Origin of the sequence: Citrobacter sp. wls716, assembly GCF_005280975.1 — a bacterium.
GTDB lineage: Bacteria > Pseudomonadota > Gammaproteobacteria > Enterobacterales > Enterobacteriaceae > Citrobacter > Citrobacter youngae.
Genome location: NZ_SZWX01000035.1, coordinates 57,672 through 115,342, shown reverse-complemented (window position 1 = coordinate 115,342; position 57,671 = coordinate 57,672). Strand labels below are relative to the sequence as shown.

48 protein-coding genes and 1 pseudogene (2 of these 49 cut by a window edge) are annotated in these 57,671 nt (G+C 52.0%); 16 read left to right on the top strand and 33 right to left on the bottom strand.

Features of this window, described 5'->3' with window-relative positions:
- Positions 1-647 carry the 3' portion of a phosphonate metabolism protein PhnP gene (phnP, locus tag FDX24_RS12515; protein ID WP_115601131.1) on the top strand. The gene continues 112 nt to the left of window position 1, outside the view, so the window shows 647 of its 759 coding nt (coding positions 113-759); the start codon falls outside the window, past its left edge; its stop codon occupies positions 645-647.
- Between the two features lie 52 nt (positions 648-699).
- Here the strand turns inward: phnP and FDX24_RS12510 are convergent, their stop codons facing one another.
- The 4 genes from FDX24_RS12510 to FDX24_RS12495 form a co-directional block, all read right to left on the bottom strand.
- Entirely contained in the window at positions 700-1,041 is a 342-nt protein-coding gene (locus tag FDX24_RS12510) for a HigA family addiction module antitoxin (protein WP_048213890.1), read from the bottom strand.
- 26 nt (positions 1,042-1,067) lie between these two features.
- Positions 1,068-1,370, bottom strand: coding sequence for a type II toxin-antitoxin system RelE/ParE family toxin (locus tag FDX24_RS12505; protein ID WP_046671374.1), 303 nt, complete (start codon positions 1,368-1,370; stop codon positions 1,068-1,070).
- 155 nt (positions 1,371-1,525) lie between these two features.
- Positions 1,526-1,855, bottom strand: coding sequence for a DDRRRQL repeat protein YjdP (yjdP, locus tag FDX24_RS12500; RefSeq protein ID WP_048213892.1), 330 nt, complete (start codon positions 1,853-1,855; stop codon positions 1,526-1,528).
- 69 nt (positions 1,856-1,924) lie between these two features.
- Positions 1,925-4,189: a hybrid sensor histidine kinase/response regulator gene (locus tag FDX24_RS12495; protein ID WP_137364390.1), complete on the bottom strand. Its 2,265-nt coding sequence runs from the start codon at positions 4,187-4,189 to the stop codon at positions 1,925-1,927.
- 114 nt (positions 4,190-4,303) lie between these two features.
- On the opposite strand from FDX24_RS12495, the gene FDX24_RS12485 reads away from it, so the two are divergent.
- The 3 genes from FDX24_RS12485 (at position 4,304) to FDX24_RS12475 (ending at position 7,845) form a co-directional block, all read left to right on the top strand.
- Positions 4,304-5,827, top strand: coding sequence for a sugar ABC transporter ATP-binding protein (locus FDX24_RS12485; RefSeq protein ID WP_003844755.1), 1,524 nt, complete (start codon positions 4,304-4,306; stop codon positions 5,825-5,827).
- Positions 5,820-6,815, top strand: coding sequence for a ribose ABC transporter permease (locus FDX24_RS12480; RefSeq protein WP_005132548.1), 996 nt, complete (start codon positions 5,820-5,822; stop codon positions 6,813-6,815). The genes FDX24_RS12485 and FDX24_RS12480 overlap by 8 nt, the downstream gene beginning before the upstream one ends.
- Positions 6,816-6,903: 88 nt before the next feature.
- On the top strand, positions 6,904-7,845 hold the full coding sequence (locus FDX24_RS12475; RefSeq protein ID WP_101742853.1) for an ABC transporter substrate-binding protein: 942 nt from the start codon (positions 6,904-6,906) through the stop codon (positions 7,843-7,845).
- Between the two features lie 81 nt (positions 7,846-7,926).
- Here the strand turns inward: FDX24_RS12475 and FDX24_RS12470 are convergent, their stop codons facing one another.
- The 7 genes from FDX24_RS12470 to FDX24_RS12440 are packed head-to-tail and all read right to left on the bottom strand — an operon-like array spanning position 7,927 to position 16,662.
- A complete protein-coding gene (locus FDX24_RS12470; protein WP_048213897.1) occupies positions 7,927-9,333 on the bottom strand; it encodes a hypothetical protein in 1,407 nt (468 codons plus the stop codon).
- Positions 9,330-9,590 carry a PAAR domain-containing protein gene (locus FDX24_RS12465; protein ID WP_115644036.1) on the bottom strand — a complete coding sequence of 87 codons (261 nt, stop codon included), beginning with the start codon at positions 9,588-9,590 and terminating at the stop codon, positions 9,330-9,332. The genes FDX24_RS12470 and FDX24_RS12465 overlap by 4 nt, the downstream gene beginning before the upstream one ends.
- A gap of 1 nt (position 9,591) precedes the next feature.
- Positions 9,592-10,365, bottom strand: a complete 774-nt coding sequence (locus FDX24_RS12460; RefSeq protein WP_137364389.1) for a hypothetical protein — start codon at positions 10,363-10,365, stop codon at positions 9,592-9,594.
- Between the two features lie 46 nt (positions 10,366-10,411).
- Positions 10,412-11,197: a hypothetical protein gene (locus FDX24_RS12455; RefSeq protein ID WP_137364388.1), complete on the bottom strand. Its 786-nt coding sequence runs from the start codon at positions 11,195-11,197 to the stop codon at positions 10,412-10,414.
- Between the two features lie 46 nt (positions 11,198-11,243).
- Positions 11,244-12,023, bottom strand: coding sequence for a hypothetical protein (locus tag FDX24_RS12450; protein WP_137364387.1), 780 nt, complete (start codon positions 12,021-12,023; stop codon positions 11,244-11,246).
- A 9-nt stretch (positions 12,024-12,032) separates the two neighbouring features.
- Positions 12,033-14,129 (bottom strand): DUF3274 domain-containing protein, encoded by a 2,097-nt coding sequence (locus FDX24_RS12445; protein ID WP_137364386.1) that lies wholly within the window; start codon positions 14,127-14,129, stop codon positions 12,033-12,035.
- On the bottom strand, positions 14,122-16,662 hold the full coding sequence (locus FDX24_RS12440) for a type VI secretion system Vgr family protein (protein ID WP_137364385.1): 2,541 nt from the start codon (positions 16,660-16,662) through the stop codon (positions 14,122-14,124). The genes FDX24_RS12445 and FDX24_RS12440 overlap by 8 nt, the downstream gene beginning before the upstream one ends.
- A 552-nt stretch (positions 16,663-17,214) precedes the next feature.
- On the opposite strand from FDX24_RS12440, the gene FDX24_RS12435 reads away from it, so the two are divergent.
- The 3 genes from FDX24_RS12435 to FDX24_RS12425 are packed head-to-tail and all read left to right on the top strand — an operon-like array spanning position 17,215 to position 19,774.
- Positions 17,215-17,898: a D-lyxose/D-mannose family sugar isomerase gene (locus FDX24_RS12435; protein WP_137364384.1), complete on the top strand. Its 684-nt coding sequence runs from the start codon at positions 17,215-17,217 to the stop codon at positions 17,896-17,898.
- A 14-nt stretch (positions 17,899-17,912) separates the two neighbouring features.
- On the top strand, positions 17,913-18,773 hold the full coding sequence (locus FDX24_RS12430; protein WP_061067036.1) for a ketose 1,6-bisphosphate aldolase: 861 nt from the start codon (positions 17,913-17,915) through the stop codon (positions 18,771-18,773).
- Complete coding sequence (locus FDX24_RS12425; RefSeq protein WP_137345852.1) at positions 18,770-19,774, top strand: carbohydrate kinase family protein; 1,005 nt, start codon at positions 18,770-18,772, stop codon at positions 19,772-19,774. Before FDX24_RS12430 ends, FDX24_RS12425 begins: the two co-directional genes overlap by 4 nt.
- A gap of 59 nt (positions 19,775-19,833) precedes the next feature.
- On the opposite strand, the gene FDX24_RS12420 is transcribed toward FDX24_RS12425, so the two are convergent.
- Positions 19,834-20,565: a response regulator gene (locus tag FDX24_RS12420; RefSeq protein WP_137364383.1), complete on the bottom strand. Its 732-nt coding sequence runs from the start codon at positions 20,563-20,565 to the stop codon at positions 19,834-19,836.
- Between the two features lie 288 nt (positions 20,566-20,853).
- On the opposite strand from FDX24_RS12420, the gene fdhF reads away from it, so the two are divergent.
- The gene (gene fdhF, locus FDX24_RS12415) at positions 20,854-23,001 is read left to right on the top strand and encodes a formate dehydrogenase subunit alpha (protein ID WP_137364382.1); all 2,148 of its coding nucleotides are present in this window, start codon (positions 20,854-20,856) and stop codon (positions 22,999-23,001) included.
- 103 nt (positions 23,002-23,104) lie between these two features.
- Positions 23,105-23,794 carry a Sel1 family TPR-like repeat protein YjcO gene (gene yjcO, locus FDX24_RS12410; RefSeq protein WP_061067033.1) on the top strand — a complete coding sequence of 230 codons (690 nt, stop codon included), beginning with the start codon at positions 23,105-23,107 and terminating at the stop codon, positions 23,792-23,794.
- Positions 23,795-23,890: 96 nt separating this feature from the next.
- Here yjcO and gltP read toward each other — a convergent pair whose 3' ends face one another.
- The 8 genes and pseudogenes from gltP to nrfA all read right to left on the bottom strand — a co-directional run bounded on the left by gltP (position 23,891) and on the right by nrfA (position 31,968).
- On the bottom strand, positions 23,891-25,201 hold the full coding sequence (gltP, locus tag FDX24_RS12405; RefSeq protein WP_048213908.1) for a glutamate/aspartate:proton symporter GltP: 1,311 nt from the start codon (positions 25,199-25,201) through the stop codon (positions 23,891-23,893).
- A 345-nt stretch (positions 25,202-25,546) separates the two neighbouring features.
- On the bottom strand, positions 25,547-26,167 hold the full coding sequence (gene nrfG, locus FDX24_RS12400; RefSeq protein ID WP_048213909.1) for a heme lyase NrfEFG subunit NrfG: 621 nt from the start codon (positions 26,165-26,167) through the stop codon (positions 25,547-25,549).
- A pseudogene (gene nrfF / locus FDX24_RS23850) lies at positions 26,164-26,538 on the bottom strand (heme lyase NrfEFG subunit NrfF); the annotation flags it as partial. The pseudogene nrfF and the gene nrfG, both read right to left, overlap by 4 nt.
- Before the next feature lie 25 nt (positions 26,539-26,563).
- Positions 26,564-28,291, bottom strand: a complete 1,728-nt coding sequence (locus FDX24_RS12395) for a heme lyase CcmF/NrfE family subunit (protein WP_170973068.1) — start codon at positions 28,289-28,291, stop codon at positions 26,564-26,566.
- Between the two features lie 8 nt (positions 28,292-28,299).
- The gene (gene nrfD / locus FDX24_RS12390) at positions 28,300-29,256 is read right to left on the bottom strand and encodes a cytochrome c nitrite reductase subunit NrfD (protein WP_061067029.1); all 957 of its coding nucleotides are present in this window, start codon (positions 29,254-29,256) and stop codon (positions 28,300-28,302) included.
- Entirely contained in the window at positions 29,253-29,924 is a 672-nt protein-coding gene (gene nrfC, locus FDX24_RS12385) for a cytochrome c nitrite reductase Fe-S protein (protein WP_005132585.1), read from the bottom strand. Before nrfC ends, nrfD begins: the two co-directional genes overlap by 4 nt.
- Positions 29,921-30,487 carry a cytochrome c nitrite reductase pentaheme subunit gene (nrfB, locus tag FDX24_RS12380; RefSeq protein ID WP_043018095.1) on the bottom strand — a complete coding sequence of 189 codons (567 nt, stop codon included), beginning with the start codon at positions 30,485-30,487 and terminating at the stop codon, positions 29,921-29,923. Before nrfB ends, nrfC begins: the two co-directional genes overlap by 4 nt.
- A gap of 44 nt (positions 30,488-30,531) precedes the next feature.
- Positions 30,532-31,968, bottom strand: coding sequence for an ammonia-forming nitrite reductase cytochrome c552 subunit (gene nrfA, locus FDX24_RS12375; protein WP_048213914.1), 1,437 nt, complete (start codon positions 31,966-31,968; stop codon positions 30,532-30,534).
- Between the two features lie 433 nt (positions 31,969-32,401).
- Here nrfA and acs point away from each other — a divergent pair, with 433 nt between their 5' ends.
- The 3 genes from acs (at position 32,402) to actP (ending at position 36,555) form a co-directional block, all read left to right on the top strand.
- Complete coding sequence (gene acs / locus FDX24_RS12370) at positions 32,402-34,360, top strand: acetate--CoA ligase (protein WP_048213915.1); 1,959 nt, start codon at positions 32,402-32,404, stop codon at positions 34,358-34,360.
- Between the two features lie 234 nt (positions 34,361-34,594).
- Positions 34,595-34,909, top strand: coding sequence for a DUF485 domain-containing protein (locus tag FDX24_RS12365; RefSeq protein ID WP_006688274.1), 315 nt, complete (start codon positions 34,595-34,597; stop codon positions 34,907-34,909).
- On the top strand, positions 34,906-36,555 hold the full coding sequence (actP, locus tag FDX24_RS12360) for a cation/acetate symporter ActP (RefSeq protein WP_137364381.1): 1,650 nt from the start codon (positions 34,906-34,908) through the stop codon (positions 36,553-36,555). Before FDX24_RS12365 ends, actP begins: the two co-directional genes overlap by 4 nt.
- A 45-nt stretch (positions 36,556-36,600) precedes the next feature.
- Here the strand turns inward: actP and FDX24_RS12355 are convergent, their stop codons facing one another.
- Both FDX24_RS12355 and FDX24_RS12350 read right to left on the bottom strand, forming a co-directional pair.
- Positions 36,601-37,290: an LrgB family protein gene (locus FDX24_RS12355; RefSeq protein ID WP_003031745.1), complete on the bottom strand. Its 690-nt coding sequence runs from the start codon at positions 37,288-37,290 to the stop codon at positions 36,601-36,603.
- Positions 37,283-37,693 (bottom strand): CidA/LrgA family protein, encoded by a 411-nt coding sequence (locus FDX24_RS12350; RefSeq protein WP_048213917.1) that lies wholly within the window; start codon positions 37,691-37,693, stop codon positions 37,283-37,285. Before FDX24_RS12350 ends, FDX24_RS12355 begins: the two co-directional genes overlap by 8 nt.
- Positions 37,694-37,794: 101 nt before the next feature.
- On the opposite strand from FDX24_RS12350, the gene FDX24_RS12345 reads away from it, so the two are divergent.
- Positions 37,795-38,685 carry a LysR family transcriptional regulator gene (locus tag FDX24_RS12345; protein ID WP_040229800.1) on the top strand — a complete coding sequence of 297 codons (891 nt, stop codon included), beginning with the start codon at positions 37,795-37,797 and terminating at the stop codon, positions 38,683-38,685.
- A gap of 84 nt (positions 38,686-38,769) precedes the next feature.
- Here FDX24_RS12345 and FDX24_RS12340 read toward each other — a convergent pair whose 3' ends face one another.
- From FDX24_RS12340 to soxR, 3 genes are all read right to left on the bottom strand, one after another.
- Positions 38,770-40,416, bottom strand: a complete 1,647-nt coding sequence (locus FDX24_RS12340; protein WP_040229801.1) for a Na+/H+ antiporter — start codon at positions 40,414-40,416, stop codon at positions 38,770-38,772.
- 157 nt (positions 40,417-40,573) lie between these two features.
- Positions 40,574-41,923: a guanine/hypoxanthine transporter GhxP gene (ghxP, locus tag FDX24_RS12335; RefSeq protein WP_005132609.1), complete on the bottom strand. Its 1,350-nt coding sequence runs from the start codon at positions 41,921-41,923 to the stop codon at positions 40,574-40,576.
- A gap of 722 nt (positions 41,924-42,645) precedes the next feature.
- Positions 42,646-43,104 (bottom strand): redox-sensitive transcriptional activator SoxR, encoded by a 459-nt coding sequence (gene soxR, locus FDX24_RS12330; RefSeq protein WP_003826630.1) that lies wholly within the window; start codon positions 43,102-43,104, stop codon positions 42,646-42,648.
- An 86-nt stretch (positions 43,105-43,190) separates the two neighbouring features.
- Here soxR and soxS point away from each other — a divergent pair, with 86 nt between their 5' ends.
- Entirely contained in the window at positions 43,191-43,514 is a 324-nt protein-coding gene (gene soxS / locus FDX24_RS12325; protein WP_005132611.1) for a superoxide response transcriptional regulator SoxS, read from the top strand.
- A 2-nt stretch (positions 43,515-43,516) separates the two neighbouring features.
- Here the strand turns inward: soxS and FDX24_RS12320 are convergent, their stop codons facing one another.
- The gene (locus FDX24_RS12320) at positions 43,517-45,103 is read right to left on the bottom strand and encodes an EAL domain-containing protein (protein ID WP_137364380.1); all 1,587 of its coding nucleotides are present in this window, start codon (positions 45,101-45,103) and stop codon (positions 43,517-43,519) included.
- Positions 45,104-45,654: 551 nt separating this feature from the next.
- On the opposite strand from FDX24_RS12320, the gene FDX24_RS12315 reads away from it, so the two are divergent.
- Positions 45,655-45,936 (top strand): YjcB family protein, encoded by a 282-nt coding sequence (locus tag FDX24_RS12315; RefSeq protein ID WP_048213921.1) that lies wholly within the window; start codon positions 45,655-45,657, stop codon positions 45,934-45,936.
- A gap of 83 nt (positions 45,937-46,019) precedes the next feature.
- Here FDX24_RS12315 and FDX24_RS12310 read toward each other — a convergent pair whose 3' ends face one another.
- Together FDX24_RS12310 and ssb1 are read right to left on the bottom strand one after the other, a co-directional pair.
- On the bottom strand, positions 46,020-48,329 hold the full coding sequence (locus FDX24_RS12310) for an autotransporter outer membrane beta-barrel domain-containing protein (RefSeq protein ID WP_137364379.1): 2,310 nt from the start codon (positions 48,327-48,329) through the stop codon (positions 46,020-46,022).
- Positions 48,330-48,811: 482 nt separating this feature from the next.
- The gene (gene ssb1 / locus FDX24_RS12305; RefSeq protein ID WP_003826621.1) at positions 48,812-49,336 is read right to left on the bottom strand and encodes a single-stranded DNA-binding protein SSB1; all 525 of its coding nucleotides are present in this window, start codon (positions 49,334-49,336) and stop codon (positions 48,812-48,814) included.
- Between the two features lie 251 nt (positions 49,337-49,587).
- Here ssb1 and uvrA point away from each other — a divergent pair, with 251 nt between their 5' ends.
- Positions 49,588-52,410: an excinuclease ABC subunit UvrA gene (gene uvrA, locus FDX24_RS12295; RefSeq protein WP_061067023.1), complete on the top strand. Its 2,823-nt coding sequence runs from the start codon at positions 49,588-49,590 to the stop codon at positions 52,408-52,410.
- 77 nt (positions 52,411-52,487) lie between these two features.
- Here the strand turns inward: uvrA and FDX24_RS12290 are convergent, their stop codons facing one another.
- From FDX24_RS12290 to dnaB, 5 genes are all read right to left on the bottom strand, one after another.
- Complete coding sequence (locus tag FDX24_RS12290) at positions 52,488-52,844, bottom strand: MmcQ/YjbR family DNA-binding protein (protein ID WP_048213923.1); 357 nt, start codon at positions 52,842-52,844, stop codon at positions 52,488-52,490.
- Between the two features lie 119 nt (positions 52,845-52,963).
- Positions 52,964-53,677 carry an acid phosphatase AphA gene (gene aphA / locus FDX24_RS12285; RefSeq protein ID WP_048213924.1) on the bottom strand — a complete coding sequence of 238 codons (714 nt, stop codon included), beginning with the start codon at positions 53,675-53,677 and terminating at the stop codon, positions 52,964-52,966.
- 247 nt (positions 53,678-53,924) lie between these two features.
- Positions 53,925-55,118: an aromatic amino acid transaminase gene (gene tyrB / locus FDX24_RS12280; protein WP_137364378.1), complete on the bottom strand. Its 1,194-nt coding sequence runs from the start codon at positions 55,116-55,118 to the stop codon at positions 53,925-53,927.
- Between the two features lie 129 nt (positions 55,119-55,247).
- Entirely contained in the window at positions 55,248-56,327 is a 1,080-nt protein-coding gene (gene alr / locus FDX24_RS12275) for an alanine racemase (RefSeq protein ID WP_061067021.1), read from the bottom strand.
- Positions 56,328-56,343: 16 nt separating this feature from the next.
- Positions 56,344-57,671, bottom strand: the 3' portion of a protein-coding gene (gene dnaB, locus FDX24_RS12270; protein ID WP_005132645.1) for a replicative DNA helicase. It continues 88 nt past the right edge of the window; 1,328 of the gene's 1,416 nt are visible here — the last part of the coding sequence; its start codon lies off the right edge, out of view; the stop codon is at positions 56,344-56,346.

The following is a 57,671-nucleotide window of genomic DNA, read 5'->3' as shown; positions in this document are numbered from 1 at the left end:
GCCCCTGCAGTGGCGTGGTCAAATTCAACGACGCGGTGACGCTGCTGGACGCGGGGATCCCCCATCTGATGGACGACTGGCCGGCAGGCAGTTTCCAGCAGTTCCTGCTCACTCATTACCATATGGATCATGTACAGGGACTGTTTCCGCTGCGCTGGGGGGTGGGAAAAACGATCCCGGTGTACGGCCCACCGGATGAACAGGGCTGCGACGATCTGTTTAAGCATCCCGGCATTCTTGATTTTAGCCAGACCGTCGCGCCGTTTGTGGTGTTCGATTTACAGGGATTGCAGGTGACCCCTTTACCGCTCAACCACTCTAAGCTGACGTTTGGCTATCTGCTGGAGACCGCGCACAGCCGCGTGGCGTGGCTTTCCGATACCGCCGGACTGCCCGACAAAACGCTGAAGTTTCTGCACAATAACCAACCGCAGGTGATTATCATCGACTGCAGCCACGCCCCGCGTAGCGAGCCACCGCGCAATCACAGTGATTTAAATACCGTTATCGCGTTGAACGACGTTATCCGCTGTCCACGGGTGATCCTGACGCATATCAGCCATCAGTTCGACCTGTGGATGATGGATAACCCGCTGCCCGCAGGGTTTGAGGCAGGATATGACGGAATGGAGATTATGCTGGAGTAAGGAAATTTGCCGGATGCGATGAAAACATCTTATCCGGCCGACAAGACGATAGTCAGGCGACTTTTTTAGACTCGCTATTTCGCTGAGCGATAAAATCTTTAACCGAAACAATGCGGTTCAGTTCTTCTTGCGCCCGCATGTCATTTTCAACTTCCCACAGGTCAACCGCCGCCTGTAAGTTACGCCAGAAATCAACGGAGGTATCGAACGCTTTGGCCAAACGAAACGCCATATCCGTTGTTAATTTGCGATTATTGTTGACCAGTGCGCTCACCGTATTGCGATGAACATGCAGTATTTCAGCCAGATCGTTAATTTTCAGTTCGAGCGGCTCCAGGTATTCATATTGCAGGATATCACCCACAGTCGTTGGTTTTCTGGTTGCCTGTTTCATATCGTTACCTTAGATTTTCTCTAGTTCTAGTAGATGTGTGGATCTAAGTACACATCTTCGGCCTTACCGTTAACCCATTTAAATATTAATCGGTACTGCTTGTTTACTCTGATTGAAGAATATTCCTGTAATTTTCCGGTTAACTCTTCATATCTGTTACCGGGTGGCGAGCGCAAATCCCGATGCGAAACAGCCGCATTAATGATATCCAGCTTTCTGGCTAATGCAGTATGAATATCCGCTGGTATTTTTCTGTGCGATGTCGCCCGCTCAAAAAAATCTTCAAGCCATGTATCCCGAAAGCTCCTGATATTTAATGATTTAGACATTCCATTGCCGGCTCCTTTTCCATAAGCATAGAGAGATTATAATGCATACATGCACTGTGCTCAAGTGCATGTATTGACATAAAATGGCGAGATGTTGAGCTGACAGCTAAATCCCTTACAGGGGATAAAATATTCTTACATTTAGATAGTTACAGTTAACGATCGTAATCTTCTTCCATTCTGCGTTCTTCGTCTTCTAACTGACGCCGTTCTTGATCAAGTTGGCGCTGACGGTCATCCAGTTGGCGACGTCGATCTTCAAACTGGCGTCGCCTGTCATCATACTGCCTGCGCCGATCGTCACTCATCTGGCGTTCCCAGCCATTGTCGCGGGCGTCGTCGTAATCCCGCCCGTTATCGGGTTTGTATGCGTCGTTAATCGCCTGCTGAATATTGCCGATGGCTTCATCGATAATATCGGCCTGCGCCGAAACGGTGGTCACCATTAGCAGACTGAAAAGAAAGAATGTCAGGGAGCGTTGCATCAAACCCGCCTCATCAAGAAACACACCCCACGGTAATCAAAGCGTATTTGCGCGGGTAGCGGAGGAATCTCAATTACGTGCGAGTCGCAGCGCCTGCGCCAGTTCTCCTCGGGTAAACGGTTTACGCAATAGCGCCACATCCGGCAGCGCCGGGTTATGCGCCGGACGTAAATCCTGACCGCTAATCAGCAGAATGGTGAGCTGGGGGTAGTGCTTCAGCGCATGGTTGACGACATCCACCCCACTTAACCCTCCAGGCAGCATTAAGTCGCTGATAAAAATATCAATCCCGGAGGAAGCCGCCAGCATATGCAGCGCCTGTTCGCCGTTGGCGGCCTCCAGCGTCAGATAGCCCAGCAGATGCAACTGCTCACACAACGTCTGGCGCACGTCGGCCTCATCTTCGAGCACCAGTACCAGCTTTTCACAGCTGTTCGCCGCATGTTCCGCTATCGGTTCTGCCTGAATCTGTACCGGCACAACGGCGCGGGGAAGCTGTAACCGGACCGTGGTTCCCTGCCCCGGCGCGCTCTCAATTTCCACCCGACCACCGGATTGACGCACAAAGCCGTACACCATCGACAATCCCAGACCGCTGCCGCTGCCGGTCTGTTTGGTGGTGAAAAATGGCTCGAAGACCTGCGCTTTCACTTCCTGCGACATCCCACTTCCCTGGTCGGCTACCTCCAGCATCACCATGTCCTGCTTACGCCCATCGCTGCGCATAACCCGTTGATTCCAGGTGCGGATTTTAATCGTGCCCGTCTGCCCGTCCATGGCGTCACGGGCGTTCATCACCAGATTGATAATGGCGTTTTCCAGTTGGCTGACGTCAATCCACGCGGGCCAGGCCGGAGACTGGGCTTCAATTTCCAGCGTCAGCGTGGCGGGTAGCGAATGACGCATCAACTCTCCCAGATTCTCCAGCAGCGTTTTCAGCTCTACCGCGTGCGGATGCAAAGACTGTTTGCGCGAAAAAGCCAGCAGCCGCTGGGTCAGCAGCGCCCCGCGCTCGGCGGCTTTCAGCGCCCGATTGACCCGTGGCGCGTCGGGCGAATCCGGATCCACCAGATCCAGACTGCCAATAATCACCGCCAGTAGGTTATTAAAATCATGGGCTAATCCACCCGTCAGTTGCCCCACCGCCTTCAGCTTTTGGCTGTGCAACAGCGCTTCTTCCAGTCCCTGACGCTCGGTGCGATCGATTTCCATCTGGCTGGTTTTTTCTTTCAGCAGCCGGGTGGTGTGTTCGAGCGACGCCGTATTGCGGGCAAAGACGCTAAAGGCACGCGCCAGCTCGCCCAGCTCATCGCGCCGCTGCAGGGCCGGGACACTGACGTCTGATTCACCGTGCGCCAGCCGGGTCATCGCCCGCGAAATGGCCGTTAGGTTGGAGCCGAGATTACGGTAGATATACCACCCGGCAAAACCGGTGATCACCACCGCCAGCAGCGCAAACACTAAAATAAACAACGCGCCGGATTGCAGTTCCTGATGGCTTTGCGCCACCCGCTGCTCTGAGATCAGCGCCACCTGCGAGGCATACTGGTTGATATCGCTGTTGAGGATCGCCACCAACGCTTTGATGTGGAACATATACCAATTGATGGCCAAATCGCTTTGCTCCAGCGCGGAAGAGAGCGGCTCCAGCTTATGCAGTTCCTGGTTGAAGTCGTTGAGGATACCGCTAATCAGCGGATTGGCATGAAGCAAGGGAAGAGCGGGCATCACCGCATCCAGTTGTTTCACCACTGAACGCGGCGTGGGCGTGTCGATGGCGGCAACAATTAAGCGGTCCATCTGCCCCAGCAGCACATCGTCCTGCGCGCCGGTGAGCTTTTGCAGATGACGTAAATAGCTTTGATTCTGATACAGTGAACTGAGCAGCGCGTTACGTTCCAGGTGCCGCCGCTGACCGCGCTGCAACATCCCTTCCACGCTGCTTTGTAGTTCATTACTGCGCTGGATAATTCGCTCGACCAGCCCCGGCTCCTGCTGCGCCAGCGGTGCGGTAGCCAGTTGTTCCAGCGACTGCTTCAGCGCCCTTTGCGTCTCCTGCAGCCGCTCCGCTTCGCCTTTGTATTCCAGCGCCCCGACTACCTGCGACAGCCGCACCGCCGCTGTCGCCACGTTCGCCGTATCCCGTGCCAGGTTCATGCTGCCGGTCATGTCGTCAACGGTTTGCTGCTGCACCTGCTCCTGGATCTGGCTTGCGTGCTGAAACCCCAGCACCGCCACGCCGCTCACCATCAGCGTGACCGCCACCACCAGCAGATTGAAGAACAGCAATCGTCCACGCGCACTGGCGAAAAAGTGACGTCCCAGTTGCGGCATATCACGCTCCGTGAAGAAAAATCGCAATATGACAAATATGAACGGCTTCTGACATTTTGCATTTACATTCCTGTGATGGACTGCTGATATCGGCAACCCCACAGGAGATCCGCCATGAGCAGGACACCGGTTCTGGAGATGCGCAACATTGCCAAAGCGTTTGGCAAATTTTATGCGCTGAAAGGGGTCGATTTAACGGTCTGGCCGGGCGAGATTCATGCCCTGATGGGCGAGAACGGTGCGGGGAAAAGCACCCTGATGAAGATCCTCGCGGGCGCCTATACCGCCACCAGCGGTGAAATCCTGATTGACGGTCAGCCGTTTCACATTCGCGGTCCCAAAGATGCACTCAGCGCGGGCATCACGCTGATTTATCAGGAGATGCAGCTCGCGCCGAACCTGACGGTGGCAGAAAATATCTTTCTTGGCAGCGAGCTGTCGCGCGGCGGTCTGGTCCAGCGTAAAGAGATGGTCATGCAGTCACAGAAGGTTATCGACCGACTCGGTGCCCAGTTTAAGGCCAGCGACCGGGTAATGACGCTGACCATCGCCGAACAGCAGCAGGTAGAAATCGCCCGCGCCCTGCACCGTAACAGCCGCATTCTGGTGATGGATGAACCCACCGCCGCCCTCTCCTCACGTGAAACCCACCGCCTGTTTGAACTGATCATGCGCCTGCGCGATGAGGGGATGGCGATTATCTACATCAGCCACCGCATGGCGGAAGTTTACGAACTCTCCGATCGCGTCAGCGTCCTGCGCGACGGGCAATATGTTGGCAGCCTGACCCGCGACAAGCTCAACGCCTCGGAGCTGGTGCGCATGATGGTGGGCCGTCCGTTGAGCGATCTGTTCAACAAAGAGCGCGATATTCCCTTAGGTAAAGCACGCCTCAACGTCCATCACCTTACCGACGGCCATAAGGTCCAGCCGTGCAGCTTGCTGGTGCGCTCCGGGGAGATCGTCGGCCTGGCCGGGTTAGTCGGCGCAGGGCGTTCTGAACTGGCGCAGCTGATTTTTGGCGTGCGCAAAGCCATCGGCGGCATGATTGAAGTGGACGGTGAACCGGTGGTGATCCACTCCCCGCGCGAAGCAATTGACCACGGCATTGGCTTTCTGACGGAAAACCGCAAAGAGCAGGGATTATTTTTAGAGCTGGCAGCGGCAGAAAACATCACCATGGCAACGCTGGAACGTGACGCGAACTGGGGCATGCTCGATCGCAAAAAGGCGCAGGCGATTTCCGATGACGCCATCAAATTGCTCAATATTCGCGTCCCGCATGCCCAGGTCCGCGCAGGCGGCTTGTCCGGCGGCAACCAGCAAAAGCTGCTGATTTCGCGCTGGGTGGCGATCGGGCCACGCATTTTGATCCTCGATGAACCGACGCGCGGCGTGGACGTCGGCGCCAAAAGCGAGATCTACCGGATCATGAACGATATGGCGCGCAAAGGCGTGGCGATCCTGATGATCTCCAGCGAACTACCGGAAGTGGTCGGGATGAGCGACCGCGTGTACGTCATGCGCGAAGGCAGTATTGCCGGCGAGCTGAACGGACAAAGTATTACCCAGGAAAATATTATGACGCTGGCAACCGGCGTGAACGACTCCCATCATCAGGCGGTGCCCCATGAATAATCCAACCACTCCCCAGCAGGTGGCGAAATCCGCCTCCGCAAAAAAAATGCTGATGAGCGATCTGATGCAAACGGTCGGTATCTTACCGATTCTCATCCTGATAGTGGCGGTGTTTGGCTTTATCGCGCCAAACTTTTTTACTGAGAGCAACCTGCTGAATATTACCCGCCAGGCGTCGATCAACATCGTGCTGGCCGCTGGCATGACCTTCATTATTTTAACCGGCGGTATCGATCTTTCGGTTGGCTCCATTCTCGGCACCACTGCCGTTGCGGCCATGGTCGTTTCTCTTATTCCTGAGTTTGCCATGCTATCTATTCCGGCGGCGCTAATGCTCGGCATGGTACTGGGGTTGTTTAACGGGGCGCTGGTCGCTTTTGCCGGGCTGCCGCCGTTTATCGTCACGCTTGGAACCTATACCGCGCTGCGCGGCGCGGCCTATCTGCTGGCGGATGGCACGACGGTGATTAATTCCAACATCAGCTTTGAGTGGATCGGCAACAACTATCTCGGCCCGGTTCCATGGCTGGTAGTGATTGCGCTGGCGGTGGTGGTGGTGTGCTGGTTCATTCTTAGGCGCACCACACTCGGCGTTCATATCTATGCGGTTGGCGGCAATATGCAGGCCGCGCGCCTAACCGGGATCAAAGTGTGGCTGGTGCTGCTGTTCGTCTACGGCATGAGTGGTTTGCTCTCGGGTCTTGGCGGGGTGATGAGCGCCTCGCGGTTATACAGCGCCAACGGCAACTTAGGCATGGGTTACGAACTGGACGCCATCGCAGCGGTGATCCTCGGCGGCACCAGCTTTGTTGGCGGGATCGGCACCATCACCGGCACGCTGGTGGGGGCGTTGATCATCGCCACGCTCAATAACGGCATGACGCTGATGGGCGTCTCCTATTTCTGGCAATTGGTGATCAAAGGGGCGGTGATCATCATAGCGGTGCTGATCGACAAATACCGTACCCGACACCATCAAAGTGCATAGACAAGCTTACAGGCCTACTCATGCGTAGGCCTGATAAGCGCAGCGCCATCAGGCGTATAACAACAATACCCTACGTGAGGAAACGAGTATGCGTTTGAAGCCATTAGTTACCGCGCTCTGTGCTGGCGCACTGCTTGCTGCAGCTCCATTTGTGCAGGCGAAAGAACTGAAATCCATCGGCGTCACGGTGGGCGATCTGGCCAACCCGTTCTTCGTACAAATCACCAAAGGCGCGGAGCTGGAAGCGCGCAAACTGGCCGGTGATAACGTCAAAGTGACGTTGGTTTCCAGCGGCTACGATCTGGGCCAGCAGGTGTCGCAAATCGACAACTTTATTGCCGCCAAAGTCGACATGATCATCCTTAACGCCGCCGACTCCAAAGGCATCGGCCCGGCGGTAAAACGCGCGAAAGACGCCGGGATTGTGGTGGTCGCCGTTGACGTAGCGGCGGAAGGCGCAGACGCGACCATTACTTCCGATAACACTCAGGCAGGTGAAATGGCCTGTAAATACATTACCGACCGTCTGAAAGGCAAAGGCAACGTCGTCATCATCAACGGGCCGCCGGTTTCCGCCGTCCAGAACCGCGTGGAAGGCTGCCAGACCGAATTTAAACGCCACCCGGACATCAAGGTACTGTCGCATAACCAAAACGCCAAAGGCAGTCGCGAAGGCGGGCTGGAGATCATGACCGCCCTATTGGCGGCCAATCCGAAGATCGATGGCGTGTTTGCGATTAACGATCCCACGGCGATCGGTGCCGATCTGGCGGCAAAACAGGCGCAGCGTAGCGAATTCTTTATTGTCGGCGTAGATGGCAGTCCAGATGGTGAAGAAGCACTGAAGCGTGAAAACTCACTATTTGTGGCGACTCCGGCACAAGATCCGCAGGTGATGGCTGCCAAAGCGGTCGAAATCGGTTATGACATATTGCAGGGGAAACCCGCCCCGAAAGAACCCGTGCTGATCCCAGTGACGATGATCGATAAAAACAACGTCGGCAGTTATAAGGGTTGGACGGTGAAATAAGTGCTGGGCCGCCTGATACCTCTCCCCACGGTAAAGACAGTATAAGAAATTGAAGAATAAGCGCCCGTCAGGGCGCTTTCCTCATAAAAATGGAACATAGTAAATACCCATTTCCTGCTCAATTTTATCACTCACGAATATAGAAAAAAACAATACCGCTATAAAAATAACCAATATACCAACCACAAAAGGAACAATAGAATACCAGGGATGAATGTTGAAGGTTTCCTCTGACACTAAACAGAGATACCCAGTACACCATAAAATAATTGAGCATGCGGATATAATTTTCCAATAATTCGAGAAGTCTGCTATGTCAGGAGCAGGTTTACGCCCTGGATATTTAGCCGCGATTATCCCGGATTGAATAGTATCTGCAGATTTACTGGCGAATAATTGGTGTCCTTGCCCGTATTTTGCAGCATCCGCAGCCAACGCTAATACGACCCAGCGCTGAACCTCAGAGCCTTTCCCGGTGACGGTTTCCAGATCATATATGCTATCAGGGAGAATGCCCGTTTTTGCATTTTCTATTGCACCAGATATTACGAATTTTGACTGTTTATCCAGCGAGTTGAACCATAACCTTTTAATTTTATCAATTACCACTTGCTGAGCGGAGAGATATGTATTCACTATTTCATCGAGATAATACGGTGTACTGTCCATCATGCGTAATAAATATAATGGTGTATCTTTACTTTCAAGGAACCTGTCATCGGTGAAAACAAATGCGTTTGCACTTTCAAAAAAATCAGAGTCATTTTCGCTGTGCAATTCAACTGTAACGATTAGATTATTTTCAAACATATTAAAACCAATCCAGTCGTTGATTAAATAATAATCAGGGCATTCATGGAGGATTTTTATTTCCCCAATTTTATCTTTGGGGACGCTCAAGCTTTCAAGCACCGTTTTGAAGCTATTACCTATAGAGTCATCTGCTCCCTTAACATATAGCCAGGTCTTAAAGGGAGAATATTGTCTAACAAGAGAGTTTTTGAGTGGCTCGATCAACTGCCTTAGTACTTTATCAACTCTGATGTCATCCATAGAATCAACTTCAATAGCAATTCTTAACGGCGTTGCGGCGCCTGTAGGTGCCTCACCCTCTAGTTTTTGCATCTTTAGCGCCAGCTCTGATACTGGAAGAATTGATGAGTAATCTAAAAGAGGTAACGCCTGTCTGGCCCAATTTTGCCATCGATTCATACCATATTTTTCAAGGAAATCCGCATAACAAAATGGATAAGCTATAAAACAGTAAGCCATCCCTACAGCGCACCAGATCACTAATACTAGTATCAACGGGGTTGATAATGTAATCGATATCAATTCACCAGTAACTTTTTCTCCCTGCTGCCAATTTAATATACTGTATGTTGTAAAAACTAAAAATATACCAAAGCTAATGACCAGCATAGTAATCAGCGGAAATTTTCCTACATCCTGATACGGATTCTTGTTTGGTCTCTTCCATTTATTCATTTGCTTATCCCCGCCGTTGGCAGTGTGGTTTTTATTGCACAACCGCATGCAGCCCTACACCCATCCACAACAACGCCTCTACCGTCCATTGTCCAGGTTGGTTCAAAATCAAGTATGGGAAAGGTCCCTTTATGCGCAATACAAAAAACAGTATCCCCCATTAAAGCAACAGGGATTCCCATAAACTTGCTACCAGAAGCTTTGTTCACATATCCACCGTTTTCCAGCGGGTCATTTAGTCTGATTACACCTTTCATATTATTTCCCTGCATCCATGTCACAGCGCATCCGGGTCCAGCCCTTATAGCCCACCACTTCTGGTTCTTTGTCCGGCAGGTTTTGATAGTTAGCCTTATAACCCTCCGTTAAATGGGCTAAGGATGCTTTCATAAATACCACCGTTCCCCAGGCGGCACCTGGAAACTCAGGGCTGGTATGACCGTCCACATACTCGCCACTGGATTTATGTTTGCCTGGCCTGTAGAGATAATACGTGTCATCAAAGAATTTATAATCGATACCCGGACCACCCGGCTTTAAACGCGGGTCGTCAAATGGGTATGAACTCATATATAAATGATTCTGCGCCGTGGTAATAAACGCCTGGTTATTGACCACCACCACTCTTTTTATTTCTTTTCCTTCTGGATAGTCACGCATAACCCCATCGGAGTTTCTCTCCAGCGCCCGAGAAGAGGCCATATAGTTTGCTACCTGCCACGTTTGTCCGTAGTCTTTAGATATTTTATATGCCCCAGGTTCCCACTCAGGCACCAAAACATACTGTTCTGAGGGATGAATAAACTCACCCGAGAAAACTCTATAGATTGGATTGCCATAAATTGATTTGTGGATTTTTCTTTTTATGTCATGGTAAACAACATATCCTTCACAATCATATCCTATCAACTCCAGGTAGCGATTATCATCAAACCGATAAATTACCTGCGAGGGTATTTTTTTTATACAGGCAGAGATAGCACATAGCGAAATCACTCCAACAATTATTCTTACCGTATTTCCTGGTTTCATAATTCATCCTTAAACGTTAAGCGGTTTGGGCATATCCCATTGCAGATTATTTCCCCGCATTAAGGTCGCAGTGCATCCGGGTCCAGCCCTTATAGCCCACCACTTCCGGTTCTTTGTCCGGCAGGTTTTGATAGTTGGCCTTATAACCTTCCGTTAAATGGGCTAAGGATGCTTTCATAAACACCACCGTACCCCAGGCAGCACCTGGAGATTCAGGACGGGTATGACCATAATAATATTTTCCTTTAGATTTTTTCTTTCCGTCTGTATATATAGAGAGATAGTCGGTATCATCGAAGTATTGATAATCTATACCCGGACCACCCGGCTTTAAACGCGGGTCGTCAAATGGGTATGAACTCATATATAAATGATTCTGCGCCGTGGTAATAAACGCCTGGTTATTGACCACCACCACTCTTTTTATTTCTTTTCCTTCAGGATAGTCACGCATAACCCCATCGGAGTTTCTCTCCAGCGCCCGGGAAGAGGCCATATAGGTTACCACCTGCCATGTTTGCCCGTAGTCTTTAGAGATCAGATAAGCCGTTGGCTCCCAGTTTGGAATGAATATATATCTATCGGAAGGGTGAATATAGGTTCCGGAGAAAATCCTGAAGGAAGCAAATCTGCCATCAATCAACTCTTTATGGATATTTTTTGTAATATCATGATACCAGAGCGCCCCCTCACAATTATAACCTTTTAATTCCAGATAACGATTATTATCATAACGATAAATAACTTTTGACGGCGTTTTTTTTGTACAGGCAGCGATAGCGCATAGCGAGAATGCTCCGATTATTATTTTTAACGCACTTCCCTTTTTCATAATTCATCCTTAAACGTTAAGCGGTTTGGGCATATCCCATTGCAGATTATTTCCCTGCATTGATATCGCAGTGCATCCGGGTCCAGCCCTTATAGCCCACCACTTCTGGTTCTTTGTCCGGCAGATTTTGATAATTTGCTTTTTCTGACTCAACAAGATTGTCCAGTCCTTTTTTCATAAAAATAACCATACCCCACGCATATCCTGGAGATTCAGGTCTGATGTGGGCATTCACATACTCGCCACTGGACTTATGCTTGCCTGGTCTGTAGAGATAATACGTATCATCAAAGTATTGATAATCGATACCCGGACCACCCGGCTTTAAACGCGGGTCGTCAAATGGGTATGAACTCATATACAAATGATTTTTCGAGGTGGTAATAAACGCCTGGTTATTGACCACCACCACTCTTTTTATTTCTTTTCCTTCCGGTCTGTCGACCATATTCCCATCTGAATTTATCTCCTGCCCCTGGAAGGGAGACAAATAAGATGCTACCTGCCATGTTTGTCCATAATTTTTAGATATTGTGTATGCGCCGGGTTCCCATTCAGGAATAAAGATGTATTTATCAGATGGATGTATATATATTCCCGAGAATATCCTGAAGGAAGCGAATATTCCATCATATATCTCTTTATGGATACTTTTTCTAACATCATGATACCAAAGCGCTCCCTCACAATTATAGCCTTTTAATTCCAGATAACGATTATTATCATAACGATAAATAACCTGTGAGGGTGTTTTTTTTGTACAGGCAGAGATAACACATAGTGAAATTACTCCGACGATAACTCTTACCGTATTTCCCAGCTTCATAATTCATCCTTAAACGTTAAGTGGTTTGGGCATACCCCATTGCAGATTGGGAGTCTCAGTATTGTATATTTCATTATGTCTGGCAGGTTGAACCAATGTTGAATGACAATATTCGTTAACCACGCCAAACTCACCTGTCGGTAAAATATCATTTGGTTTATTCATATATATCTTTGTTTTCCTGTTATTTAGCACTCCTGTTTTATAATAATCAACTGCTTCCTGAAAACCATTAAGCTTCATGCGCCAGTCCCCACGGCGAAGTAGTTTTACCCAGAACTCACCATTTTCTTGATCAAATGCCCTGCAGATCCCCACCGCCAGATCGAAGGCCATCGTTTTCGCGGGGGCATCTTTCGACATAACAATAGAGGAATGCTGGCTGTAACCAACCTGTTCTGATTGCAGCCATTCTTTTTGCAGCTCATCCGGCGTTTTCTCATAAATAAGCTGCACGGTCTTATTGTATCCCCCGCCCAGGACAACGCCTTTGGTATAAGGCTTAGCATATTTTTTGGCGAACATCGTGAGTTCTGCGGGCGTTAATTCCTGGCCCGGCTGTAAATAATCGAAACCTGCGCCGCTGAGATTTCTGAAATCTGTCTCAGTACGCGCAGTAACCGTGGCTTTTGCCGAAAATGAGATGTCCTGATCGGGTGAACCCGGTGTTATCGAATATTTATACTGACTTCCTGCGCCCTGTAACTGATGTCTGAAGGTGACGGGGAGCTGCTCACCATTCACAACCACATCCGCAAACGTATATTGTCTGGTTGCCAGCGTATCCTGATCAAAACAATCCTTTTTTAACGCCGGCATTTCAAAAGGCACGCTCAGTGGACTGCCGCCTATTTCCGGGCCATTTTCGCAGAAAACCCGCTGGCGCAGATTGTCTATGTCGCTGGCAATGTCATGGGGAACTCCCCGCCAGCCCAAACCCTGGACGTTAAGTAATGAAACCACACTGTCATTAGGGCAAAAATAGTTATATACCTTGCCAAAGTTATTACGGGTATAAAGTTTATTCTTGCGCCATTGAGAATTGGTTTTACTCAGACAAATTGCGCCTTCTAATTCATCAATCTCGGCCTGCGTATGATATTCCCCCTTGCCATATCTGGCGTTTGTCGCCATCAACTGACAGAAATTTTTAAACGTCTGCTGTCGGGCGCGATCCGTCTGGTGATGTCCGGGCGTCATCCCTTCAGCAGCCGTTTTTTCCAGTGCGTAGGGGGAGTGATTCAGAATCACACAATCGGCAGGATCGGCACCTGCTGCTTTGACCAGCATATTCGCGAGCATGGTAATAATCGTTCCCTGGGAGTGCGCAATGATATTAATGGGGTCGTTTTCAGTAGGTTTATTATTTCGAATCATCAGGATTAAATCGGCCAGCCGCTGCGCGGCAAAAAACTGATAAATACGGTGCGGGTTATCATAAATAGGGTGCGTAAAATCCCCGCCATTCATATACAGTGAAGCAAATCCTGCCGCACCATTCGCCAGGCCGCCGGAGCCAGGGCCTAACATATCCGGAATAGTGGTTGTCGCATTGGCAAAGGTCCCCCCGCCTTTGGCGTACACATCGTCCAGCACGTTGCCGAAATTATCATTCTGAAATTTCATGGTGGTTTGGGGAATATGCCCCAGCTTTTCCAGCTTTGTGTTGTCATCTTCCTGATAGGCGTTGTAAGGCAGTTTTGCGGCGTCTCCTGATTTAGCCAGCTCATCACGATAACGCCGCTGATCGTCAATATACGTTGTATGGTCAACAGGTTTATATCCCCAGTAAAATGGGATCACCGGGCTGCGCCCGGGCATTTTCACCTGCTGCTGCTCGCCATCCCCCATATCCATTTTGTACTGATGCCATTCATGCGGATACATATCCGTGCGGCCCATACGTTCATTCAGGCCGGCAATGATCCCCTGCTCCTGATTTTGATATGCCTCGCCAACATCGTTGACGCCATGAACAAGGATCACAATGCAGGGCATAGGGTTTTTAACCGCCACTTCGCAGACGGCCATTTTTCCGCCGGTGGATTTAGGCACGCCTTGTACACCTGTCGCCACGACTCGCGGATTAAAGGGACTGTTACTCATTTGGCAAAATCTCCATTTTCATTTCATCCATTTCCGTCATATCCAGTAACGGCGTCATGCCTTCATCGTCGGTAACACCTTCAATGATTTCACCGGAGGACTTAGTCAGTCTGAATTTTGTCTTTTTCAGAACATCGTCCGTATTTCCATAACCATGTAATTTAATGCGGCGATGAAACTGGTCTTCCTGAAAAACGGGGGATTTATCTTTAACGGATTCCGGCCCGCTCCAGTCAAGGGTGGTGCCTTTGAGCTGCACTTTGGCGGGAGAGAATATTTTTACTGAGCCATCTTCATTTATTCGAATACCGCCCCCTCCACACATCAACTGAATATTCTTTTTGGCGCTGATGGTTACGTTGCCGTTCATACTTTGAATATGAAAATGCTTATCAGAAAGCAGGCCCATTTCGCCACGCTGCGCCTGGACGGAAATATCATCTTTTGCGGCGATAATTTTGATCCCAATAGCTCTGCTGAAAAGCGATAAACCCTGCCCGACGGCCATGGAGAGTTTCTTAAAAACGTTAAAACTGCCGTTATTGGCCGCGTTCAGCGACAGATCTTTGTTTGCCGACAGCGCCATGGTTTCCGGTGTGAGCAGAGCCATACCTTTATCGGCATAGGCCACCAGCCCCGAGCGGGTGAGCTGTTGAAGCGCGGCGTTAAGCTGCTGCTGTTGATCCATTTCAACGTTTAACGCTTGCGCCGTCAGGGCGCTTTGCTGAAGAGAAGTTGCCAGCACAAGGGCAGCCTGTAGCTGTTGAACGACTGCGTTCATGTCGAGCTGCTGACCCTGGGCTTTTGGCTGCGCCTCTGTCGTCAGCAATATTCCCTTTGCGGCCCTCAAAACTGCCCGATCATCGGTGCGCAGTTCTGCGCCTTCACCGCGCGGCTTACCACCCGCATCAACAAGATGGCCCATGTTTAGCTGGGTTTTAGCGTACTCGGTACTCAGCTTGACGTGTTCCTGCCCACGTCGGTCTTCCATCCGTAGCTTATTGAAACCCGCAGTGCGGATGACGTTGCGGGTATTGTTGCGGCTGGTGACGGGGTCCGGCTTTGGTGCATGATGCAGGGCATGAGCAATGAAAGGTCTTTCCGGATCGCCACCTTCAAACGCAATGGCGACCTCCGCACCCTGAATGAGTGGAAAGTGATGACCATAAGTATCGCCGGCATAAACTCGCGCCAGACGAACGGGCATACTTTCATAGCCTTGCCTATGCTGGTCGAGGTCAAAATCAAACTTCACCCAATAGCGCCCCTGCAGATCGATGTGGGCATATTGGTCATTGTCTATTGGTGATGAAACGATTGCGGGAACAGTACCGGCGATACGTGGCCGGGGTAATGGCTGCGGTCGAAAGCAAACGCGCTCATTGTAAGGAATACCGAACAGTTGGGATTGCAGGGCTGCATCACGCCTGCCCGTCACTCGCATTGCCGTTACCACAAAGCCCGAAGTGAACGCCTGCGGAATGGTACCGTCGATGTTAAGCACCATACCTGGCACGATCGACGGACTGGTGGTCACGCCGCTTAAAACGGACTGATTATTAAGAATAATTTCGTGATGCAGTTTGGCGTAGAACCAGCTTGATTCGCCCGGTTGTTCCTCCGCAAATTTCGATCCCGGCTGGTGATGAATATCCGCATAACGATAATCCATTCCATACGTCGTCGACGTCTGTTCAGCTTCCTCGGCATCAGCATTGAGTACTAGCGAATTGGCAAGCCGGTAGTCAAAGTTCTTTGCTTTAACGGCTGCGGAAACAACGTTGTGCTTTGATACCAGCTTATCGATCGCGTAATCATTTGCTGTCAGACCCGCATGAGATGCATGCATAATCTTTTGATCGAAGATGTACCGGCTTTGTGAATCACTGAAGATAAGCACCATAATGTGCGGAACGGCATGATGATTTTCAATTCTGAACCAGATCCCAACTTCTGACAGGATGCGGCTGATAAACGCTAAATCTGATTCCTCCCACTGGACGATCATTTCCCGGTTAGGATACATACAAACAAGATTATCAAAGTCGATTTCATAATCGGCAAAAGCATGTTCTTTGAGGAGCTGCGTGACCAAATTCGGCACATTTATGTTCAGGTAAATAGCCGATCGCTTGCGTTGAGAGAGTAATGCAAGCTTATGCTCCAGCCTGATTTCGTACAGTGATTCATCCGCTGATGTGCTAATAAGCGAAAATGACGTAATGACGCCTTCAATTTGTCGTTCATATAGCCACATCTCAGAACCCTGAATATATTTATTCCAGTTATGATTAGGTGCTCTGATTTTCAGCGAGCCTTCAATATTTAGAAGTGAATCAGGAGGGATGCTTTTTAGTTTTGATGTGAATGTAATTTTATAACTGTATGGTTTACTTAAGTTTTCATAACCTTCAATTGTTTCAACATCAAGCACCCCTAACTTACCCTCGCCCCTTACGGAGAATAAATACTTATTTATACTCTCCTCTGAAACTATACCTTCCAGATTATAGAACCCTGAACCTTTTTTCATTATCGCATCCCTTACCAAAAGAAAGTAATACATAAGAAATAAAGTCCAGCCAGCATATCAATAATAACTAAAAAAGGTTATTTTTTACTGAAAAAAAATATGAAAAGTGAATTAATTATTATTAGTCAAACACGTAATATAATCCTGGCATATAAATAAACGATTAACTGGCGCGATTTTAGATTCAATGAAATTAATTTTTTAACAAAAAGATTTATAAAACGCCGCATTCGTTTTTTCATCGCGAGGTAACAATCCAGCATTCACATCCAAATGGTTCCAGAAAACTGAGATGTGACTAAAAAAATGAACAAATTAACTCAATGATTTACAATAACATTTATAAAAATATTCTTTTCATTTATCATTTTATTGAATGAATCACACCACCCCATAAAAAAACACAATAAAATATAACGATTCCCTGTTCTGCTGTGAGGGAGAGGTAACCGGATGGTATCCCATTTGATCCATGGGAAAGCTTTTGATTTTCTCCCTCTCCCTTTGCGAGAGGGCCGCATAAAGGTCATCTTATCAGCCACAGGAGAATCAATGAAACGCTCCGCAATAAACGAGATCCTTGGCCACACGCGCCAGTTTTTCTCTCAGCACGACGTGCATCTTCCCCCTTTTGCCAGTTTCCCACCGACCCAATGGCGCAAGCTTGATGCCGCTGCCTGGAGCGAAGTGTTCGACCTTAAGCTCGGTTGGGATGTCACCGCGTTCGGCGGCAACAATTTTTCCGCGCAAGGATTAACGCTGTTCACCCTGCGTAATGGTTCGCCGAAAGGCATGCCTTACGAGAAATGCTACGCCGAGAAAATCATGCATGTTCGCGATGCGCAGGTCACGCCGATGCATTTTCACTGGCGCAAACGCGAAGACATTATCAATCGCGGCGGCGGCAATCTGATTGTCGAACTGTGGAATGCCGGTATCAGAGAACAAACGGAGGACAGCGACGTCAATGTGGTGATTGACGGCTGTCGACAAACCCATGCCGCGGGCAGCCAACTACGCCTGACGCCGGGTGAGAGCATCTGCCTGCCGCCGGGCCTGTATCACAGCTTCTGGGCGGAAAAAGGTTTTGGCGACGTGCTGGTTGGCGAGGTCTCTTCTGTTAATGACGACGACCACGACAACCATTTTCTGCAACCGATTTCCCGCTACAACGACATTGAAGAAGACGAACCGGCGCTGCTGGTGCTGTGTAACGAATATCGCCTGTTCCGCTAACCAAGGAGCGCATTATGCCGTTGATATCTCTCGCCGATGGGCTTGCCCATGCCCGCGAGCACCGCTATGCCTTAGGGGCATTTAACGTTCTGGACTCACACTTCCTGCGTGCGCTGTTTGCCGCGGCAAAGCAGGAACGTTCGCCGTTTATCATCAATATCGCCGAAGTGCATTTTAAATATATCTCGCTGGATTCTCTGGTCGAAGCGGTCAAGTTCGAAGCCGCCAGACATGACATTCCGGTAGTGCTGAATCTTGACCACGGCCTGCACTTTGAGTCGGTGGTGCGAGCGTTACGCTTAGGTTTCAGCTCAGTGATGTTCGATGGATCCACGCTGGAATATGAAGAAAATATCCGTCAAACCCGCGAAGTGGTGAAGATGTGCCACGCTGTCGGCGTGTCTGTGGAAGCTGAACTGGGCGCAGTGGGCGGTGATGAGGGCGGCGCGCTGTACGGTCATGCCGACGAGTCGCTATTCACCGACCCGATGATGGCGCGTGATTTCGTCGACAGAACCGGTATTGATGCGCTGGCGGTCGCCATTGGCAATGCCCACGGCAAATATAAAGGCGAACCGGTGCTCGACTTCCCGCGTCTGGACGCCATTCGCCAGCAAGCGGCGATCCCGCTGGTACTGCACGGCGGTTCCGGCATCAGCGACGACGATTTCCGTCGGGCAATCGAGCTTGGCATTCACAAAATCAACTTTTATACGGGCATGTCGCAGGCGGCGCTATCGGCAGTGGAGACGCGGATGGCGAATCGTCAGCCCTTGTACGACGAATTCGCCGAACTGCTGCTCGGCATTGAAGAGGCCATTACTGATACCGTTTCAGAACAGATGCGTATTTTTGGCAGCGCGGGGCAAATCTGATGGAACGTAAAGGCATTATCGCCGCAGGCAACATGCTGGTCGATCATGTACATCAGATTGTGCAGTGGCCGGAGCGCGGCTGGTTGGCGGAAATCACCCGTAGCGAACGCGCCACGGGCGGTGCGCCGCTGAACGTGCTGCTGACACTGGCAAAAATGCACACCGGATTGCCGCTGCAGGCGGTGGGCTTAATTGGCAAGGACAGCGATGGCGATTACATCATGGCGATGCTGGAACAGTATCACGTTAATCGCCAGCATGTTCAGCGCACAACATCAGCCCCTACGTCAATGTCGCAGGTGATGACCGACCCGAGCGGTCAGCGCACCTTTTTTCACTCGCCGGGTGCCAACAGACTGCTGGATCTGCCCGCTTTTGAGCAACTGGATACCTCGATGAAAATCTTCCATCTGGGATATCTGCTGCTGCTCGACAGCCTGGACATGCCAGATGAAGAGTACGGCACGCGTAGCGCTCGGCTGCTGGCGCAAATGCGCGACAACGGCTTTGAAACATCGCTGGATCTGGTCTCACGCAAGGGCGACCCGCGCTACCAGCCGCTGGTGATGCCCGCCCTGCGCCATCTCGATTATCTGGTGATTAACGAGCTGGAAGCCGGAGAGTTCAGCGGGCTGGAGATCCGCCAGCCCAACGGCGAGCTGCATATCCCGCATATCGCTACCGCCGCGCGCGAATTATTGGGTGCAGGCGTACGCCAGCGGGTGGTTATTCACTGTCCGGAAGGTGCCTGGGGTGAAGCGCCGGATCTGCCGGGCGTCTGGATCCCATCGCAGTACCTGGCGCAGGAGGAGATCGTTGGCAGCGTCGGGGCGGGTGATGCGTTTTGCGCCGGATTTTTGTATGGCTGTCATGAGCGCTGGTCGCTGACGGACAGCGTCAGGTTGGCACACGCCTGTGCGCGGGCAAGCTTGCTGTGCGCCAATGCGATAGACGGCGCGAAGACGCTGGCAGAGTTAAAAGCCGGAATGGCTGTTGCCTGATGCGCTACGCTTATCAGGCCTACGAGGTCGTTATCGCTTTTGTAGGCCGGATAAGGCGTTTACGCCGCCTTGTCGTGATGCTGCACGTCGGCGGCGAATACATAGCCCAGCCCGCGCAGGGTTTTGATCAACATCGGTTGATGCGGGTTAATCTCTATTTTTCGCCGCAATCGCATGATTAACACGTCAATAGTGCGGTCAAACACCTCAACGCTATCGCTGCGCGTCAGTTCCAGCAATTGTTCCCGACTGAGCACCCGGCGGGCGTTCTGTGCCAACGCTAGCAGCAAACTGTATTCACCCTGTGTCAGGTCCACCTTCAATTGCTGAGGATTACGTAACTGACAACCTGCAGTGTCCAGATGCCAGCCATTAAAGGATAACCCCGTAGTTTGTGGGCCGCTGCTTTCGGGTGTTAACACACCGACGCGTCTGAGCACCGCCTTCACCCGCGCCACCAGCACCCGCGCATTGAACGGTTTACCGATGTAATCGTCAGCGCCCATTTCCAGCCCGACCACCACATCCGACTCGCTGCCAAGCCCGGTCAGCATCACCACCGGCAGTCCGGGCCTCATCTTTTGCACCTGCTGCAACACCATCAGACCGTTGATATCGGGCAACATCATGTCCAATAACACCAGCGCGATCTCCGGCTGAATATCAATGCAACGCAGCGCCTCTTGCCCGGTATGACAAGCGGTCACTGCAAAGACGTGTTCGCTCAGCACATCCTGTAAAAGCGAGCAGACCGCCACGTCATCATCCACAACCAGTATGGCTGGCTTCATTGTTTTTCCCCATTTCTGGCCAACTTAAATGAGTGTGATTGATTCTGCCCAGAGTGACAGCGATAAGGCACAAGGATGTGTGGGAAACATAACCTCGGTCACACTGCCGGGGCGTCACGTATTGGAGATTCGTCACGTCAAATATGACGACAGCCTGTTTTTCGTCAGGGTTTTGCGCAAAATTCGCCCGTAATATCGATGAATGCCCCTGATAAAAACATGGCATAAAAGATGCATAACTAAAGCGACAAGCGCGTATGCGCGATTTGATTAACTGGAGCGAGACCGATGAAAAAAGTCGTCACGGTTTGCCCATATTGCGCATCAGGTTGCAAAATCAACCTGGTGGTCGATAACGGCAAAATCGTCCGGGCTGAAGCGGCGCAGGGGAAAACCAACCAGGGTACCCTGTGTCTGAAGGGCTACTATGGCTGGGATTTTATCAACGATACCCAGATCCTGACCCCTCGTCTGAAAACCCCAATGATCCGTCGCCAGCGTGGCGGCAAACTGGAATCCGTTTCCTGGGATGAAGCGCTTAATTACGTCGCCGATCGCCTGAGCGCCATCAAAGCGAAGTATGGCCCGGACGCTATTCAGACGACCGGTTCATCTCGCGGTACGGGTAACGAAACCAACTATGTAATGCAAAAATTCGCGCGCGCCGTTATTGGTACCAATAACGTTGACTGCTGCGCTCGCGTCTGACACGGCCCTTCGGTTGCAGGTCTGCACCAATCGGTCGGTAACGGCGCAATGAGTAATGCTATCAATGAAATTGATAACACCGATTTAGTGTTCATCTTCGGGTATAACCCGGCGGATTCCCACCCGATCGTGGCGAATCACGTGATTAACGCTAAACGTAACGGGGCGAAAATTATCGTCTGCGATCCGCGCAAAATTGAAACTGCGCGTATTGCTGACATGCACATCGCGTTGAGAAACGGCTCGAATATCGCGCTGCTTAACGCTATGGGTCATGTCATCATCGAAGAAAAACTGTACGACCAGGCGTTCGTCGCCTCGCGTACGGAAGGATTCGAAGAGTACAGCAAGATTGTCGAAGGCTACACGCCGGAGTCCGTCGAAGATATCACGGGCGTGAGCGCGCACGATATCCGTCAGGCTGCACGTATGTATGCCACGGCGAAAAGTGCGGCCATCCTGTGGGGCATGGGTGTTACCCAGTTCTATCAGGGCGTGGAAACCGTGCGTTCACTGACCAGCCTCGCAATGCTGACTGGTAATCTCGGTAAGCCAAGCGTCGGTGTTAACCCGGTTCGTGGCCAGAACAACGTTCAGGGCGCATGCGATATGGGCGCGCTGCCGGATACCTATCCGGGCTATCAGTACGTGAAAGATCCGGCGAACCGCGAGAAATTCGCCAAAGCCTGGGGCGTGGAAAGCCTGCCTGCACATACCGGCTATCGCATCAGCGAGCTGCCGCACCGTGCGGCCCATGGCGAAGTTCATGCGGCCTACATTATGGGTGAAGATCCATTACAGACCGACGCTGAGCTTTCCGCGGTACGTAAAGGCTTTGAGGATCTGGAACTGGTCATCGTACAGGATATCTTCATGACCAAAACCGCCGCTGCCGCAGACGTTATTTTACCGTCTACGTCATGGGGTGAGCATGAAGGCGTATTCTCCGCGGCTGACCGTGGCTTCCAGCGCTTCTTTAAAGCCGTTGAGCCGAAGTGGGATCTGAAAACGGACTGGCAGATTATCAGTGAAATCGCCACCCGTATGGGCTATCCGATGCACTACAACAACACCCAGGAAATCTGGGACGAGTTGCGTCATCTGTGCCCGGATTTCTACGGTGCCACTTACGAGAAGATGGGCGAACTGGGTTATATCCAGTGGCCTTGCCGCGACACCTCCGATGCCGACCAGGGGACGTCTTACCTCTTCAAAGAGAAGTTCGACACCCCGAACGGCCTAGCGCAGTTCTTCACTTGTGACTGGGTAGCGCCAATCGACAAACTCACCCCAGAGTACCCAATGGTACTATCAACGGTGCGTGAAGTCGGCCACTACTCTTGCCGTTCGATGACCGGTAACTGTGCGGCGTTGGCCGCGCTGGCGGATGAACCGGGCTATGCCCAGATCAACACCGCCGACGCAGAACGCCTGGGCATCCAGGATGAAGAGCTGGTGTGGGTGAACTCGCGTAAAGGTCGGGTCATTACCCGTGCGGCAGTCAGCGATCGTCCAAACAAAGGCGCGATTTACATGACCTACCAATGGTGGATTGGGGCCTGTAATGAGCTGGTAACCGAGAACTTGAGCCCGATTACCAAAACGCCGGAGTACAAGTACTGTGCCGTTAACGTTGAACGCATTGCCGATCAGCGCGCCGCCGAACAGTATGTGATTGATGAGTACACCAAGCTGAAAGCCAGCCTGCGCGAAAGCGCGATGGGTTAATCCGTTTTCGTACCTGTTCTGCAACAGCCTCCGCCCGGAGGCTGTTTTTTTATCCATACGATCTCTTTATACTGTTCATTCCGTACCCTAAATAAAACTCAAAATGAAACAAATCATTGCATTGATGTTCTTTATGACATTCTTTGCCCATGCCAGTGATACTGAGCCAGGAAGCCAGTACTTACAGGCCGCTGAGGCAGGAGACCGACGCGCACAATACTTTCTCGCCGATACCTGGTTTAGTTCAGGCGATTTGAGCAAAGCCGAATACTGGGCGCAAAAAGCAGCCGACAACGGCGATGCGGATGCCTGGGCCTTACTGGCGCAAATTAAGATAACCAACCCGGTCAGTCTGGATTATCCACAAGCCAAAACGCTGGCCGAAAAAGCGACCGAGGCAGGCAGTAAGGCGGGGGAAATTACGCTGGCGAGAATTCTGGTGAACACGCAGGCTGGACGCACAGATTACCCCAAAGCCATTACATTGCTGCAAAACGCCTCTGAAGATCTGGAAAATGACTCCACTGTCGATGCACAAATGCTGCTCGGACTGATCTACGCCAATGGCGTGGGTATTCCTGCTGACGATGAAAAGGCCACATGGTATTTCAAGCGCAGCTCGGCCATCTCCCGCACCGGTTATTCCGAGTACTGGGCCGGAATGATGTTCTTAAACGGCGAGCAGGGGTTTATCGTGAAGAATAAACAGAAGGCGCTGCACTGGCTGAATCTGAGCTGTATGGAAGGATTTGATACCGGCTGTGAAGAGTTTGAAAAGCTAACCAATGGTTGATGCTGGTTGCCGGATGGCGCTACGCTTATCCGGCCTACAAAAGATGTGTAGGCCTGATAAGACGCGTGAGCGTCGCCATCAGGCACCCATCACTAATTACTGCGCGGTCTTATCAAATTTACCCAGCATCTCGCGCTCGTAAGCCAGCGCTTTCTTGCGGTCAAACTTGTGTTCCCACTTGGCGATTACCAGCACCGCCAGTGCATTCCCCACCACGTTCAGCGCGGTACGCGCCATGTCGAGGATACGGTCAACGCCGGCGATAAACGCCAGGCCTTCCAGCGGGATCCCGACGCTGCCAAGCGTAGCCAGCAGTACGACGAAGGAGACGCCCGGCACGCCTGCAATCCCTTTCGAGGTGACCATCAACGTCAGCACCAATACGATTTCCTGCCATAGTGACAGGTCGATACCGTACAGCTGCGCAATGAAAATAGCGGCAATACTCTGGTACAACGTTGAGCCATCAAGGTTAAATGAGTAACCGGTCGGCACCACAAAGCTGGTAATTGAGGCTGGCGCGCCATAGGCTTCCATTTTCTCAATAATACGCGGCAGTACGCTCTCAGAACTGGCGGTTGAATACGCCAGAATCAGCTCATCTTTCAGGATACGGATTAAGATCCAGATACTCAGACCACAGACACGCGCCACGATACCCAGCACCACCAGCGCAAAGAACAGGATGGCAAAATGCACCAACAGTACCAGCTTCGCCAGCGGCCACAGTGAGGCAAAACCGAAGTTCGCGACGGTCACAGCAATCAGCGCGAAAACGCCAACCGGCGCGTAGCGCATCACCATGTGCGTCACTTTAAACATGGTTTCGGAAATAGAGCGGAACACGGTCACCAGCGGCTCGCGGTGAGTAGCTGGCAGCGAAGACAAGCCTAAACCGAATAACACCGAAAAGAAGATAATCGGCAGCATGTCGCCTTTCGCCATCGATGCGACGATGTTGGTCGGCACCAGTGACAAAATCGTGCCCATCAGGCCATGCGCGTGGCTTTGCACTTCTGCGGTTGTATTTTGATATTTCGAAATATCCACAGTCGCCAGCTGCGACATATCAATCCCGGAACCCGGTTGAAACACGTTCGCCAGCGTAATGCCGAGAATAATGGCGATGGTGGTGATCACTTCGAAATAGAGAATGGTTTTGGCGCCAATACGGCCCAGCTGTTTGGCATCACCCACCCCGGCAATACCCACAACCAGCGTGGAGATAACAATCGGCACGACAATCATTTTAATCAGGTGGATAAAGATATCACCCGCCGGTTGCAACAGGTTTAACACCAGCCATTCGCGACTGTCACTATGGTAATGCAGGTAACTCCCCAGCAAAATGCCCAGCACCATGGCGATGAGGATCTGCCATGCCAGGCTGACTTTCAAATTTTTCATAACAACGGACTTCCTCGATGGAGCGCTATTCCGCATATAAAAATGCGAGAACAGTACATACTGAAAGGGTATGATTTGTGTTGCGTTCGTTTATAGAGTTTTTTAACGCTTATTATCATTATCATTTGCACGCTATCTCGCGCAAGCCTTTCAGAACAGGGGGTTTAGCTGAAATTATGCATAAAAACGCGAGTTTATATCGGTAATCATGAATAACTTTTTGTTATAAAAGAATTTTTATTTGATAAAAAATGAAGAAGTTCTTCCATGAGTTTTTTTTGCCCACTTGTTCAATTGCCTGTTTTTTAAACAGGCAAAATGATGCAAATCACAAAAAAAACAAATTTATTTTTGCCGATTCTGCAATAATTTCGCCATATTAATCGAGTCGATCAACTGCGCACGATTCACCCTCGGCGAGTTTAAATCCATTACTTTTTGCCACACTGAAATCGCCTGTGCGTAATCAGCCTGCATAAACGCATCTGAGGCTAACAACATCAGCGCGGTAACTTCGTTACCGTCCAGCGCCAGGGATTTATCTATCATTTCGCGCGTTTGCGGTGTCATATGTTGCCCGGCCTGATAGTACAACACCGTCGCCAGCGCCGAATAGATTTCGGCGTTGTCACCCCGAAAACGCAGCGCCTGCTCATAGGCCAGCAGTGCATTGTGATACGCATTTTGCCAAAGATAATATTCCCCCAGTTGCGCCCATAACACACCGTCCTGTGGAGCAGCACGAATCTGCGACTGCAAAGAAAGTAGCTGTTTTTCCTGAATGTTATCATCGGAGAACGCATGTAAAGGGTCCGCCAGTCGCGCCTGTTCCTGCCGCACCGCCTGCCATTTTGGCGTCAACAGATAACCGCCGATGCAGGCCACAACCATCAGCACCACCGCAGCAGTCAGCCGCTTCACGGGCATTGGTCGTAACGGCGCAGTGGGATGTTCGGACTGACTCATTGCACCTCCTCCTCTGCGCGCTGACGCTTTCTCACTCGCCAGACCACCACGCCGACCAGTAACAACAACAGGCACGGCAACGCCCACAGCAGCAGCGTTTGCTCATTCAGCGGCGGATTATAACGAACGAAGTCACCGTAACGATCGGTCATCCACGTGGTTATCTCGGCTTCACTTTTCCCTTCCGCCACCATGCTGTAAACCTGATGGCGCATACTGACAGCTACCGGCGCATTAGATTCCAGCAAGTTTTGGTTTTGGCACTGCGGGCAGCGCAGTTGGCTGGCAATAGATAGCGCTTTCTCCTGCTGTTGCGGGTTGGCAAACGTCCATGTGTCCACAACCTGGGCATGCGTGGCGAAAGTGATAAAAAACAGGACGATAAAACCGCAAATATTACGCATCACGCTTCCTTCCTCGCCATCCGCTCAGCAGCGCGCCAAAGACCATTAACAGTCCGCCGCCCCAAATCCAACGCACGCCGGTCTGCACGTACAAGCGCATGGCATAACGGTCTGGTCCGGTTTTTTCACCCATCACCGCGTACCAGTCATGTAACAGACTCCAGCGGATCCCCGGCTCCATCATCTGTTGACGACGCGCGGCATAGAAGCGCCTTTCAGGTTGCAGGCTGCCAATGCGTTTCTCATTGTGCCACAGCGTGATCTGCGCTTTTTCACTGGTGTAGTTACCTTTGGCTTCCAGGTCGAGACGCTCAAAACGGAAAATGTAACCCGCCAGTTCCACCTGCTGCCCAGGGCTCAGGTTCAGGCTTATCTCCTGACGGCTCCCGCTGGAAAAGACAATCCCGGCCGCAAACACCAGCACCCCGGCATGCGCCAGCAGTGCCGGAAGTTGGATGCGGAAAGACACTTTGCGGCTTCTGACCATAGCCAGCACAATAACCAGTAGCATCAGCAGCCCAAAGGGCAGCGTAGCGCGATTAAAGTACGGTGCGCCCACGGAAAGCCGCCCCCAGCCGAACAGCCCGTAAATCATCGGGTAGAGCGTGCCAATCAGCACAATCAGCAGCACCGCACTAAAGAGCAGCAACGCAACCAGAATCAGCATCTCGCGTGACCAACCGCCAAAACGCGCATTCTGCCGGACTTGCTGGCCCCGCCAGGCGTACAGCCCGAGCGACGCCAGACTCAACACGGTAAACAGCGCAAACAGCGGCGCGGCACGGACGTTATCCAGCGCGAAAGCATGCACCGAAACGAGAATGCCGGAACGCACAATCAGCGTCCCCAGCAGCGATAAAATCAGCGTGACGATAGCCAGCAGCAGCGACCAGTGGCGGAAGATCCCGCGCTGGCGCGTGATATACAGGCTATGCAGCAGCGCGCTGGCGGAAAGCCAGGGTAATAAGGAAGCGTTTTCTACCGGGTCCCAGAACCACCAACCGCCCCAGCCCAGCTCGCAGTAGGCCCACCAGGAACCGAGGATAATCCCCAGCGTCAGCGCGCACCAGCCGGGCAGCGCCCAGCGCCAGCACACCCAGGCGCTTTGTGCGTTAAAGTCACCGCACAGCAGCGAGGCCAGCGCCACGCCTGCCGCCACCATTAACCCCCCGTAACCCAGGTACAGCAGCGGCGGGTGGAGAATTAATCCGAGATGTTGCAGCATCGGATTAAGGTCGCGCCCTTCAATGGCTGGCGGAAAGATACGCACGAACGGATCGGACCATACCACCACAAACAGCAACAGCAGGGCCGTTATCATTGAAAGGACGCTGAGCGTCAGCGGAAACAGCGCGTCGGCATCACGCCGATAGCGAAAAGCGAACAGCGCGCTCCAGGCGGAAAGAAACAGCACCCACAGTAGCAGCGATCCTTCATGACCGCCCCACACCGCCGCCAGTTTTAATCCCCACGGCAGCAGGCTGTAGCTGTGCTGGGCAACGTAGACCACCGAAAAGTCACTGGTCAGAAAGCAGAATACCAGAATGGCAAAGGCCAGTAGCAGCAGGGCAAATTGCGTCCACACGCCCACGCATGCCAGGCGCATCACCCCTTGCCAGCGCTGGCGGACACCCACCAACACGGCAAGCGGGGTCAATACGTTGACCCCGAGGCTTAATAACAGCGCCAGAAAACCGGCTTCAGGAAGGAGAACGTCCAGATATCACCTTACGCAACGGTTAGCTGACCCGCATAGAGAATAAAAAAGCGCAGCAGCAGTACGCCGGTCAGGCTGGCGCCGCACACTGCCAGCACGCCATGAAACGTCGAACTGCGATTGGCCCAGGGTTTTAGCAGCATCGGCAGTATCAGCCCAAGCCCGGCCACGCCCAGCCAGAACCACCAGGTCCAGAATCCGCCGCCCAGTGCCGCCGCCAGCGCACGCATTTTGCCGTCATCGCCCAGCGCCAGACCAACAAAGAACGCCGCCAGCAGGAAGATCTCCAGCCATACTACCGGGACTTCCATGCGATGCACAAAGTGCGCTTCGGTGCTGTGCGGGTTGCTACGATGGCGTAATGCCATGGCGATCAGCGCCACCGCCGCACCGGAGGAGATCCCGGAGAACAGGAACAGCACCGGCAGGATCGGGTTATTCAGGAACGGGTAGGATTTCAGCGCCGACAGCAGGAACCCGGTATACGCCCCGAGCAGGACCGCCAGCACCAGCATCAGCGTCTCAAGCGCGCGATGGAACGGCGTGATTAGCGTCAGGAGTTTTGACACCATCGTCAGTCGCGGCACGAACCGCTGTTGCAGGGCAATCACCTCTTTTTCAAAGATTTTTGCCAGCCACAGCACTAACACCACCATGTACAACTGGAACAGCATGACCCCCATCGACATCACCGAAGTGAAGCTGTAGTGGAACATCAGTTTCCAGAAGGTCCATGGACGCGTCAGGTGGAACACCAGAATCAGCAAACCGAAGATAATCGCCCCCGGCCCTAACACCAGCGTGGTGCGCAGCAGCGTGCTGTCAGAACCACCCGCCTGCGGATGGAAACGACGTAGCAAAATTGCCAGCGTAACCAGTCCGGCGGAAATGCCTATCAGGAACAGATAGATGGCAATGGGCCAGTCCCACACCAGTGATTCAAAATGAAATGCAGAAGCGGATGTCATTGGCTCACCTCCCCAAATTTAAAGGGAACGCGGTAGACCTTCGGTTTTGTACCCAGCGCCAGCTTGTAACGGTAGGTGGTTTTCTGCTGCAACAAGCGGGAGATATCGCTGTTGGGATCGTCCAGATTACCAAACGTCAGCGCCTTCGTCGGACATGACTCAACGCAGGCAGGCTGTTTGCCCGCTTTCAGGTTGGTTTTCCGGCAGAAATCGCATTTATCCGCCGTTTTGCTTACCGGATGGATAAAGCGCACACGATAAGGACACGCGGCGATACAGTACTGGCAGCCAACGCAAAGGTCGGGGTTCACATCCACAATGCCGTTGGCGGCATCGCGATACGATGCCCCCGTCGGGCAGACGTCAACGCAGGGAGCATGGTCACAATGCTGGCACGAGTGACGGAAGAAGCGATACTTCACATCAGGAAATGTCCCTTGCGGCTCGCTGCGAATAATCGTCAGACGCGATACACCTTCCGGCACGTTGTTAACTTCCCGACAAGCATCCATGCAAGCCGTACAGCCGATGCATAAAGACTCATCATGAACCATACCGTAACGCACGCCGTTGATGTTCAGCGTCTTCGCCACAACGCGTCCCGCCGTCCCGCTCACTGCCACCAGCGCGCCGACGCCGGTGATAAACTGGCGACGAGAGCAACTCATGGATGCTCCTTAAGCAACGGAACCGACGCCGGGTTAAAGTTCGGATTGTTACGCTGATCGCTGTGGCAATCGACGCAAATCTTGATCCGTCCTTTATCGCTTAGCGTCTGCATCGTGTCTTGCTTCGGATGCAATGAGTGACAACTGGCACACGCCACTTTGGTTACGTGGACATCGTGCGGCCAGAACGCTTTTTGCAACTGCTCAGGCAGGTGACAGGACATACAGACGCTGTTCTGCTGCTCCACGTTGTACATCGGCTCGTTAAAGCGCATCACATCCTTCACCCCTTCACGGTGGTTCGGTGACGGCTGGCCGTGACAGTTGGTGCAGGTGACCGGCAGTTTGTTATTCGGGTTGATGACTTCCGCATGCTTACCATGCATGCCTTCGGTATCGGGCTTATGACAGTCCAGACAGGCGGCATCCGGATTACGCTGTTGGGTAACCGTCCAGCGTTGATCCGACTCCTGCGGCGTTGGCGTGGCAGTGATTCCACTCAGGCTCCATAACAAGCCTGACGCCAGCACCCCAGCAGTTAATAACGAACGTAATACGCTCATATTCACTCCGTTGAGTTATCCGCCCCTTGCGGGGCGAAATGGGGTTATTGGCTTAACAGACCGTTTTTACGCGCCTGATCTTCCCACTGCGGAATCACCGTTTTGATGAAGTCCTGTTTCTCAGCATTGATTTGCTGCATGTTCAGACCAATCGCCGCCTGGGCTTTCTCTTTGGTAGAGATATCCGGTAACGGGATTTCATGCGTGATGCCTTTGGTCGCCAGCAGACGGACCAGTTTGGTACGCGCATCGGCAGCTTTATCCATGGCGCTACCCAGCATCCGCAGGCCTTCTTCCGGCGCGTGCATGTGAATACCGTGTGAGGCGATAGACAGGTCCCAACGCCATTGCGCGTGGCGAATGTCTTCCAGAATCGGCTTCATTTCCGCTTCCGTTGCGCCCGCATCCCATGCTGCTTTCGCTTCGAAATGGGCATGTACCAGTTGATCTTCAACCTTGATTTTCAGGTCATGAATGGCCTGTTTACGCTCGGCGACCACTTTTTGCAGGGACGCTTTGTCCTGGGTGTGGCAGTTCGCACAGGTCTGAGCGAAGTTATCGAACGGATTCCCAATCTTATGGTCGGTGTAGATCTTGCCTTCCGCGTTCTGCACTTTCGGCATGTGGCAGTCGATACAGGTCACGTTGTTCTTGCCGTGAATGCCTGCGCTCCAGGTTTCATACTCCGGGTGCTGCGCTTTCAGCATTGGGGTTTTAGACAGGGAGTTGGTCCAGTCAGAGAAGGCGATGGTGTCGTAGTATTTCTCCATGTTCTCGACTTTCATGCCGTCGTCCCACGGGAACTTAACGGCTTTGTTTTTACCGTCGAAGTAGTACTCCACGTGGCACTGGCCGCAGACCATGGATTGCTGATCGAAGCGACCGGCTTTCTCAAACGGTTTGCCGATGGTTTCCATCGCGCGTTCAGCATAAGGGCGCGACAGCGTCAGTTCTGGCTTGCCTTTGGCAAAGTCTGGTGACGCGGTGTTATGGCAATCTCCGCAGCCAAGATTGTTAACAATTTCAGGACCGCCGCGCGCCCATTTACCGTGGAAGTAGCCATCTTCACCGTCTTTCTGGATCAGACGCGCCACGTCCGGGCTTTTACAGCTCCAGCAGGCCATCGGCAACGGACCATCTTCTGCCGTTTTGGGTGCACCGGTACGTAAGGTTTCACGGACATCGGTCACGGCATATGCGTGTCCACGCGGTTTGTTGTAATCGCGCGAGAAGGGATATCCCGCCCACAGGATCACCAGACGAGGGTCTTCTGCCAGCGCATCTTCACGGGCTGATTGCTCAGAGGTGGCTTTCCAGGAGAGATATTGATCGGGATGCTGAGGGGCGAAGACTTCATTCTTCGCTTCAACGGTGACGGTTTTTGCGGGTACGGGGGTTTGTTCAGCGTGAACTGCAGAGATAAATAATAAAGGTACTAACAGGCTGAAGAAACGGCGTACGCGTGATTTTATCCTTGCCATAGGGGTCTCATCCAGATGACGCCATTATCTGCAATGGCGGTTCTTTTATTGTTTTCCATAACAGCAACCACACGAATACTGTCATGACATTGCTCCACCCTATTTGTAACAAGAAACCCCACAAGAAATGTTGTTTTTAATCAATTGTAAGTGTATGTAAAATACCACTTTAGAGTTATTTACCCCTTCTAATCCCTCACTCTTTTGTCTATACCCGACACAGATCACCTTTTCAAAACTCTCTATATAACCGCATGTTATCGCGAGGTTTAATCAATTTTTGCTAGTTCTCTTCAAAATTCAGTTTGCCGCTAATTTGCACAATTCGGTTATTGCGTGATCTGTCGCCCAAATACTAAACAAAACTCGCAAAGCCCCTACATTTAACGTTTGTGCGACATATTATTAACATCCTACAAGGAGAACAAAAGCCATGAGCCAAATACACAAACACGCTATTCCCGCAAACATTGCGGACCGTTGCCTGATAAACCCGGAGCAGTACGAAGCGAAATACCAACAGTCCATTACCGATCCCGACACATTTTGGGGCGAGCAGGGAAAAATTCTTGATTGGATCACGCCATACAGCCAGGTAAAGAACACCTCTTTTGCACCCGGCAACGTGTCGATTAAATGGTACGAAGACGGCACGCTGAACCTGGCGGCAAACTGCCTTGACCGCCATCTGCAGGAAAACGGCAATCGTACCGCCATCATCTGGGAAGGCGATGACGCCAGCCAAAGTAAAAACATTACCTATCGCGAACTGCATCGCGATGTTTGTCGTTTCGCCAATACATTGCTGGATTTAGGCATTAAAAAAGGCGATGTGGTAGCGATCTATATGCCGATGGTGCCGGAAGCTGCGGTGGCCATGCTGGCCTGCGCCCGCATTGGCGCGGTGCATTCGGTCATCTTCGGTGGGTTCTCACCGGAGGCCGTCGCCGGACGTATTATCGACTCCAATTCACGCCTGGTGATCACCGCTGATGAAGGCGTGCGCGCCGGACGCAGCATCCCGCTGAAAAAGAACGTCGATGATGCGCTGAAAAACCCGAACGTGAAGACCGTGGAGCATGTGGTCGTCCTCAAACGAACCGGTGGAAAAACGGAATGGCAGGAAGGCCGTGACCTGTGGTGGTCCGATCTTATAGAAAAAGCCAGCCCTGAACATCAGCCGGAAGAAATGAACGCGGAAGATCCGCTGTTTATCCTGTATACCTCTGGTTCAACCGGTAAGCCAAAAGGCGTGCTGCACACCACGGGGGGATATCTGGTTTACGCGGCAACGACCTTTAAGTATGTGTTTGATTACCATCAGGACGATATCTACTGGTGTACTGCTGATGTGGGTTGGGTTACCGGCCACAGCTATTTGCTGTACGGTCCGCTGGCCTGCGGTGCCACCACGCTGATGTTTGAAGGTGTACCTAACTGGCCGACCCCGGCGCGTATGTCACAGGTCGTGGACAAGCACCAGGTCACAATCCTCTATACTGCGCCAACGGCTATCCGCGCCCTGATGGCAGAAGGTGATAAGGCGATTGAAGGCACTAACCGTTCATCGCTACGCATTTTGGGTTCCGTTGGCGAGCCGATTAACCCGGAAGCATGGGAGTGGTACTGGAAGAAAATTGGCAACGAAAAATGTCCGGTCGTTGATACCTGGTGGCAGACCGAAACCGGGGGATTCATGATCACCCCACTGCCGGGCGCCACCGAGCTGAAAGCCGGTTCCGCCACCCGTCCATTCTTTGGCGTACAACCAGCCATCGTTGATAACGAAGGTAATCCGCAGGAAGGGGCGACCGAAGGCAACCTGGTGATCACCGACTCCTGGCCGGGTCAGGCGAGAACGTTGTTTGGCGATCACGAACGCTTTGAGCAAACCTACTTCTCTACCTTCAAGAATATGTACTTCAGCGGCGACGGCGCGCGTCGTGACGAAGACGGCTATTACTGGATAACCGGACGTGTGGATGACGTGCTGAACGTCTCGGGCCACCGCCTGGGTACAGCAGAAATCGAGTCGGCGCTGGTGTCGCATCCAAAGATTGCCGAAGCCGCCGTGGTCGGCATTCCACATAGTATTAAAGGCCAGGCCATTTACGCCTACGTCACGCTGAATCACGGCGAAGAGCCGTCACCTGAGTTGTACGCCGAGGTGCGCAACTGGGTACGAAAAGAAATTGGCCCGTTAGCAACGCCAGACGTGCTGCACTGGACCGACTCACTGCCGAAAACCCGCTCCGGCAAAATCATGCGCCGTATTCTGCGAAAAATCGCGGCGGGCGATACCAGCAATCTGGGCGATACCTCAACCCTTGCCGATCCTGGCGTGGTAGAGAAACTGCTCGAAGAGAAGCAGGCCATAGCGATGCCATCATAACCATAACCGTGAAATGCCCGATGGCGCGCTGCTTATCGGGCCTACAAATCCTATCCCTACCCCTCCCCTGACCGGGAAGGAAATATAAAAACCTCCCCAAAGGATTTCGTGTTACAGGAAGGCGGCAAGCAAGCATATCCCCAGTCACATAGTTCACTATGTGACTGGGGTAGGCGAGTGCGGCCAACGAACCTGTAGCACGAAAGACGCAGGGGGACCTCTGGAGACTCTGTGATGAATGACAATATTTATCAGCGGATAGAAGACAGTGCGCGTTTCAGGGAGTTAGTAGAAAAACGGCAACGGTTTGCCACCATTCTGTCCATCATCATGCTGGCAGTTTATATCAGCTTTATTTTACTGATTGCCTTTGCGCCTGGCTGGCTGGGTACGCCGCTACACGCGGGAACCAGCGTCACCCGGGGTATTCCGATTGGGGTCGGCGTGATCCTTATCTCCTTCATCCTGACCGGGATCTACATCTGGCGGGCCAACGGTGAATTTGATCGCCTGAACAATGCAGTTCTGCACGAGGTTAAAGCATCATGAAGAGAGTCCTGACGGCGCTTGCCGCCACGCTGCCCTTCGCCGCAAACGCGGCGGATGCTATTAGCGGTGCAGTTCAACGCCAGCCAACCAACTGGCAGGCGATTATTATGTTCCTGATTTTCGTCATCTTTACGCTCGGTATTACTTACTGGGCGTCTAAGCGCGTACGTTCGCGTAATGACTACTACACCGCTGGCGGTAACATCACCGGTTTCCAGAACGGGCTGGCGATTGCGGGCGACTATATGTCGGCGGCATCGTTCCTCGGGATTTCCGCGCTGGTGTTCACCTCGGGTTATGACGGGCTGATCTACTCGCTCGGCTTCCTGGTCGGCTGGCCGATTATCCTGTTCCTGATTGCGGAGCGTTTGCGTAACCTCGGTCGTTACACCTTTGCAGACGTTGCGTCTTATCGTCTGAAGCAGGGTCCTATCCGTATTCTGTCGGCCTGCGGTTCCCTGGTGGTGGTCGCGCTGTATCTGATCGCCCAGATGGTCGGCGCAGGTAAGCTGATTGAGCTGCTGTTTGGTCTGAACTATCACATCGCCGTGGTGCTGGTTGGCGTGCTGATGATGATGTACGTGCTGTTTGGCGGCATGCTGGCAACCACCTGGGTACAGATCATTAAAGCCGTTCTGCTGCTGTTCGGCGCCAGCTTTATGGCCTTCATGGTAATGAAGCACGTCGGCTTCAGCTTCAACAACCTGTTCACCGAAGCGATGGCGGTACACCCGAAAGGCTCCGCGATTATGAGCCCGGGCGGTCTGGTAAAAGATCCGATATCCGCCCTGTCGTTAGGTCTTGGATTGATGTTCGGTACAGCAGGTTTGCCGCATATTCTGATGCGTTTCTTCACGGTCAGCGATGCCCGCGAAGCGCGTAAGAGCGTATTCTATGCCACCGGTTTTATGGGTTATTTCTACATCCTGACCTTTATCATCGGCTTTGGCGCGATCATGCTGGTAGGCGCTAATCCAGAGTACAAAGATGCTGCAGGCGCACTGATCGGTGGTAACAACATGGCGGCGGTTCACCTGGCGAATGCGGTGGGCGGTAACCTGTTCCTCGGCTTCATCTCTGCAGTGGCGTTTGCCACCATCCTGGCGGTGGTTGCCGGGCTGACGCTGGCGGGCGCTTCGGCAGTTTCTCACGATCTGTACGCTAACGTGTTCCGCAAAGGCGCTACCGAGCGTGAAGAACTGCGCGTCTCGAAAATTACCGTACTGATATTGGGTGTGATTGCCATCGTGCTCGGCGTGCTGTTCGAAAATCAGAACATCGCCTTCATGGTGGGTCTGGCGTTCGCCATCGCGGCCAGCTGTAACTTCCCCATCATTCTGCTTTCCATGTACTGGTCAAGACTGACCACCCGTGGCGCAATGCTGGGTGGCTGGTTAGGTCTGTTAACAGCGGTAGTATTGATGATTCTCGGCCCAACCATTTGGGTCCAGATCCTCGGTCACGAAAAAGCCATTTTCCCGTATGAATATCCAGCGCTGTTCTCCATCAGCATAGCGTTCCTCGGGATCTGGTTCTTCTCTGCTACCGACAACTCAGAAGAAGGCAACCGCGAACGCGAGCAGTTCCGTGCTCAGTTCATCCGCTCCCAGACCGGGTACGGCGTAGAACAAGGTCGCGCGCACTAACCTCCCCTCTCCTCCGGCTTTCGGGCCGGAGGATTACATCCTTTCTTAGAACATCAGCCTCGCGACCAACGGCGCCACCAATACCATCACCACACCGGAAAGCATCATTACCAGGCTGGCAACCACGCCCTCCTGCTGGCCAAGCTCATAAGAGCGCGCCGTGCCTGCGCCATGCGATGCAGCGCCAAACCCTGCGCCTTTGGCCATACCTTCGCGGATGGAAAGCCGTAAAAACAGCACATCACCGACGGCCATACCGAATACACCGGTCACCACCACGAACAAGGCCACCAGGTCCGGCTGCCCGCCCAAGGGTTCTGCCGCTGCCAGCGCAAACGGCGTGGTGACGGAACGTACCGCCAGGCTACGTTGGATCTCATCAGGCAACATAAACAGGCGCGCCAGCCACACGGAACTGGTAACGGCCACCAGCGTTGCCGTTACCACGCCCGCCGTCAGCGACATCCAGTGACGCTTAATCACGGCAAGGTTGTCATACACCGGAACGGCAAAGGCGATGGTCGCCGGGCCTAACAGCCACAGCAACCAGTGCGATTCACCAATATAGTTTTGCCAGGAAATATGCCCGAACACCAGCATCAGCACCAACAGTGCTGGCGTGAGGACCAGCGGCATCAGGGGTAATTTACGAAAACGGCGATACAAACGCTTATTAGCAAAGTAGATACCCAGCGTAATCACCAGACACAACACGCTTAGCTGGAAATTACTCACGGTTTAACCTGCTCATTTCATAGCGATACACTTTATCGACCACCCACGCCGTGGCACCGAGCACCATCAGCGTGCTTATCGCAATGACAGCAAAAATACGCCAGCCATCGACTAACAACAGCTGCGTATAGTTGACGACGGCCACCACTGCCGGAACAAAAAACAGCAGCATTTCAGCCAGTAACCAGCGGGCACCGGCGCGTATCCAGCTCAGCGGGATAACCCGGCAGATAATTAATGCCAACATCAGCACCATCCCGACCAGGTTGGCGGGAAGCGGTAGATGCAGCCAGGAGACAAGATATTGAGCAAATACAAAGAGACCTGCGTACAACAGAACCTGAACGGGGATCTGGAGTCGTTGAATGACAGCAGGCGTCACGCGGCTTATCGCCACAGCCATGAGGGTATGTCCTTAAAAAATAGAGAGCGCCAGTATAGAGAGCCCCCGTCCAGGACTGAAATGAATTAAACTCATTGCAGGCATAGTCTTAAGGAATAATCATGGATATCAGAACGCTGCGATATTTTGTTGAGGTGGTGCGTCAGCAGAGCTTTACCCGCGCAGCGGAGAAGCTTTTTGTCACCCAACCCACCATCAGCAAAATGTTGAAGAACCTTGAAGACGAGCTGAACTGCACGCTGTTAATCCGCGACGGTCGGCGGCTTTTATTGACCGATACCGGACAGGTTGTTTTTGAGCGCGGTCTGGCGATTTTGGCCGAGTTTCGCCAGCTTGAAGCCGAACTTAGCGACATTAACCATCTGAACAAAGGGCTATTGCGCCTTGGTATCCCGCCAATGGTCGGTATGTTGATGGCAGGTCCCATCAGCCTGTTTCGCCAGCGTTATCCCGGCGTTGAGCTTAAAATATCGGAGTTTGGTGGCTTAACCGTCCAACAGGCAGTCATGAGCGGTGATTTGGATGTCGCCATGACGGCCCTTCCGGTCGAGGAAGAGAGTGGACTGGCAACCTTACCGCTTTTCAGTCATCCGCTCTGCGTGCTGGTCCCCCGCTCCGGTCAGTGGACAACGTGTGAGTCCATTTCCCCCGAAGCGTTAGCGGAGCACCCGCTGCTGATCTATAACGAAGATTTCGCCTTGAGTCGCCAGCTGCTTGAACTGTTTAGCCAGCACAACGTCAAGCCGCGCATCGCGGTACGCAGCGGGCAGTGGGATTTTCTGGCTGCGATGGTACAAGCCGGAGTCGGGATTGCCATTTTACCGGAGCCAATTTGCCAACGACTGGATAAACAGACGCTGCGCTGGATCCCGCTGGAGAGCGATTTACGCTGGCAACTGGGCATGATTTGGCGTGAAGGCGTGTATCTGTCGCACAGCGCTCAGGCGTGGCTGACATGCTGCGAAGGGTTTTGGTTAACACAAGAATCGTAAGTGCCGGATGCGGCGTAAACGCCTTACCCGGCCTACAATTCGATTCCGTAGGCCTGATAAGCGTAGCGCATCCGGCACAACCGTTTATTGGTTCTCGATCAGCAACGCTTCCAGCAAGTCCAGATCGTGCAACAGTTTCTGCAGCGTTTCATTGCTGATTTCGCGCGTGGCGCGCAGGTGATAAAGCTCTGCACGTTCTGAACGCAATGCCGCCAGGCGGAAACGTCGCTCGAGGTTCTCTTCCTGTAATGAGCTTTCCACATCGTTACGTCCATCGACGCGACGGCGCAGGTTACCGATTACACGAGAGCTCACTTCGGTCAGCAGTTGATTATCAATATTCTCTTCGCTGTCCGCCGCCAGACGCTCTTCCATTTTCTGGATAGCAACAATCGCGACTTCCGCCGTCGCAGCGCGGGCTATCCGCTCTTCTTTCAGTTGCTGCGAGTGATCTGCCACTTCCAGGTGTTGCAGCAGAATCGGTAGCATCACTACACCGACAAACAGCGAGAACAGGATCACGCCCGCGGCAAGGAATACTAGCTCGTAGCGCGCCGGGAAGCCGCTACCATCCGGCAACAGCAGCGGGATGGAGAGCACACCGGCAAGCGTAATCGCCCCGCGAACCCCCGCAAAGGAGGCGATCAGGATTTCACGCGTTGTCCATGAGCCAAACTCCATCGGCTTTTTCTTCAGGAAGCGCAGACTGAATTTTTTCATCGTCCACAGCCAGCCAAAACGCACCAGCATCAGCGCTACGTAAATCAGCACGATATCGGTAAACAGCATCCAGGTTTCAACGTTCGGATCGGCTTCTGCCGCCACCAGAGAAGACTCCAGAATCCCCGGTAATTGCAGCCCTAACAGCAGGAAGACCATGCCGTTAAAGACGAACTCCAGCATTGCCCAGGTGCTGTTAGCACGTAAGCGCATCGCCAATGGCGCACGACGCATTACGCCTGAACGGGTTATCGTCATCCCGGCTGCGACCGCCGCGAGGATCCCGGAAACACCAATGTGTTCGGCAATCAGGTAAGAAGCAAACGGCAGCAGGAACAGCAGAACAATTTGCGTTGCCGGCTCATCGCCGCCCCAGCGGCTAAGAAAGCGCAGAGAGCGTCCATACAACCAGCTGACGACAAAACCCGCCAGGATGCCGCCAATCGCTACCTTAAAGAACTCAACCGTCGCACCACCAACGGTAAACACCATCGTTCCCATTGCCACGGCCACAGCAAATTTCAGCGATACCAGGCCAGACGCATCGTTCATCAACGCTTCGCCCTGCAGGATGCCCATGATTTTCTTCGGTATACGCCCCTCACCTACAATGCCAGAAAGGGCAACGGCATCGGTTGGCGATAACACTGCGGCCAGCGCAAAAGCGGGGATCAGCGGAATCCCCGGAACCAGCCAATAAATCATAAAACCAATGCCGACCACCGTAACCAGTACGAGCGCCAGTGCCAGACCGAAGATCTCTCGTCCGTGCTCCAGAAACTCACGCGTTGGCGTCTTCCAGCCATCGGCAAACAGCAGCGGCGGGATGAACAGCACCAAAAACAGCTCAGGATCGAATTCCACATGCAAACCAAACGTCGGCCACGCCAGCAAGGCGCCGATGGCGATCTGCATAAGGGGTAAAGGGAGTTGGAAGGGCAATACGCGAGTAAATACCCCCGACAGCGAGACCACAAGGGTCATGATGAGTATGGTGAAAAAGATTTCCATGCGTTCCCTGTTTGCGATGTTTCTTATGATTAGTGGTGAGAGGCGTCGTGCCTCAATTCTATCTACTCGAGAGTAACGCAAAAGACAACGAGTGTGTTCTGAAAATAAAAACGGGCGGCAAAAGCCACCCGTTTTCAGGATCAAGAGCGTATCGGAATTAAATAGCCCAACCGCCTGCATAGAATGCAACCAGCGCCACGGCAATCACCACCGTTCCGATATTCAGTTTTCGCCATTCGCCGGAAACAATACGGCCAATAACCAGAGTGGCAAAACCGATCATAATGCCGGTCACGATATTACAGGTCAGCACGATAAAGACAGCGGTAATCAGTCCCGCCATCGCGTCGACGAAGTCGGTAAAGTCGATTTTCGCCACGTTGCTCAGCATCAGCAAACCAACATACATCAGCGCCGGTGCCGTTGCGTAAGCAGGAACAAGGTAAGAGAGCGGAGAAAGGAACAGGATCAGCAGGAACAGAACACCTACGGTGATCGCCGTCAGACCGGTTTTACCCCCTGCCGCGGTACCCGCTGCAGATTCAATGTAAACCGCCGCCGGAGCAGCGCCCACCAGACCAGAGAACACGCTGCTCAGGGAGTCAGTCGTTAACGCTTTGCCGCCATCGATAATCTGACCGTCTTTATCCAGCAGATTCGCCTGGCCCGCAACAGCGCGGATGGTTCCGGTCGCATCGAAGACGGCGGTCATGACCAGCGCCAGCACGCTCGGCAGAACGACAGGATTCAGTGCGCCCATAATGTCCAGGCTGCCGATCAGCGAGTTGCCGTTTTCGTCGCTCAGAGACGGCATGGCAAAAATACCGGAGAAATGCACGGCCGGATCGAAAATCAGGCCAACAACGGAAATACCGATAATAGTCAGCAGGATGCCACCCGGTACTTTCAGTTTTTCGAGGCCGATAATCACCGCCAGACCAATCAGCGACATAATGACCGGGAAGGTGTCGAAGTCACCCAGCGCAACCGGCAGGCCATCCAGCGGGTTCTTAATGACCAGACCAACGCCGTTTGCCGCAATCAGCAGCAGGAACAGGCCGATACCAATACCCGTACCGTGCGCAACGCCCTGTGGCAGATTGCGCAGGATCCAGCTACGAATACCTGTCGCGGAAATGATGGTAAACAGAACACCCATCAGAAACACCGCGCCCAACGCAACAGGCACGCTAATATGCTGCCCCAGCACCAGGCTGAATGCGGTAAACGCCGTCAAAGAAATGGCGCAACCAATCGCCAGCGGCAGGTTTGCCCACAGGCCCATCACAATAGAGCCGACACCGGCTACCAGGCAGGTTGCCACAAATACAGCGGCTGGCGGGAAACCGGCTTTACCCAGCATTCCTGGAACTACGATAACAGAGTAGACCATCGCCAGAAACGTCGTTAATCCGGCAACGACTTCCTGTCGAACGGTACTGCCACGGTGCGAAATTTTAAACCAGGCGTCGAGTGAACCGCCGGTACGCGCTGAAGGCGTAGACATAGAAAACATCCCCTGAGAGTTTATTTTTCGTCATTATGCGTGCTGGACAATCCACTGCCTGCTTAACGTTTTCTCCCTGTGCCAGGTTTGCGTCAGTAGGGGTGTCGCAAAAAAGCAAACGTTTAGCTCCGCGCATAAAAACGGGTGGTAAAAAAAAGCAAACGATTATCTAGCGATCATGTACTGGTTTTCAACTGAACTTTGCCGCTTTTTACTCATTTCTTCTTATAACGCACAAGAAATAGCCAGTCGATGCGCAAACGTTATCGTCAATGCGCAATCTGGCAACAAATTTCGCGCAGTTATTACAACCCCAGCGGTAATCTTTCACGTTAATTCGCGCAAAAAAACGAATGAAGATGCGGAAAATTTTTCGGCTAAAAAACCATCAATCGACTGGCAAATAGACGGGGGTGGCATACACTTACCTTATCAACACAAGCCGGAACCTCCCCTAATGTGCTCGACTGAGGGGTGTTGATGTCGGGGGAAACCCTCCCGTGAACCAGCGGGATAGAGTGAAAGACGAAGACCGGAACCAAACTAAAGCGCCCTCTGTGGCGCTTTAGTTTTATACCCGTCATACTTCACGTTGCAGGTGTGTTGGCTGCGTTTACTCACCCGAATCACTTAGTTTACTAAGCTCATCGGGATTCGTGCTCTTGCCGCCTTCCCACAACGCGAATTATTTAGGGTATATATCCGTCATATATTTAAACCCATCAATCATCTTCCAGCAGGCGCGCTCCGGTCCCCTGCTCACCAAGCTGGTCGCCTGGGTTACGCAACGGGCAATCACTACGCGACAAACAACCGCAACCAATGCATCCATCCAGTTCATCACGCAACGCCACCAGGGTATGAATACGCCGGTCCAGTTCTTCACGCCATTGCGACGAGAGCTGTTTCCACTCTTTGGCGCTGAGCGAATGTCCTTCGGGTAATACCCCTAGCGCGTCGCCAATCGTTGCCAGTGGTATACCGATACGCTGGGCAATCTTGATAATCGCGACATAACGCAACACATCACGTTTGTATCGACGCTGATTGCCGCTGTTGCGCATGCTGCTGATTAACCCTTTGCTTTCATAGAAGTGCAGAGTTGATACCGCGACACCGCTACGTTTTGCGACTTCACCTGGCGTGAGCAGCGCTTTTATCCGGGGTAATTTCTTTTCCATAAATCGCTTTACCTCAAGTTAACTTGAGGAATTATACTCGCCCACAGACAAAACGACGAATCGAATACTGAGAAAGAGGCAGCCCTATGTCCCATCAGCAGATAATTCAGACCCTTATTGAATGGATTGATGAACATATCGATCAACCGCTGAACATTGAGGCGGTGGCGAAAAAATCAGGTTACTCGAAGTGGTATTTACAGAGGATGTTCCGCACGGTGATGCGTCAGACGTTGGGTGACTATATCCGCCAGCGCCGACTTTTGTTAGCCGCCGTGGAACTACGGACGACCGAACGACCTATTTTCGATATTGCGATGGATCTCGGCTATGTGTCGCAACAAACGTTCTCACGCGTGTTCCGCCGCGAGTTTGATCGTACACCCAGCGACTACCGTCATCGCCTGTAGGATTATTGCCCGCTCTGCGTCAGTATGGCGGGCGAGCGCTGTAGCCAGAGCATAAACTCCTGCGGCGGTAACGCTTTCGCAAAATACCACCCCTGACAATACTGAACGCCACGTTCAAGCAGCCATTCCATTTGATCTGCCGTTTCCACCCCTTCAGCAATTGTCTTCAGATGTAAGCTTTGCGCCATTTCGATGATATGTTCGGCAATCAGGTGGCTGGTACTGTTGGTCGCCAGCGTACTAATAAAAGATTTATCAATCTTCAGGATATCCACGTTCAGTGCCGCCAGATTGTGCAGATTGGAATATCCCGTCCCAAAATCATCAAATGCCACTTCATAACCGGCCTGACGGAATGCCTGGATTACCGGAGTCATTTTATGCACATCAATAAATCCACGCTCCGTCACTTCGACCTTAATTTGCTGGGCAGCGACTGAGTAATCACGCGCTTTCTCAGCGATCAGGGCAATCAGTCGGGATGAATGGAAATCAGAAGCTGAGAGGTTAATTGAGATATAAATCTGGGGATGCGCTGAAAGAAAATACCCTAAATCATTGAACACTTCTTCGACCACGTAATCCGTGATACTTTCAATCATGCCTTCTTTTTCAGCCAGCGGAATAAATTCCGTCGGGCTCATGACCTCGCCTTTGCAACCTGGCCAACGCATCAGCGCCTCGGCCCCCACACATTGACCATTCTTGATATCGATGATCGGCTGGTAATGCAGGCGTAGCTGGCGTTTTTCCAGCGCACGCCTTAACAAACGACGAGGGGAATAGTACTGCTGGCGTGTACGCCACCACATCAACAACATCAGAATGCTGCAGATCACCCCAAAGGGGATCGTGAGTGCGGCTTCGTGATAGAAATTTTGATGGACGCGATCGCGGGTCGTCGAAACAATAATCGCGATCGGGCGCTTCTCAGAACGAACGATGGTATAGAACCGATCGTCCAGTTGGAAGGTAGAGGCTTTACCGCGCACCAGCGGCAGAAATTGCTTAACATGCGCCTGATTGCTGGCGGAGAAGAAAGTATCCGTTATCGTGTCATAGACGCCCCACAATAGGCCAGGGTCATCTGACATGACTTCGCTGTAAGATAATGGGTTAATGACAACGACGTAGTTTCCTCTTTGCATATACGTCATGTTGTAGCCAGAGAAAAAAGGCGTATCGCGATAGTAATAGATCGAAACGTCCGGCGTACGTTTATAGTCAGCGGTTGGCATAATATAGGGAACTGACGGTGCCATCGACGTAGAGCACAAAAAATGATCATCTTGTGCATAAATTAGCTCGCTGATATATAAACGTCCGCGAATAATATTCAGCATACTTTTCTGATGGGCAGGGGTACACATCTTACCCTGATACAGCTGAGCCATATCACGCGCTAAATCAGCTTGCTGGATCACCAGTTCCGTTTTATTTAACACCAGTTGAGCAAATGAGTGGAGTTGAGTGCGGGTTTCGGACATCGCCCGGATATGAGCAAACCATAGCGCCAGCACCACGGGGAGCAATACCACCGTGAGCGTGCCGAGGAGCTTCAGCATCTTGCTTTGCGCACTGAGATTCATGTCAGCCCTATTTCCCTGTTTCGTATATGCCAGTACCCATCAAGGCAGGATGCTATAAACACCAACTGGTTAAGTTGCATGAATCTATCAACATTATCAACAGACGTCTCTATGTAAAAGTCTGATAATAGTGGATGATGATATTATTTTCCCGTAAGGCAAACTTAAAGTTACGCTTATTTTGCAACATCATTATCAAGAAAGAGTAATGTTTTACACGCGTTATACTGGCGGCACGTATAAAACACATTAACTTTTTTAACGATTAATTTCGGATAAAGAAAACAAGTAACATGAATGCATCTTACATAACGCATAATTTATTATTCGTTTATGAATCAAGATAACCATACAATTAACATGGATAAAAACCGGCAAAAATAACGTCAGATACTGGTGAACAAACGAGCAAATGTGATATAGTTCACAGAAATAATGTAACAGAAACATTGTTTCATTCATGTTATTGCCCGTCGATAGCCAGAGTACCACACCCTCTGTGAATAACCCCGCGCTGTCCTGGGCATCAAGACTTTCTGAGGACGTTTTTCATGGCAACAATAACAACTGGCGTAGTTCTTCTGCGGTGGCAACTGCTCAGCGCAGTACTGATGTTTTTAGCCAGTACGCTCAATATTCGTTTTCGTAAATCAGATTATGTTGGACTGGCCGTTATCAGTAGCGGTTTAGGGCTTGTTTTTGCCTGCTGGTTTGCAACCGGATTACTCGGTATCACCCTGGTAGATGTATCCACTATCTGGAATAACATCGAATCTGTGATGCTCGACGTGATGAGCCATACTCCGCCAGACTGGCCGATGGTGTTGAATTGATAACAGCAGTGTGTCCGACCAGATTATGCCCGGTCGGACACGGTTTTAAGCGATAACGATTTTACTGACGTTCCGGTAACCGCTTACCACTCCATCCGGAACCCTGCGCTCACCTGCCAGTTCATATCAATGTCGCCTCCAGCCGATCTTTCCAGGTCAACGTACAGTCGGGAATTATTGTTCTGAGTAAGATGAATATTGGTTCCAATACCGTAGTTAATCCACGAGTCGCTACCTCCCTCACGGACCGTCATGGACGCGTCTTTACCCCACACAGTGACATCACGATCGCCGGCAAACTCATGCAGCAGATCCAGCTTCACATAAATGTCGCTATCCGGGCGTTCCTCAAAGCGATAACCTCCCCGCAATCCGACACGACCAATCACGCTGTCGATATCATTCTGACGTACCCGTAGCCCACTGCTGGTGGTATAACGCGCTTCATCCAATCGGGTATACACGAGTTGCGCTTGCGGTTCGATGAAAGAGGATTCTCCCAGACTAAACTCACGGCCGTATTCTGCGCTGGCGCTAATTGACCACGTGCTGCTATCCGCCCCCCCCATATTGCCGTACACATTTCGGTAGTTAAAATCACTCTCATGGCGGCTATATTTCAGAACCAGATCCAGGTAGTCCTGTTTCTCCGGACGGTTCCATGCAGCATAAAGTGAACCACCGTAGCTCTTGTTATCGCCCGTGCCATAAGTAAAGTCAGCGTTACCTCTCATGTAATGCGCCGCAATGCCTCGCGTCCAGACTGATTGTTCACCCTCTACCTTATTGTCATAACCAAGTTGCCAGAAGCTATACAGGTTTTTGAAGTAGCTGCCATTATCGCTTTCCATTTCACCACCTTTATAGCGTATCCACAGACCATTTTGCTGTTGGTTCTGGCGTAATTCCCCTAAACGCTTATTCAGGCTGTCGATTTCGAGACGGGCGGTGGCCGCCGCGTAGTTTAACCCGGCATTGGCAATCGCAGTGTTGCTACCCGCACTGGCTTTCGTTGAAATCCCCGTAATATACCAGTTTGTGCCATACTGGCTTGCCGGATCGCCTTCCCGAATATCAGAGCGCAGTAGCGGTTTATAGTCATATACATACTCGTTAGTGATATCGATTTTATCGTACGCTTCAAACATCACATTGCTGGCGGCATCGGCAACCCAGATATCTTCTTGTAGATTGCTGAGCTTATTAATATTTAACGCCTCAATGGCATGAGTTCCCCCCGTGCTACTCTTAACGACTTCGATAAAGTCGCTACCATTACGCCGCTGCTCATCTGTTTTATTTGTATTTACATCAATCAGGAAAATACCGTTATTGCCTTTCAGATCGTGAATTTTCACCGTTTCGTTGATGCTCTGATTGGTATGCAGGTTAAAACCATGCAGGTTTATCGTCCCGCCGTCTTGCAAGGTGATAGCACTGATCTGAGCGTCTTTACCATCTGGGATCCAGTGGGCATTATTCATCAACGTCAGATTCAAATCTCCCGCCCATTTATTACTGTCGATGTCCAGAACATTCGCTTCGTGCCCATGCCAAAATGATTCTGCACCATTTAGCGCAATATTCATCTGGCTGGTATGAGCATATATTTTATCGCCAAAGTCGATATTCCCCAACAAATTGACCTTATACTCACCTGACTGATTAATATTAACGACGCCACCATCTTTAGCACTAACCGCATCACTTTTTGATGAACCATCAGGATAACCGCTGTTGTTTTCCAGCAGTTCTCTGAAATTACTGGCGTAAGTATTAATGTAAATGTTACCACCGTTTGCCGTAATAGTTGAACCTACTCCACGTGCATAGATTCCATTATTTGCCAGCGTAGCATTTTCTCCATCGTTGGTGTGTTCAACCTCTGAACGAACATACACATTGCCGTTTACAGTGATATCCGCACCGCTTCCCGCATACAACGCAGTATTATTATGGGTATACTTAGAGCCAATTAAGAAAGTATTTTTCAGGCTAAAGTTATCAACTTTGACGTTGGTGCCCTGACCTTCGGCGGATAAGCCAAAAAAGGCCAGCCCGGCGCGGTGTTCCTGTTGCGTAGTTCCGCTGATATTAACGTTGTAATTACCAATTTGATACTCTCCCGCCTGGTCTTTGGTGATACTGCCAATCTTCACCTCAAGGCCATTACCTTCACCTCGCACAGGGTTATCAATATTTACCGTGATATCATAGTTTTTATCATCAGCAATCGTATCCCGAATGATGATCCCTTCCTGACCACCATTAACATCTATATAATTCAGTTCATAGTTTTTTGCACTCGCCAATCCAGCGCAAACCAACTGCGCTGCGGTAAATGATAGTGCAAAGGGTATTATTGCTTTAGGGTTTATCTTCCTTTGATACATAGTAAGCTCCATAACAAATAGTTTATCAAATCACTTATTAACACCCCACCAATAAAAAGCAGCAAATAATAAATGTATTTTCATTAACGAAGAATTGATAAGCTAAAAGTATTATTTAAAGCCAGACATTAACTTGTCAATATTTACCATGCAGTAAAATACACTTTTTCCATTAATTTAATTGAATATTACTCTCCAGGAAACTATCTCAAAAAGAAGAAATTGAATGTACGACACATTTTCACCAATTATTACCTTCATATTTTCTTTTATTATTCGATAATACCTACATTTATTTTCATTTCTCATGGTTATAAATAAATATTATCGAATATTAGCGCTAATCAGCTCGCATTAAATGAATCATCAAGCTGCAATGATAAACCAGAAAATACCGAATAATTAATTCTGAATAAGAGATGTAAAAAAACCCCGTCACAACGGGGTTTTCATCAGTACGAACGTTAATACGTTCGGCTATCTTAAAACGGAATATCGTCGTCGAAGTCCATCGGCGGTTCGTTAGACGGCGCTGCCGGAGCGGACTGCTGCGGACGAGACTGTGCGCCGCCGCTGAACTGGTTGCCGCCCTGCGGCTGCTGAGGCTGACCCCAACCACCTTGCTGCTGACCACCACCTGCCGGCGCGCCGCCGCCCTGACGACCACCCAGCATTTGCATGGTGCCGCCAACGTTAACAACGACTTCAGTGGTGTATTTTTCTACGCCGGATTGATCGGTCCATTTGCGGGTACGCAGCTGACCTTCGATATAGACCTGGGAACCTTTACGCAGATATTCACTGGCCACTTCCGCCAGTTTGCCAAACAGCACAACGCGGTGCCATTCAGTCTGCTCTTTCATTTCACCGGTCGCTTTATCACGCCAGGATTCGGAAGTAGCCAGCGTAATGTTGGCAACTGCGCCACCATTCGGCATATAGCGTACTTCCGGGTCCTGGCCCAGATTACCGACGAGAATCACCTTGTTTACGCCTCTGCTGGCCATGATCGTGTCTCCTGAAAAACGTTACTGAATAAGTGTAAGCGCGGGATTGTAGCATTTCCAATAGCGCTTTTACTACGTTGCGAAGTTGATTCCAGTAAACAACCTCCGCCAGACATTGTTGCACAGGAACATGCGTTTTGCATTCCAATACTGTATATCCATTCAGGTCAGGTTGTGTCATAATTAACCGTTTGTGATCGCCGGTAGCACCATGCAGCCAGGCAAAAAAGCGTTTAATCCGGGAAAGATGAATGGATAAGATCGAAGTTCGGGGCGCCCGCACCCATAATCTCAAAAACATCAACCTCGTCATCCCGCGCGACAAGCTGATTGTCGTCACCGGGCTTTCGGGCTCAGGCAAATCTTCGCTCGCTTTCGACACCTTGTATGCCGAAGGGCAGCGTCGTTACGTTGAATCCCTTTCCGCGTACGCGCGTCAATTTCTGTCGCTGATGGAAAAACCGGACGTCGACCACATTGAGGGGCTCTCTCCTGCCATCTCAATTGAACAAAAATCGACGTCGCATAACCCGCGATCCACGGTAGGTACGATTACCGAAATTCACGACTATCTGCGTCTGCTGTTTGCCCGCGTTGGCGAGCCGCGCTGCCCGGATCACGACGTTCCACTGGCGGCGCAGACCGTTAGCCAGATGGTGGACAACGTGCTGTCGCAGCCGGAAGGCAAGCGTCTGATGCTGCTGGCGCCGGTAATTAAGGAGCGTAAAGGCGAGCACACCAAAACGCTGGAAAACCTGGCGGGCCAGGGCTATATCCGCGCCCGTATCGATGGCGAAGTGTGTGACCTTTCCGATCCGCCCAAGCTTGAGCTGCAAAAGAAACACACCATCGAAGTGGTGATTGACCGCTTTAAAGTCCGTGACGATCTCACCCAACGACTGGCTGAATCCTTTGAAACCGCGCTGGAACTGTCCGGTGGTACGGCGGTGGTCGCCGATATGGACGACCCGAAAGCGGAAGAGCTGCTGTTCTCCGCCAACTTCGCCTGCCCTATCTGCGGCTATAGCATGCGCGAACTGGAACCACGGTTGTTCTCGTTTAACAACCCAGCGGGCGCGTGTCCAACCTGTGACGGTCTCGGCGTGCAGCAGTATTTCGATCCTGACCGGGTGATTCAAAACCCGGAACTGTCGCTGGCCGGTGGCGCCATCCGCGGTTGGGATCGCCGTAACTTCTATTATTTCCAGATGCTTAAGTCGCTGGCGGAACACTATAAGTTCGATGTCGAAGCCCCATGGGCCAGCCTGAACCCTACCGTGCATAAAGTGGTGCTGTACGGTTCGGGTAAAGAAAATATCGAATTCAAATACATGAACGATCGCGGCGATACGTCCGTACGTCGTCACCCGTTTGAAGGTGTGCTGCACAATATGGAGCGCCGTTATAAAGAGACGGAATCCAGTGCGGTACGCGAAGAATTAGCCAAATTCATCAGTAACCGACCGTGCGCCAGCTGTGAAGGGACGCGTTTACGCCGGGAAGCCCGCCACGTATTTGTCGAAAATACGCCACTGCCCGCGATTTCCGACATGAGCATCGGTCATGCGATGGATTTCTTCAACAACCTGAAGCTTGCAGGTCAGCGGGCGAAGATTGCGGAGAAAATCCTTAAAGAGATTGGCGATCGTCTGAAGTTCCTGGTCAACGTCGGCCTCAACTATCTGACGCTGTCGCGTTCAGCGGAAACGCTCTCCGGCGGCGAAGCTCAGCGTATTCGCCTGGCAAGCCAGATCGGCGCGGGTCTGGTCGGTGTAATGTACGTGCTGGATGAACCGTCTATCGGTCTGCATCAGCGCGATAACGAACGTCTGCTGGGTACGCTTATCCACCTGCGTAACCTGGGTAATACCGTGATTGTGGTCGAGCACGATGAAGATGCGATTCGCGCCGCTGACCACGTTATCGACATCGGCCCCGGCGCGGGCGTTCACGGCGGCCAGGTGGTTGCTGAAGGAACGCTAAAAGATATCATGGCGGTGCCTGAGTCGCTGACCGGCCAGTACATGAGCGGTAAGCGCAAAATTGAAGTACCGAAACAGCGCGTGGCGGCTGACCCGGAAAAAGTGCTGAAGCTCACCGGCGCACGCGGTAACAACCTGAAAGATGTCACTCTGACGCTGCCGGTTGGTTTATTTACCTGCATTACCGGGGTTTCCGGCTCAGGTAAATCGACGCTGATCAACGATACGCTGTTCCCAATTGCGCAGACGGCGCTGAACGGTGCGACGCTGGCGGAACCTGCGCCGTATCGCGATGTTCAGGGTCTGGAACATTTCGACAAAGTCATCGATATTGACCAAAGCCCGATTGGCCGTACGCCGCGCTCTAACCCGGCAACCTACACCGGCGTGTTTACGCCAGTGCGCGAACTGTTTGCCGGCGTGCCGGAGTCACGTGCGCGCGGTTACACGCCAGGCCGTTTCAGCTTTAACGTCCGTGGTGGACGCTGTGAAGCCTGTCAGGGCGACGGCGTGATCAAAGTCGAAATGCACTTCCTGCCGGATATCTACGTGCCGTGCGATCAGTGCAAAGGTAAGCGCTATAACCGCGAAACGCTGGAGATTAAGTACAAGGGCAAGACTATCCACGAAGTGCTGGATATGACGATTGAAGAAGCCCGTGAGTTCTTCGATGCCGTTCCGGCGCTGGCGCGTAAGCTGCAAACGCTGATGGACGTTGGTCTGACGTACATCCGTCTGGGGCAGTCCGCAACGACCCTCTCAGGCGGTGAGGCGCAGCGCGTGAAGCTGGCGCGCGAACTGTCAAAACGCGGTACCGGGCAAACGCTGTATATTCTCGATGAGCCGACCACTGGTCTGCATTTTGCGGATATTCAGCAACTGCTGGACGTGCTGCATCAGCTCCGGGATCAGGGCAACACCATCGTGGTGATTGAGCACAATCTGGACGTGATTAAAACCGCAGACTGGATTGTCGATCTCGGTCCGGAAGGCGGCAGCGGCGGCGGGGAAATTTTAGTCTCCGGCACACCGGAGACGGTCGCTGAATGTGAAGCCTCACACACGGCGCGTTTCCTCAAGCCGCTGTTGTAATCCTGCCCTTATCAGGCCTACGGGCACATATCCTGTAGGCCGGATAAGTCGCTGGCGACGCCATCCGGCAAAACGGATCAAGGCTGCACCAGCAACCTGCGTTTATCTTCCGGCAAGGTGTTTATGGCCTGCTGGTAAGACGCGTCCACCAGATAATAAATCTGTGAACCTGGCAGCGAGCCGTCAAGATACACCGTGCTCCAGTGCGCTTTATTGAGATGGCGGCTGGGTCGCACGTCTTTATGTTGCTGACGCAGCAATTCTGCCAGTTCAGGGCTGGTTTTCAGAGAGACCGCCGGGCGGCCTTCGACCTCTTTGACCATCGCAAAAAGTACATCTTCAACTTTGATTTGCGTGGCTTTCCAGTCACTATGCACGCTCTGCTCCGCACCCGTTTTTGCCATGCAGTATTGCAGCAACTCCGAATTCGTCATCTTTATTCCCCTTACCAGCATATTGCCTAATGAGAACATCTTTTATTCAGTGTGCAGCAAGTCCGCAAAAGGTAAAAGCCAGCAGCGTAAATTTGTTTAAAAAAGCAGCATTCGTATTCTCAATACTCCGAGTTGACGATCACCTCTTCACCAAACGCGCCAGCCTGCGGCAGGGGTTTATAGGTAGAGTTAGAGGCGCGTAAAATACGGATACCGCGAATTCCTACGTCGCGAGCGGCGGTGATGTCATTGTCGGAGTCACCGTAGAACATGCGGATGCTTTTATCCTGCAACCACTGCGTTTTGGTGTTCTGACCGGGTTTATCACCGGCAAAAATGACCGGATTCATATTGCCGGCCGGGATGTGAAAGTTATCGGCCAGCGTTTTCGATACCGTTTCGGTCTTCGTCTGACTACGCCCGGTCACGAAAAAGATGCTGTCGCCACGACGCACATGCATATCAATCAACTGGCGCGCCACTTCTTTCGGAATACTGAATTCATCCCAGCCATTGTTCATTTTTTCCCAGAAGGCCGGATTCTTCAGGTAATCCTCACTGTCCGGGGAATACGTTTTTTTACCGCGCCAGAAGCCCGGGCTGGAAAAGAGAACCGTATCATCGATATCAAAGCCAACGGCCATCGGCGGGCGTCCGGTCAGGCTGTTTTCGATTTGTGCCACGGAGACCCAGTGAATGGGGGCCTGCTCAGCGAGTTTTGCAACGTTGGTGCCAGGATTAAGCTGAGAAGGAGAGGAAACTAACGCCTGAGCGGGCTGATTTAACGTGAACAATAAACAAACGGCACTCAGTGCCAGGGTAAACTTGCGCATATTTTTCCCTAAGTAGTCAGTTAGTTATGATTTTTTATTTAACAACTGGTCAAAAAACTATCTGACCTTACCCCCTGGGGGAAGGGAAAGGAAGGATTTTCTCTGGTTTTGTCCAGGAAAAGGAGCATGATCACACAGGAAAGTACGCCTGATGGCGCTCCGCTTATCAGGCCTACAAACTAAAATCCATGTATCCTTGTAGGACAGATAAGGCGTTTACGCGCCATCCGGCATCACACAAAGCCGATTACATGACGGCGGAAAATGCCTTCGCCACGCGCTGCACATTACCGTGATTCAACCCAGCTACGCACATGCGACCGCTGGCAATCAGGTACACACCGAACTCATCGCGCAGGCGATCAACCTGGGCTGCGCTGAGCCCGGTATAGCTGAACATACCGCGCTGTTGCAGCAGGTAATCAAAGTTACGGCCCGGGATCTCCGCATTCAATACGTTAACCAGTTCCTGACGCATCGCCAGAATGCGGGTACGCATTGCCTCAACTTCCGCCAGCCAGCTCGCTTTCAGCTCTTCATCCCCCAGTACCGCGGCAACCACCTGCGCACCAAAGTTTGGCGGACTGGAGTAGTTCCGGCGCACCGTCGCTTTTAGCTGCCCCAGAACGCGGCTGGCAGCATCGGCGTCTTCACACACCACAGAAAGCCCGCCAACACGTTCGCCATACAATGAGAAAATTTTGGAGAATGAGTTGCTAACCAGAGTTGGTAAACCAGCACTCGCAATCGCACGGATGGCGTACGCATCATCTTCCATTCCGCCACCAAAACCCTGGTAGGCAATGTCGAGGAACGGGATCAGGTCGCGCGCTTTCAGGATCTCAATCACCGCATCCCACTGTGCTGGTGTTAAATCCGCACCCGTGGGGTTATGGCAGCACGGATGCAGCAGCACAATGCTACGCGCCGGTAAGGTATTCAGCGCTGCCAGCAGATCGTTGAAACGCACGCCATTAGTCGCGTTGTCATACCATGGGTAAGTACTTACTTCGAATCCCGCCCCTTCAAAAATCGCGATGTGGTTTTCCCAGGTCGGATCGCTGACCCACACGCCAGAATCAGGGAAATAGCGCTTCAGGAAGTCTGCGCCAACCTTTAGCGCGCCGGAGCCGCCCAGCGTCTGAATGGTTGCCACGCGCTGTTGCTGGAGTACCGGATGCTGCGCCCCAAACAGCAACGGCGCAATAGTATGGCGATAAGCGTTCAGACCTTCCATCGGCAGATACAGCGAAGCGCCATGCGGTTTGGCATTGAGTCTGGCTTCCGCTTCCGCTACCGCTTTAAGCTGAGGAATAATCCCATCTTCGTTGTAATACAGGCCAATGCTGAGGTTCACTTTGTCGCTACGTGAATCTTCTTTGAACCGCTCCATGAGCGATAAAATCGGGTCGCCGGCGTAGGCGTCAACTTTTTGAAACACGTGTGGTTCTCCAGGTTTACAGGCAGAGGATATGAACACAATAAACCGGAAGCAGGAGAAGATCGAGAGGATGTTGAGAGGAATATTGCCGGATAGCGGCGTAACCGCCTTATCCGGCACATCATGCGCTTAATCGATATACTTCATCGCCACGCGCGACGTCAGGCGCGTAATAAGTTCGTAAGCACTTACTTTCGTCATTTCAGCAATGCGTTCAACGGGCAGGCCTTCCCCCCACAGGATCACCGAATCGCCAGCTTTATCCTGCGCCTCGGGGCCTAAATCGACGCAGATCATATCCATCGCGACGCGGCCGACGATCGGCACTTCACGGCCATTAACCAGCACCGGCGTCCCGGACGGCGCTGCGCGCGGATAACCGTCGCCGTAGCCCATCGCCACCACACCGAGACGCGTGTCGCGCTCGCTTTGCCAGGTTCCACCATAGCCAACCGGCTCGCCCGCTTTGTGCTCACGCACCGCAATCAGGCTGGAGGTCAGCGACATCACCGGCTGACAGCCAAAATCGGCGCCGATAGAGTGGTTTTCCAGCGGCGATACGCCGTACAGAATCAGCCCCGGACGCGCCCAGTCGAAGTGGGACTGGGGCCACAGCAAAATACCGCCCGACGCAGCAATTGAACGCTGTCCAGGTTTTCCCTCGCAAAAGCTATTAAAGATATCGAGCTGTTTTTCCGTCGCGCCGCATTCAGGTTCATCCGCGCGCGCAAAGTGGCTGACGATATTAACCGGCTGGCGCACGTTGTCACATTGCGTTAAACGCTGATAAAACGCTTCGGCCTGCTCAGGGCGCACGCCCAGGCGGTGCATCCCCGTGTCGAGCTTCATCCAGACGGTGACCGGTTCAGCCAGTTCTGCGGCTTCCAGGGCTTCAAGCTGCTCCAGGTTGTGGACGGCAGTATGCAGACGCTGCGCGGAGATCGTCGGCAGATCGGCGGCATCAAAAAATCCCTCCAGCAGCAGGATGGGCTGCGTGATCCCTCCCGCTCGCAGCCGCAGGGCTTCTTCAAGACGAGCGACACCAAAAGCGTCCGCATCGGGGAGCGTTCGCGCAGTCTCTAACAGACCGTGGCCGTAAGCGTTCGCTTTCACGACCGCAACCAGTTTGCTGGCAGGAGCCAGTTCACGCAGACGTTGCAGGTTGTGTCGCAGAGCGCGGCGGTTAATGACTACAGTTGCCGCTTGCATTTGTATTCCTTAGAAATTACTCATCATCATATTGAGGACCGGCATAGTTGTCGAAGCGGGACCACTGTCCGTTAAACGTCAGGCGCACCGTACCGATCGGACCGTTACGCTGCTTACCAATAATAATTTCGGCGATGCCTTTTAAGTCACTGTTTTCGTGATAAACCTCATCACGATAGATAAACATGATTAAGTCGGCATCCTGTTCGATGGAGCCGGACTCACGCAGATCCGAGTTGACCGGACGCTTGTCCGCGCGTTGTTCCAGTGAACGGTTAAGCTGCGATAGCGCTACCACCGGCACATGCAGTTCTTTTGCTAGCGCCTTCAGCGAGCGGGAAATTTCAGCAATTTCCAGCGTACGGTTATCGGAGAGCGACGGTACACGCATCAGCTGCAGGTAGTCGATCATGATAAGGCCGATACCCCCGTGTTCACGGGCGATACGACGAGCACGCGAGCGCACTTCCGTTGGCGTCAGGCCGGAGGAGTCATCAATATAGATGTTTCGTTTCTCCAGCAAAATACCCATTGTTCCGGAAATTCGTGCCCAGTCTTCATCATCCAGTTGACCGGTACGGATTTTGGTTTGGTCTACGCGTGACAGCGAGGCCAGGGTACGCATCATGATCTGTTCTGAGGGCATTTCAAGACTAAAGATAAGAACCGGCTTATCCTGCAACATCGCCGCATTTTCGACAAGGTTCATTGCAAATGTCGTTTTACCCATCGACGGACGCGCAGCGACGATAATCAAGTCCGACGGCTGTAGACCCGCGGTCTTTTTGTTGAGGTCGTCATAACCGGTGTTTACGCCGGTGACGCCGTCGTGCGGCTGCTGGAACAACTGCTCGATACGCGCGACGGTTGCGTCGAGCACATCGGTGATGTTTTTCGGGCCTTCGTCTTTGTTGGCACGGCTTTCAGCGATTTTAAAGACGCGGGATTCCGCAAGATCCAGCAGGTCTTCACTGGAACGCCCTTGTGGATCGAAACCAGCTTCCGCAATTTCATGGGCCACCGAAATCATGTCACGAACAACGGCGCGTTCGCGGACGATATCCGCATAAGCACTAATGTTCGCCGCACTTGGCGTGTTTTTAGATAACTCAGCCAGGTAAGCAAAGCCGCCGACGCTGTCCAGTTGTCCCTGAACCTCCAGCGATTCTGCGAGTGTGATCAGGTCGATAGGTTTTCCCATCTCCTGCAGTCGATGCATTTCCGTGAAGATGTGCCGGTGCGGTCGGGTATAGAAATCTTCCGCCACCACGCGCTCGGCCACATCGTCCCAGCGTTCGTTATCCAGCATTAAACCGCCCAACACCGACTGTTCCGCTTCAATCG

Coding starts and splice junctions, on each gene's coding strand:
- FDX24_RS12475 (WP_101742853.1), top strand. CDS start 6,904: ATGCGTTTGAAGCCATTAGTTACCGCGCTCTGTGCTGGCGCACTGCTT.
- FDX24_RS12480 (WP_005132548.1), top strand. CDS start 5,820: ATGAATAATCCAACCACTCCCCAGCAGGTGGCGAAATCCGCCTCCGCA.
- soxR (WP_003826630.1), bottom strand. CDS start 43,104: ATGGAAAAGAAATTACCCCGGATAAAAGCGCTGCTCACGCCAGGTGAA.
- FDX24_RS12465 (WP_115644036.1), bottom strand. CDS start 9,590: ATGAAAGGTGTAATCAGACTAAATGACCCGCTGGAAAACGGTGGATAT.
- FDX24_RS12495 (WP_137364390.1), bottom strand. CDS start 4,189: ATGCCGCAACTGGGACGTCACTTTTTCGCCAGTGCGCGTGGACGATTG.
- yjdP (WP_048213892.1), bottom strand. CDS start 1,855: ATGCAACGCTCCCTGACATTCTTTCTTTTCAGTCTGCTAATGGTGACC.
- nrfC (WP_005132585.1), bottom strand. CDS start 29,924: ATGAGTTGCTCTCGTCGCCAGTTTATCACCGGCGTCGGCGCGCTGGTG.
- nrfG (WP_048213909.1), bottom strand. CDS start 26,167: ATGAGTCAGTCCGAACATCCCACTGCGCCGTTACGACCAATGCCCGTG.
- FDX24_RS12345 (WP_040229800.1), top strand. CDS start 37,795: ATGGATATCAGAACGCTGCGATATTTTGTTGAGGTGGTGCGTCAGCAG.
- acs (WP_048213915.1), top strand. CDS start 32,402: ATGAGCCAAATACACAAACACGCTATTCCCGCAAACATTGCGGACCGT.
- FDX24_RS12440 (WP_137364385.1), bottom strand. CDS start 16,662: ATGAAAAAAGGTTCAGGGTTCTATAATCTGGAAGGTATAGTTTCAGAG.
- FDX24_RS12485 (WP_003844755.1), top strand. CDS start 4,304: ATGAGCAGGACACCGGTTCTGGAGATGCGCAACATTGCCAAAGCGTTT.
- yjcO (WP_061067033.1), top strand. CDS start 23,105: ATGAAACAAATCATTGCATTGATGTTCTTTATGACATTCTTTGCCCAT.
- gltP (WP_048213908.1), bottom strand. CDS start 25,201: ATGAAAAATTTGAAAGTCAGCCTGGCATGGCAGATCCTCATCGCCATG.
- ssb1 (WP_003826621.1), bottom strand. CDS start 49,336: ATGGCCAGCAGAGGCGTAAACAAGGTGATTCTCGTCGGTAATCTGGGC.
- FDX24_RS12350 (WP_048213917.1), bottom strand. CDS start 37,693: ATGGCTGTGGCGATAAGCCGCGTGACGCCTGCTGTCATTCAACGACTC.
- FDX24_RS12450 (WP_137364387.1), bottom strand. CDS start 12,023: ATGAAGCTGGGAAATACGGTAAGAGTTATCGTCGGAGTAATTTCACTA.
- FDX24_RS12510 (WP_048213890.1), bottom strand. CDS start 1,041: ATGAAACAGGCAACCAGAAAACCAACGACTGTGGGTGATATCCTGCAA.
- uvrA (WP_061067023.1), top strand. CDS start 49,588: ATGGATAAGATCGAAGTTCGGGGCGCCCGCACCCATAATCTCAAAAAC.
- FDX24_RS12460 (WP_137364389.1), bottom strand. CDS start 10,365: ATGAAACCAGGAAATACGGTAAGAATAATTGTTGGAGTGATTTCGCTA.
- FDX24_RS12290 (WP_048213923.1), bottom strand. CDS start 52,844: ATGACGAATTCGGAGTTGCTGCAATACTGCATGGCAAAAACGGGTGCG.
- ghxP (WP_005132609.1), bottom strand. CDS start 41,923: ATGTCTACGCCTTCAGCGCGTACCGGCGGTTCACTCGACGCCTGGTTT.
- FDX24_RS12340 (WP_040229801.1), bottom strand. CDS start 40,416: ATGGAAATCTTTTTCACCATACTCATCATGACCCTTGTGGTCTCGCTG.
- FDX24_RS12445 (WP_137364386.1), bottom strand. CDS start 14,129: ATGAGTAACAGTCCCTTTAATCCGCGAGTCGTGGCGACAGGTGTACAA.
- FDX24_RS12470 (WP_048213897.1), bottom strand. CDS start 9,333: ATGAATAAATGGAAGAGACCAAACAAGAATCCGTATCAGGATGTAGGA.
- FDX24_RS12320 (WP_137364380.1), bottom strand. CDS start 45,103: ATGAATCTCAGTGCGCAAAGCAAGATGCTGAAGCTCCTCGGCACGCTC.
- FDX24_RS12420 (WP_137364383.1), bottom strand. CDS start 20,565: ATGAAGCCAGCCATACTGGTTGTGGATGATGACGTGGCGGTCTGCTCG.
- aphA (WP_048213924.1), bottom strand. CDS start 53,677: ATGCGCAAGTTTACCCTGGCACTGAGTGCCGTTTGTTTATTGTTCACG.
- actP (WP_137364381.1), top strand. CDS start 34,906: ATGAAGAGAGTCCTGACGGCGCTTGCCGCCACGCTGCCCTTCGCCGCA.
- soxS (WP_005132611.1), top strand. CDS start 43,191: ATGTCCCATCAGCAGATAATTCAGACCCTTATTGAATGGATTGATGAA.
- FDX24_RS12365 (WP_006688274.1), top strand. CDS start 34,595: ATGAATGACAATATTTATCAGCGGATAGAAGACAGTGCGCGTTTCAGG.
- nrfA (WP_048213914.1), bottom strand. CDS start 31,968: ATGGCAAGGATAAAATCACGCGTACGCCGTTTCTTCAGCCTGTTAGTA.
- FDX24_RS12315 (WP_048213921.1), top strand. CDS start 45,655: ATGGCAACAATAACAACTGGCGTAGTTCTTCTGCGGTGGCAACTGCTC.
- FDX24_RS12435 (WP_137364384.1), top strand. CDS start 17,215: ATGAAACGCTCCGCAATAAACGAGATCCTTGGCCACACGCGCCAGTTT.
- nrfB (WP_043018095.1), bottom strand. CDS start 30,487: ATGAGCGTATTACGTTCGTTATTAACTGCTGGGGTGCTGGCGTCAGGC.
- FDX24_RS12310 (WP_137364379.1), bottom strand. CDS start 48,329: ATGTATCAAAGGAAGATAAACCCTAAAGCAATAATACCCTTTGCACTA.
- FDX24_RS12505 (WP_046671374.1), bottom strand. CDS start 1,370: ATGTCTAAATCATTAAATATCAGGAGCTTTCGGGATACATGGCTTGAA.
- FDX24_RS12455 (WP_137364388.1), bottom strand. CDS start 11,197: ATGAAAAAGGGAAGTGCGTTAAAAATAATAATCGGAGCATTCTCGCTA.
- FDX24_RS12430 (WP_061067036.1), top strand. CDS start 17,913: ATGCCGTTGATATCTCTCGCCGATGGGCTTGCCCATGCCCGCGAGCAC.
- nrfD (WP_061067029.1), bottom strand. CDS start 29,256: ATGACATCCGCTTCTGCATTTCATTTTGAATCACTGGTGTGGGACTGG.
- alr (WP_061067021.1), bottom strand. CDS start 56,327: ATGCAAGCGGCAACTGTAGTCATTAACCGCCGCGCTCTGCGACACAAC.